At 73.3% G+C, this 52,663-nt stretch carries 49 protein-coding genes and 2 pseudogenes; 19 read left to right on the top strand and 32 right to left on the bottom strand.

Annotated features, from left to right (window positions below):
• From ACGFIZ_RS20490 to rimP, 11 genes are all read right to left on the bottom strand, one after another.
• A partial coding sequence (locus tag ACGFIZ_RS20490; RefSeq protein ID WP_393421385.1) for a hypothetical protein occupies positions 1–1,330 on the bottom strand: 1,330 nt, incomplete at its 3' end.
• 618 nt (positions 1,331–1,948) lie between these two features.
• Positions 1,949–2,461 (bottom strand): AAA family ATPase, encoded by a 513-nt coding sequence (locus ACGFIZ_RS20485; protein WP_393421383.1) that lies wholly within the window; start codon positions 2,459–2,461, stop codon positions 1,949–1,951.
• Between the two features lie 709 nt (positions 2,462–3,170).
• Positions 3,171–3,380: a DUF6186 family protein gene (locus ACGFIZ_RS20480; RefSeq protein WP_347670513.1), complete on the bottom strand. Its 210-nt coding sequence runs from the start codon at positions 3,378–3,380 to the stop codon at positions 3,171–3,173.
• Positions 3,380–3,787 carry a hypothetical protein gene (locus ACGFIZ_RS20475; protein ID WP_393421381.1) on the bottom strand — a complete coding sequence of 136 codons (408 nt, stop codon included), beginning with the start codon at positions 3,785–3,787 and terminating at the stop codon, positions 3,380–3,382. Before ACGFIZ_RS20475 ends, ACGFIZ_RS20480 begins: the two co-directional genes overlap by 1 nt.
• Before the next feature lie 64 nt (positions 3,788–3,851).
• Positions 3,852–4,997, bottom strand: a complete 1,146-nt coding sequence (locus tag ACGFIZ_RS20470; protein WP_393421379.1) for a bifunctional oligoribonuclease/PAP phosphatase NrnA — start codon at positions 4,995–4,997, stop codon at positions 3,852–3,854.
• Complete coding sequence (gene rbfA, locus ACGFIZ_RS20465; protein ID WP_393421377.1) at positions 4,994–5,482, bottom strand: 30S ribosome-binding factor RbfA; 489 nt, start codon at positions 5,480–5,482, stop codon at positions 4,994–4,996. The genes ACGFIZ_RS20470 and rbfA overlap by 4 nt, the downstream gene beginning before the upstream one ends.
• A 180-nt stretch (positions 5,483–5,662) precedes the next feature.
• Complete coding sequence (locus ACGFIZ_RS20460; RefSeq protein WP_393421375.1) at positions 5,663–5,956, bottom strand: DUF503 domain-containing protein; 294 nt, start codon at positions 5,954–5,956, stop codon at positions 5,663–5,665.
• An 89-nt stretch (positions 5,957–6,045) separates the two neighbouring features.
• Positions 6,046–9,057, bottom strand: a complete 3,012-nt coding sequence (gene infB / locus ACGFIZ_RS20455) for a translation initiation factor IF-2 (RefSeq protein WP_393421373.1) — start codon at positions 9,055–9,057, stop codon at positions 6,046–6,048.
• A 93-nt stretch (positions 9,058–9,150) separates the two neighbouring features.
• Positions 9,151–9,483, bottom strand: coding sequence for a YlxR family protein (locus ACGFIZ_RS20450; RefSeq protein WP_393421371.1), 333 nt, complete (start codon positions 9,481–9,483; stop codon positions 9,151–9,153).
• Positions 9,484–9,499: 16 nt separating this feature from the next.
• Positions 9,500–10,543: a transcription termination factor NusA gene (gene nusA / locus ACGFIZ_RS20445; RefSeq protein WP_393421369.1), complete on the bottom strand. Its 1,044-nt coding sequence runs from the start codon at positions 10,541–10,543 to the stop codon at positions 9,500–9,502.
• On the bottom strand, positions 10,540–11,250 hold the full coding sequence (gene rimP / locus ACGFIZ_RS20440) for a ribosome maturation factor RimP (protein WP_393421367.1): 711 nt from the start codon (positions 11,248–11,250) through the stop codon (positions 10,540–10,542). The genes nusA and rimP overlap by 4 nt, the downstream gene beginning before the upstream one ends.
• 228 nt (positions 11,251–11,478) lie before the next feature.
• Between rimP and ACGFIZ_RS20435 the strand changes: the two genes are divergently transcribed.
• The 5 genes and pseudogenes from ACGFIZ_RS20435 to ACGFIZ_RS20415 all read left to right on the top strand — a co-directional run bounded on the left by ACGFIZ_RS20435 (position 11,479) and on the right by ACGFIZ_RS20415 (position 14,078).
• Complete coding sequence (locus ACGFIZ_RS20435) at positions 11,479–11,925, top strand: hypothetical protein (protein WP_393421409.1); 447 nt, start codon at positions 11,479–11,481, stop codon at positions 11,923–11,925.
• A complete protein-coding gene (locus tag ACGFIZ_RS20430) occupies positions 11,922–12,371 on the top strand; it encodes a ferritin-like domain-containing protein (protein WP_393421365.1) in 450 nt (149 codons plus the stop codon). Before ACGFIZ_RS20435 ends, ACGFIZ_RS20430 begins: the two co-directional genes overlap by 4 nt.
• Before the next feature lie 72 nt (positions 12,372–12,443).
• Complete coding sequence (locus ACGFIZ_RS20425) at positions 12,444–13,040, top strand: PadR family transcriptional regulator (RefSeq protein ID WP_393421363.1); 597 nt, start codon at positions 12,444–12,446, stop codon at positions 13,038–13,040.
• A pseudogene (locus ACGFIZ_RS20420) lies at positions 12,929–13,171 on the top strand (hypothetical protein); the annotation flags it as partial. The gene ACGFIZ_RS20425 and the pseudogene ACGFIZ_RS20420, both read left to right, overlap by 112 nt.
• A 193-nt stretch (positions 13,172–13,364) precedes the next feature.
• Positions 13,365–14,078 carry a nucleotidyltransferase domain-containing protein gene (locus ACGFIZ_RS20415; protein ID WP_393421362.1) on the top strand — a complete coding sequence of 238 codons (714 nt, stop codon included), beginning with the start codon at positions 13,365–13,367 and terminating at the stop codon, positions 14,076–14,078.
• Between the two features lie 42 nt (positions 14,079–14,120).
• On the opposite strand, the gene ACGFIZ_RS20410 is transcribed toward ACGFIZ_RS20415, so the two are convergent.
• Positions 14,121–14,834 (bottom strand): VIT1/CCC1 transporter family protein, encoded by a 714-nt coding sequence (locus tag ACGFIZ_RS20410; RefSeq protein ID WP_393421361.1) that lies wholly within the window; start codon positions 14,832–14,834, stop codon positions 14,121–14,123.
• A complete protein-coding gene (gene map, locus ACGFIZ_RS20405) occupies positions 14,831–15,688 on the bottom strand; it encodes a type I methionyl aminopeptidase (protein ID WP_393421360.1) in 858 nt (285 codons plus the stop codon). Before map ends, ACGFIZ_RS20410 begins: the two co-directional genes overlap by 4 nt.
• Positions 15,689–15,817: 129 nt before the next feature.
• Between map and ACGFIZ_RS20400 the strand changes: the two genes are divergently transcribed.
• Positions 15,818–16,132, top strand: coding sequence for an STAS domain-containing protein (locus ACGFIZ_RS20400; protein ID WP_347670496.1), 315 nt, complete (start codon positions 15,818–15,820; stop codon positions 16,130–16,132).
• A gap of 42 nt (positions 16,133–16,174) precedes the next feature.
• On the opposite strand, the gene ACGFIZ_RS20395 is transcribed toward ACGFIZ_RS20400, so the two are convergent.
• The 4 genes from ACGFIZ_RS20395 to ACGFIZ_RS20380 all read right to left on the bottom strand — a co-directional run bounded on the left by ACGFIZ_RS20395 (position 16,175) and on the right by ACGFIZ_RS20380 (position 21,845).
• Positions 16,175–18,136 (bottom strand): SpoIIE family protein phosphatase, encoded by a 1,962-nt coding sequence (locus tag ACGFIZ_RS20395; protein ID WP_393421358.1) that lies wholly within the window; start codon positions 18,134–18,136, stop codon positions 16,175–16,177.
• Between the two features lie 175 nt (positions 18,137–18,311).
• Complete coding sequence (locus ACGFIZ_RS20390) at positions 18,312–19,079, bottom strand: 3-oxoacyl-ACP reductase (RefSeq protein ID WP_393421356.1); 768 nt, start codon at positions 19,077–19,079, stop codon at positions 18,312–18,314.
• Positions 19,080–19,084: 5 nt separating this feature from the next.
• Complete coding sequence (locus ACGFIZ_RS20385; protein WP_393421407.1) at positions 19,085–20,440, bottom strand: aldehyde dehydrogenase family protein; 1,356 nt, start codon at positions 20,438–20,440, stop codon at positions 19,085–19,087.
• Positions 20,441–20,444: 4 nt separating this feature from the next.
• Positions 20,445–21,845: a glutamine synthetase family protein gene (locus ACGFIZ_RS20380; RefSeq protein ID WP_393421354.1), complete on the bottom strand. Its 1,401-nt coding sequence runs from the start codon at positions 21,843–21,845 to the stop codon at positions 20,445–20,447.
• A gap of 165 nt (positions 21,846–22,010) precedes the next feature.
• Here ACGFIZ_RS20380 and ACGFIZ_RS20375 point away from each other — a divergent pair, with 165 nt between their 5' ends.
• A complete protein-coding gene (locus ACGFIZ_RS20375) occupies positions 22,011–22,820 on the top strand; it encodes a helix-turn-helix transcriptional regulator (protein ID WP_393421352.1) in 810 nt (269 codons plus the stop codon).
• Positions 22,807–22,995: a DUF397 domain-containing protein gene (locus tag ACGFIZ_RS20370; RefSeq protein WP_393421350.1), complete on the top strand. Its 189-nt coding sequence runs from the start codon at positions 22,807–22,809 to the stop codon at positions 22,993–22,995. The genes ACGFIZ_RS20375 and ACGFIZ_RS20370 overlap by 14 nt, the downstream gene beginning before the upstream one ends.
• A gap of 543 nt (positions 22,996–23,538) precedes the next feature.
• On the opposite strand, the gene ACGFIZ_RS20365 is transcribed toward ACGFIZ_RS20370, so the two are convergent.
• Together ACGFIZ_RS20365 and pcaF are read right to left on the bottom strand one after the other, a co-directional pair.
• Positions 23,539–25,725: a putative bifunctional diguanylate cyclase/phosphodiesterase gene (locus ACGFIZ_RS20365; RefSeq protein ID WP_393421349.1), complete on the bottom strand. Its 2,187-nt coding sequence runs from the start codon at positions 25,723–25,725 to the stop codon at positions 23,539–23,541.
• A 189-nt stretch (positions 25,726–25,914) separates the two neighbouring features.
• The gene (pcaF, locus tag ACGFIZ_RS20360) at positions 25,915–27,120 is read right to left on the bottom strand and encodes a 3-oxoadipyl-CoA thiolase (protein ID WP_393421347.1); all 1,206 of its coding nucleotides are present in this window, start codon (positions 27,118–27,120) and stop codon (positions 25,915–25,917) included.
• Between the two features lie 148 nt (positions 27,121–27,268).
• Here pcaF and ACGFIZ_RS20355 point away from each other — a divergent pair, with 148 nt between their 5' ends.
• From ACGFIZ_RS20355 to ACGFIZ_RS20345, 3 genes are all read left to right on the top strand, one after another.
• Positions 27,269–27,895 carry a DUF998 domain-containing protein gene (locus ACGFIZ_RS20355; protein ID WP_393421345.1) on the top strand — a complete coding sequence of 209 codons (627 nt, stop codon included), beginning with the start codon at positions 27,269–27,271 and terminating at the stop codon, positions 27,893–27,895.
• Between the two features lie 203 nt (positions 27,896–28,098).
• Complete coding sequence (locus ACGFIZ_RS20350; RefSeq protein WP_393421405.1) at positions 28,099–29,394, top strand: dicarboxylate/amino acid:cation symporter; 1,296 nt, start codon at positions 28,099–28,101, stop codon at positions 29,392–29,394.
• Positions 29,395–29,500: 106 nt separating this feature from the next.
• Entirely contained in the window at positions 29,501–29,722 is a 222-nt protein-coding gene (locus ACGFIZ_RS20345) for a hypothetical protein (RefSeq protein WP_393421343.1), read from the top strand.
• A 15-nt stretch (positions 29,723–29,737) separates the two neighbouring features.
• On the opposite strand, the gene ACGFIZ_RS20340 is transcribed toward ACGFIZ_RS20345, so the two are convergent.
• From ACGFIZ_RS20340 to dxr, 6 genes are all read right to left on the bottom strand, one after another.
• Positions 29,738–33,235: an ATP-binding cassette domain-containing protein gene (locus ACGFIZ_RS20340; RefSeq protein ID WP_393421341.1), complete on the bottom strand. Its 3,498-nt coding sequence runs from the start codon at positions 33,233–33,235 to the stop codon at positions 29,738–29,740.
• A gap of 171 nt (positions 33,236–33,406) precedes the next feature.
• Entirely contained in the window at positions 33,407–34,246 is an 840-nt protein-coding gene (locus ACGFIZ_RS20335) for a GNAT family N-acetyltransferase (RefSeq protein WP_393421339.1), read from the bottom strand.
• A gap of 112 nt (positions 34,247–34,358) precedes the next feature.
• On the bottom strand, positions 34,359–34,511 hold the full coding sequence (locus ACGFIZ_RS20330; RefSeq protein ID WP_393421337.1) for a hypothetical protein: 153 nt from the start codon (positions 34,509–34,511) through the stop codon (positions 34,359–34,361).
• A gap of 34 nt (positions 34,512–34,545) precedes the next feature.
• The gene (gene ispG / locus ACGFIZ_RS20325) at positions 34,546–35,718 is read right to left on the bottom strand and encodes a flavodoxin-dependent (E)-4-hydroxy-3-methylbut-2-enyl-diphosphate synthase (RefSeq protein ID WP_393421335.1); all 1,173 of its coding nucleotides are present in this window, start codon (positions 35,716–35,718) and stop codon (positions 34,546–34,548) included.
• 9 nt (positions 35,719–35,727) lie between these two features.
• On the bottom strand, positions 35,728–36,978 hold the full coding sequence (locus tag ACGFIZ_RS20320) for a M50 family metallopeptidase (RefSeq protein ID WP_393421333.1): 1,251 nt from the start codon (positions 36,976–36,978) through the stop codon (positions 35,728–35,730).
• Positions 36,978–38,189: a 1-deoxy-D-xylulose-5-phosphate reductoisomerase gene (dxr, locus tag ACGFIZ_RS20315; protein ID WP_393421331.1), complete on the bottom strand. Its 1,212-nt coding sequence runs from the start codon at positions 38,187–38,189 to the stop codon at positions 36,978–36,980. Before dxr ends, ACGFIZ_RS20320 begins: the two co-directional genes overlap by 1 nt.
• 199 nt (positions 38,190–38,388) lie before the next feature.
• On the opposite strand from dxr, the gene ACGFIZ_RS20310 reads away from it, so the two are divergent.
• Both ACGFIZ_RS20310 and ACGFIZ_RS20305 read left to right on the top strand, forming a co-directional pair.
• On the top strand, positions 38,389–38,838 hold the full coding sequence (locus ACGFIZ_RS20310) for an SCP2 sterol-binding domain-containing protein (RefSeq protein ID WP_393421403.1): 450 nt from the start codon (positions 38,389–38,391) through the stop codon (positions 38,836–38,838).
• A 3-nt stretch (positions 38,839–38,841) separates the two neighbouring features.
• Complete coding sequence (locus ACGFIZ_RS20305; RefSeq protein ID WP_393421329.1) at positions 38,842–40,938, top strand: glycogen debranching N-terminal domain-containing protein; 2,097 nt, start codon at positions 38,842–38,844, stop codon at positions 40,936–40,938.
• Between the two features lie 17 nt (positions 40,939–40,955).
• On the opposite strand, the gene ACGFIZ_RS20300 is transcribed toward ACGFIZ_RS20305, so the two are convergent.
• From ACGFIZ_RS20300 to ACGFIZ_RS20290, 3 genes are all read right to left on the bottom strand, one after another.
• Positions 40,956–42,254, bottom strand: a complete 1,299-nt coding sequence (locus tag ACGFIZ_RS20300) for an amidohydrolase family protein (protein ID WP_393421327.1) — start codon at positions 42,252–42,254, stop codon at positions 40,956–40,958.
• Positions 42,255–42,662: 408 nt separating this feature from the next.
• Entirely contained in the window at positions 42,663–42,845 is a 183-nt protein-coding gene (locus ACGFIZ_RS20295) for a DUF397 domain-containing protein (protein WP_393421401.1), read from the bottom strand.
• Between the two features lie 4 nt (positions 42,846–42,849).
• On the bottom strand, positions 42,850–43,731 hold the full coding sequence (locus tag ACGFIZ_RS20290; RefSeq protein WP_393421325.1) for a helix-turn-helix domain-containing protein: 882 nt from the start codon (positions 43,729–43,731) through the stop codon (positions 42,850–42,852).
• A gap of 208 nt (positions 43,732–43,939) precedes the next feature.
• On the opposite strand from ACGFIZ_RS20290, the gene ACGFIZ_RS20285 reads away from it, so the two are divergent.
• From ACGFIZ_RS20285 to ACGFIZ_RS20275, 3 genes are read left to right on the top strand one after another with little or no spacing between them, the layout of a single operon-like run.
• Positions 43,940–44,221, top strand: coding sequence for a hypothetical protein (locus ACGFIZ_RS20285; RefSeq protein ID WP_393421323.1), 282 nt, complete (start codon positions 43,940–43,942; stop codon positions 44,219–44,221).
• Positions 44,218–44,481, top strand: a complete 264-nt coding sequence (locus tag ACGFIZ_RS20280; RefSeq protein WP_393421321.1) for a hypothetical protein — start codon at positions 44,218–44,220, stop codon at positions 44,479–44,481. The genes ACGFIZ_RS20285 and ACGFIZ_RS20280 overlap by 4 nt, the downstream gene beginning before the upstream one ends.
• Positions 44,478–44,744 carry a hypothetical protein gene (locus ACGFIZ_RS20275; protein WP_393421319.1) on the top strand — a complete coding sequence of 89 codons (267 nt, stop codon included), beginning with the start codon at positions 44,478–44,480 and terminating at the stop codon, positions 44,742–44,744. The genes ACGFIZ_RS20280 and ACGFIZ_RS20275 overlap by 4 nt, the downstream gene beginning before the upstream one ends.
• A gap of 9 nt (positions 44,745–44,753) precedes the next feature.
• Here the strand turns inward: ACGFIZ_RS20275 and ACGFIZ_RS20270 are convergent, their stop codons facing one another.
• Both ACGFIZ_RS20270 and ACGFIZ_RS20265 read right to left on the bottom strand, forming a co-directional pair.
• Positions 44,754–45,257 (bottom strand): GNAT family N-acetyltransferase, encoded by a 504-nt coding sequence (locus ACGFIZ_RS20270; protein WP_393421317.1) that lies wholly within the window; start codon positions 45,255–45,257, stop codon positions 44,754–44,756.
• Positions 45,258–45,392: 135 nt separating this feature from the next.
• Complete coding sequence (locus ACGFIZ_RS20265; protein WP_393421315.1) at positions 45,393–47,540, bottom strand: MMPL family transporter; 2,148 nt, start codon at positions 47,538–47,540, stop codon at positions 45,393–45,395.
• A 93-nt stretch (positions 47,541–47,633) separates the two neighbouring features.
• On the opposite strand from ACGFIZ_RS20265, the gene ACGFIZ_RS20260 reads away from it, so the two are divergent.
• Positions 47,634–48,371 (top strand): TetR/AcrR family transcriptional regulator, encoded by a 738-nt coding sequence (locus ACGFIZ_RS20260; RefSeq protein WP_393421313.1) that lies wholly within the window; start codon positions 47,634–47,636, stop codon positions 48,369–48,371.
• 11 nt (positions 48,372–48,382) lie between these two features.
• Positions 48,383–48,940: pseudogene (locus ACGFIZ_RS20255) on the top strand (phytoene desaturase family protein); the annotation flags it as partial.
• A 176-nt stretch (positions 48,941–49,116) separates the two neighbouring features.
• Here the strand turns inward: ACGFIZ_RS20255 and ACGFIZ_RS20250 are convergent.
• Entirely contained in the window at positions 49,117–50,688 is a 1,572-nt protein-coding gene (locus ACGFIZ_RS20250) for a Rieske 2Fe-2S domain-containing protein (protein WP_393421311.1), read from the bottom strand.
• A gap of 247 nt (positions 50,689–50,935) precedes the next feature.
• Between ACGFIZ_RS20250 and ACGFIZ_RS20245 the strand changes: the two genes are divergently transcribed.
• Complete coding sequence (locus ACGFIZ_RS20245) at positions 50,936–51,157, top strand: DUF2631 domain-containing protein (protein WP_347671738.1); 222 nt, start codon at positions 50,936–50,938, stop codon at positions 51,155–51,157.
• Positions 51,158–51,448: 291 nt separating this feature from the next.
• Here ACGFIZ_RS20245 and ACGFIZ_RS20240 read toward each other — a convergent pair whose 3' ends face one another.
• Positions 51,449–52,537: a cell division protein DivIVA gene (locus ACGFIZ_RS20240; protein ID WP_393421399.1), complete on the bottom strand. Its 1,089-nt coding sequence runs from the start codon at positions 52,535–52,537 to the stop codon at positions 51,449–51,451.
• Between the last annotated feature and the right edge of the window lie 126 nt (positions 52,538–52,663).

The raw sequence follows: 52,663 nt of genomic DNA, 5'->3' as shown, positions 1-52,663 counted from the left end.
GTGCCTGCCCGGTCCCGGCCAGCAGCCCACCGTAGCGGTCTGCAAGTTCCTGCTGGAACCGATGCCACTGCTCGACCACCGGCGCACCAGCTGCCACAACCCACTGCGGCGCCGGCGCAGCCGGCATCGACCACGACGGCACCGACCACAACGGCACCGACGGCACCGACGGGTCCAGCTTCGGCATGGGCAGGTCCAGCTTCGGCATGGGCATGTTCACTGCCGGCAGCGGCGGCGGGGTGGGCGGCGGCGTGGGCGGCAGGGCCTGCGTGCCGGCACCCACAGCCGTCGGATCATCGACCCCGGCCTGGTAGCCCGTGGACGTGTCCCCACCAACCGGTGTCGCCCCCACCGGCATGACCGGCCTACCGTCCGGCGTGAAATCGATACGAGGCACCTGCACCCCGGGCTGCATCACGGCGCGACTCAACAGGAACCCGAACACGCTCGCGGCCGACCCCCCCGCCCCCGACAGCGCCCCGGAAAGAAGGTCCGCACCAAGATTGTCGAAGTCGTAGTACCCCTCGACCATCAAGCTGGCACCGATACCGAAGAGCCCCTCCCCGAGGGTCTCCGTCACGGGCCGCGTCAGCACATCGGTCAACAGAATCTTGGTGGCATCCGACACGCCCAGCTTGCTGACAGCCCCGGCGACAGCGCCAGCGACCTTACCCAACGCCGGCCCCGCCACCGTGCCGAGGAACGCCACCGCCCCCGCGAACGCCGCCTGCTTACCGACCGCCGACCAGTTCACCCCGGACTGCAGACCATCGGTCATCATCGACACCTCGGCCAGCAACGCAGAACCCGGCATGAACAACATCTGCACAGCCGTGCCGCTCGCCGCCGAGCGGACCAACGCCGAACGCAGAACCGCCTGGATGATGGACCGTGTCTGGGCGACGTGTGCCGCCGCCCCCACCGGATTCCAGAACCACATCGCGGCGGCGACGGCGAACTCGGCCTGCATGAAGCTGAACATGGCCACCGCCGTACGCTTGCCGGTCTCCGTCTCGAGGAAGAACTTCTTCTCCGCCTCGATCACGGCGAGCAGCAGGTCGGCCGTCTCGGCCATCTTCCTCACGAACGGAGCGGTCTGGGCCACGAACCGGTCGAAGACCTCGCCCTCCCCCGCCTCCCCGACCGCCCTGATCGTCTGCTCCAGCAACGGACCAAGCACCGTACGCACCCGATGCTCCAGCACCTCGGCCGTGCCGATGTCCTGCCACAACAACGGCAGCTTCGTCCGGGACAACTTGAACCCGGTGAAGCCTTCCAAAACCCGCATCGCGCTCTCATCGAGCTCAACGGTCGGAACGGCGGCGGCCAACGCGCAACGCTCCTTCCCCGCCCCGGATCAGCCGCGCTGACCGCCGCTCATCCGGAACCAAACAAGTGCCGGGCCACTCAGCGGTGGCACACCGAGCGCACGAACGCCGGGCACAACACCTTCAACCGCTACAACACCGCTACGAACGCAAAGAAGACGTGGCCAACGCTCACGCCGACCTCGCCGACGCCATCGTCACCATCCGCAGCCTCATCCGTCAGGCATCGATCTCGTACCGGAGGGACACCCGCCCCACCCACCGACCATGAAGGCCACCCACCTACGCGACCTCCCCACCAGTTGACCGAAAATTCCGAGCACGATGTTCCCCCCAGCAACTCCACCCGCCGCGCCAGGGCACCCTCATTCAAGAGCACGATTTCACCCATGACGCCGCCGCATCTCGGCCCGCAGTCCCTCGTCGCCCAACACGCTCACCCCCTCACCCCCCTGCTATCTCACGGCCGGGCCGTAGCGGCGGGTTCACTTCGGGCAACAACGTTCAACGGCCCCGGTACCCGCGGCGTTCGTCCCCCACCGACACAGGGCCCGAAAACGGCTGGGATACGTAGCGAACAGGGCGGGAACGGACGGCGCGAGGCGCGGGGTGCGGGGCGCTCAGAAGGTGGGCAGACGGGCCAGCCACCGGCGGACCTCGGCGCGGCTGCGCAGCCGGACCAGCGGCAGTTCCGGCGCGTGGGCGGCGCGCGCGGCGAACACCCGGGGACGGGACACCCGGGGATAGCGCCGGACATAGCCGAGGAAGTCGAGGTCGAGGCGCTCGGGGCAGCCGGCGGGTAGGTCCGCCCGGCCCGCCGCGCGCGGATCCCAGCGGCGGCGGACGACCCGGGCGAGACAGAGGAGCCAGGGCAGGTCCACCAGGACGAGCAGGTCGGCGCGGGGCAGCCGCAGGTCGAGGGTGCTGCCGTAGTTGCCATCCAGCACCCAGGCGGGAGCGGCGGCGAGCGCCGCCACGGTCTCCCGCCAGCGCGTCTCGTCGGGTACGGTCCAGCCGGGCCGCCAGTAGTGTCGGTCCAGGTGCACCACCGGGAGGCCGAGCCGGCGGGCGACCTCGCGGGCCAGGGTGCTCTTGCCAGCGCCCGCGCTGCCGACGATCAGGACGCGTTGCACGGATGGACGCTAACCCGGGCCACCCGGGACGGAAAGCACGTTTCGCGGGACGATCGGGTCAGCGGCCGGCGGAGCCGGCGAGTCGGCGGATTCTCGGACCGGCGATTCAGCGGTTCAGCCAACCGGGCGGGTCAACTGCCGGCGGATCCTCGGACCGGGCGGAGGCTCGGGCCGGAGGATCAGGGGAACCGGCGGATCAGGGGCTGCGGGGCAGCGGGGACCGGTCGGGCGGTGATGCCAGCGGCGTCGAGCGCCAGTTTCCGAACCGGACGTCGGAGGTCGGCGTCGGGCGTCGGCGACATCACCGCCGGTCGGCCTGGGTCACTGACGGGTGTCCATCGACGTCTGCAGCGCACGGCGGGCCTGCTCGCGCGCCTCGTCGGTGGTCTCGGGCTTGGGCTTGCTCGGCATGGACGTTCCTTCCAGGGGCGCGGGCCACCAAACGGTGACCCGGCGGGCATTCGTGCTGACTGCCCCGGGGCGGTCCGGGATCGCCGGAGCGGCCGGTTTGGGCAGCGTGAGCCCGGGTCGGTCCGACCCTGGAGGGGGGTATCGCCGGGTGTGGCGTGACCACCCGCGACCGCACCACTACACCGCGGCGACGATCGATACCCAAGCTATCGTTCAGGTTCACGTACCGCCCACTGTTCCCGGAATCTGGACCCATCCGTGGACGGCTTCCGGCCGTCGTGGGCTTCGCGTGCGGCGGTCAGCGGGCCAGGAAGTGCCACCCCAGCCACCACCAGAACCCGAACAGGCCGATCCGGCCGACCGGGACGGGGCCGACCTCGTACCGCATGACGTAGGCGCAGACGTCTGCCAGCGACGGCACGCGGGAACCCTCTCGGCGGGACGCCCACTCGACGGCGGCGAAGAGGGCCAGCGCGGTGAGGAAGCCGGTTATGGCGAGCGCGCGCATCATCGCCGGACCAGTCCCCAGAACGCGGCGAGCCAGGCGAACCAGGCCGCGGAGCGGACCAGCTCGTCCTCCAGCAGCGGATCGGCCAGCCGGGAGAACGTCGGGAAGTCGTCACCGGTCGCCAGAACGAAGGTGGCTCCCTCGAGGACGCCGAAGACGGCGACCGGAAGGACCCACCAGAGCGCCCCCGGACCCAGCCGGCGCGGCGCGGGTCGGCGCGGCACCCGGTTGCCGAGGCCGAGCCAGATCAGCGCGCCCCCGGTGCCGAGGGTGTAGAGGTTGGCGGAGGTGGAGAACGAGGGCAGTTGCCCGCCGACCAGGGAGAGACAGACCAGCACCGGCACGGTGACCACGGGGCGGTCCCACGCCCGGGACTCCGTCGCGGTGAGCTCGTGGGGGTGCTCCATCCCCCGATTCTCCTCGCCGTCACCGAGCGCGGAAAGACCGGTACGGCCCGGAGTCTGCCCTGATCTACGCCCCGATCAGCGCCTTGTCCAGCTCGGCCCGGATGCCCGCCACCACCTCGTCGACGCTGCCGTGGCCGGTGAATCCGGCCGCGAACCGGTGACCTCCGCCGCCGAGGGCGACCGCCACCCGGCTGACGTCCACCGCGCCCTTGCTGCGCATCGAGACCGCCCACTCCCCCGGGCGGACCTGCTTCACCACGCAGCTCACGTCCGCCTCGGCGGTGCAGCGCACCGAGTCGATCAGGGCCTCCAGCACGTACGGCCGCTGGCCGTGCCGCGCCAGGTCGTCGAGCGTGGCGTACGTCCACACCAGCCCGCGGCCGCCGGCCGCCTCCGGCTCCAGCCGGGCTCGCCCGAGCGCCTCGCCGAAGAGCCGCACCGCGCCGAAGGGGCGGGTGTCGAAGACCCGCCGGGAGATGTCGCCGGGCCGGATGCCGGTGGCCAGCAGCCGGGCCGCCAGCTCGTGCACCGCCGGGGTGGTCGCCTCGAACCGGAACGACCCGGTGTCGGTGGTCAGAGCGACGTAGAGGCACTCCGCGATCGCCGCGTCCAGGCTCACCCCGAGGCGGGTCAGCAGCTCCTCGGCGACCACCGACGTCGCCGCGGCGTGTGGGTCGACGAGGTTGATCCCGCCGAACCGGGTGTTCGAGGCGTGGTGGTCCAGCACCAGGGCGCAGCCGGCGGTGTCCAGCCGGTCGACCAGCGCGCCGAGCCGCGACTCACTCGCCGCGTCGAAGCAGACGACCAGCTCCGGCGCCGGGTACGCCTCATCCTCGGGCACCAGCAGGTCGAGCCCGGGCAGGGCGCGGAACGGCTCGGGCACCTCGGGTGGGCCGGGGAACGTCGCGCGCAGCCGGCGTACGCCGAGTTGGCGCAGGCCCAGCCCGAAGCCGAGCATGCTGCCCAGCGCGTCCCCGTCCGGGTTGACGTGGCAGATCAGCTGGATCCGGGCGTCGGCCGGCAGGTCGCGGACCGCCGCGACGGCCGCCGCCCATTCGGCCTCGACCGGGGCGCCGTCACGTGGTCCGGCCCCCGCGTCGACAGGGGCGCCGTCACGTGGTCCGGCCCCCGCCTCGACCGGGGCTCCGACCGACGGGACGCCGGCTTCGTCCGGGCCGGTGTCCGCCGGCCCGGACGTGGCGTCGGTCACGGCCGACCCGCGCCGCGCGGGGCGTCCTCGTCGTCGGAGTCCTCGTCCTCGGAGTCCTCGTCGGCCTCCTCGTCCAGCCGGTACGGCTGGGCCTCGCCGGCGTACTGGGCGCCGGCGGCCAGGCGCTGCACCTCGGCGTCGGCGGTGCGGGCCGCCGCCAGCAGGTCGTCGATGTGCTTGACCTGGTCCTGGACGTCGTCGAGCACGAACGTCAGGGTCGGCGAGTGCCGCAGCCCGAGGGCCTTGCCGACCGTGCTGCGCAGCATGCCCTTGGCGCTCTCCAGCGCCGCCGCGGTGCTGGACTGGGCCGCCGCGTCGCCGAGCACCGTGTAGAAGACCGTCGCGTCCCGCAGGTCGGCGGTGATCCGCGCGTCGGTGATGGTGATCATGCCGAGCCGGGGGTCCTTGATCTGGCTCCGCACCACCGACGCGACCAGTTCGCGAATCCGCTCCGCGTGCCGGCGTACCCTGGCCGGATCCGTCATCTCGCCCACCTCCACGGCGTCCCGTTCCCGACCGGATCGGCGGCGCGGGAAGCCACCGGCGATCCGACCGGCCAACAACTTCTGACACTACCCGCGTGCCCGGACCGGCCGCGGGTCCGCCCGGCACCGCCGGTGCGACGCGCCGCCACGAGCTTCGACGCGTCCACGGTGCGGCCGCCGTCAGTCCTCCTCGCCGTAGAGGCGCTGGCGGACCGACAGCAGCTCGACCTCGGGGCGGCCCGCCACCAGGCGCTCGCAGGAGTCGAGCACCTCGCGCACGTGCGCGCCCTCCGCGGCCACCACGGCCACGGCTATCTGCGCCCGACCGTGCAGGTCGAGCGCTCCCACCTCGGCGGCCGACACCTCGAAGCGGCGCAGCGCCGCCACGATCGGCCGTACGTATGATCTCTTGGCCTTGAGCGACCGGGAGTCGCCCGGCAGCAGCAGGTCGAAGACCGCGGTTCCGGTGAACATCGCCCCGGACGATACCCGCAGCTCCCCCCACATGATCAAGGGGTTTACGCCTTTCGGGCGTAAACCCCCTGATCAGGGTGTCGGACGCGTCAGGCGCGCGGCTTCTCCCGCATCTCGAAGGTCTCGATCACGTCGCCGACCTGGACGTTGTTGAACCCGCCCAGGGTCAGACCGCACTCGAAGCCTTCGCGGACCTCCGTCGCGTCGTCCTTGAACCGCTTGAGGGAGCTGATCGTGAGGTTGTCCGCCACGACCGCCCCGTCCCGCAGCAGCCGCGCCTTGGCGTTGCGGCGGATGATGCCGGACCGGACGATGCAGCCGGAGATGTTGCCGATCTTGGACGAGCGGAAGACGTCGCGGATCTCCGCGGTGCCGAGCTCGACCTCCTCGTACTCCGGCTTGAGCAGGCCCTTGAGCGCGGCGTCGATCTCCTCGATGGCCTGGTAGATGACGGTGTAGTACCGGATCTCCACGCCCTCGCGGTCGGCCATCTCGCGGACCTTGTTGGCGGCCCGCACGTTGAAGCCGATGATCGTGACCGCCTCGGACGAGGCGCTCGCGAGCATGACGTCGCTCTCGGTGATCGCACCCACGCCCCGGTGGATGATCCTGAGCTGGACCTCCTCCGGGATGTCGAGGTTGAACAGGGCGTCCTCGAGGGCCTCCACGGAACCGGAGACGTCGCCCTTGAGCACCAGGTTGAGCGAGGTCTTCTCGCCCTCCTTGAGCTGCTCCATGAGCGTCTCGAGGGTGGCCCGGCCGCGGGAGTTGGCGAACGCCGCCGCCCGCCGCCGCGCCTGCCGCTGCTCGGCGATCTGGCGCACCGTGCGGTCGTCCTCGGCCGCGAGGAAGGTGTCGCCCGCCCCGGGGACCGCGGTGAGACCGAGCACCAGCACCGGACGGGACGGGCCCGCCTCGGCGACCTGGTTGCCGTTCTCGTCGAGCATCGCCCGGACCCGGCCGTGCGCCCCGCCGGCGACGATCGAGTCGCCCGCCCGCAGGGTGCCCTTCTGCACCAGCACCGTCGCCACCGCGCCGCGGCCCTTGTCCAGGTGCGCCTCGATGGCCACACCCTGCGCCGGCCCGTCGATCGGAGCGGTCAGCTCCAGCGACGCGTCGGCGGTGAGCAGCACGGCCTCCAGGAGGTCGTCGATGCCGATACCCGGCTTGGCCGCCACGTTGACGAACATGGTGTCGCCGCCGTACTCCTCGGCGACCAGGCCGTACTCGGTCAGCTGCTGGCGGACCTTGTCCGGGTTGGCCTCCGGCTTGTCGACCTTGTTGACCGCCACCACGATCGGCACGTCGGCCGCCTTGGCGTGGTTCAACGCCTCGATCGTCTGCGGCATCACGCCGTCGTCGGCCGCGACCACCAGCACCACGATGTCCGTCACCTGGGCGCCACGGGCACGCATGGCGGTGAACGCCTCGTGACCCGGGGTGTCGATGAAGGTCACCGCCCGGTCCTCGCCCTCGTGCGGGACGCGGACCTGGTAGGCGCCGATGTGCTGGGTGATGCCACCCGCCTCGCCGGCCACGACGTTCGCCTTGCGGATCGCGTCGAGCAGCTTGGTCTTACCGTGGTCGACGTGACCCATGACGGTCACCACCGGCGCACGGCTGACCAGGCGGTCCTCCGACACCTCCGCGTCGAGGTCGATGTTGAACTGCGCGAGCAGCTCGCGGTCCTCGTCCTCCGGGCTGACGATCTGCACGTCGAAGCCGAGGTGCTCACCCAGCAGCAGCAGGGTGTCGTCGGAGCAGGACTGGGTCGCCGTGACCATCTCGCCCAGGTTGAACATCTCCTGGACCAGCGAACCCGGGTTGGCGTTGATCTTGTCGGCGAAGTCCGACAGCGAGGCGCCACGGGACAGCCGGACGACCTGACCCTGACCCCGGGGCGCGCCCGAGCTCATGGTCGGGGCCGACAGGTTGTCGAACTCCTGTCTGCGCTGCTTCTTGGACTTGCGGCCACGGGTCGGCTTGCCGCCCGGACGCCCGAAGGCGCCCGCGGCACCGCCGCCACGGCCACGACCGCCGCCACCCGGACGACCGGCGCCACCGGCCGGGGCGCCCGGACGGAAGCCACCACCGGCACCGCCGCCGCCACCGGGACCGCCGCGGAAACCGCCGCCACCGCCACCGCCGCCACCGGGACCGCCGCGGAAACCACCACCGCCGCCGCCACCACCGCCACCGGGACCGCCGCGGAAACCACCGCCGCCGCCACCACCGGGACGACCAGCGCCGCCGCCACCGGGGCGACCCGCGCCGGGGCCACCGGGGCGACCGGGGCGCTGGCTCGGCATGGAGGCCGGGCTGGGCCGCGGCGGCATGGAGGCCGGGCTCGGCCGCGGCGGCATCGACGCCGGGCTGGGCCGGGGGCCGCCGGCACCCGCGGCCGGGGGCCGCTGCTGCTGGCCACCCTGGATCCCGAACGGGTTGTTACCGGCGCCGCGCGCCGGCGGACGACCGCCCGGACGCGGGCCGGGGCCCGGGGTCGGCGCGCCACCGCCGCGGCCGGCGGCCGGGGAACCCGGACGGGGCGGCATCATGCCCGGAGCCGGGCCCGGACGCGGCCCGGGGCGGGGACCCCCCTCGGTCGGAGGCTCCCGGCGGACGGTCTCACGCTGCTGCTGGCGGGCGGCCTGGGCGGCCTTGACCGCGGCCTCCTGCTCGGCCTTCAGCGCGGCGGCACGCGCCTCGGCGGCGGCCACCTCGATGTCGTGTGCGCTCGCCGGCTTGGCGACCGGGGTCGCCACCTGCGGCGGGCCGGGGACCGGCCCCTTGGGCTTCGGCCCGGGGGTCGGCGGGCCGGGCCGCCGCGGCGGCATCGGCTTCGCCGAGATCCGGGGGGCACCCGGGGTCGGAGACGGCGTCGGGGTCGGCGTCGGAGCCGGGGCGGCCGCCGGCGGGGCGGCCGGCGCCGCGGCACCGGCGGAGGCGACGAATGCGTTGCGCAGCCGGCGGGCGACGGGCGCCTCGACGGTGCTGGACGCGGACTTCACGAACTCGCCCATTTCCTTCAGCTTGGCGAGAACGGTCTTGCTTTCGACCCCGAGCTCCTTAGCAAGCTCGTGTACGCGGGCCTTACCTGCCACTGCACTCCTCACTCCGAGGTCGTGCGGGCAGCACCCGCAGCGACCTCACTCGTGCACTTGAAGCCTGGTCATTTCTGCGACTTCATCGTGTGCTCATGTCGGTCGTCCTACCTTGCTAGCGACCCTCGCCCGGTCGGGCTGACCGGACGTAGTGGTTGGCGCATCGAGATGCTCGGCCAGCTCACCGTGGTCGACGACCCCGGTGACGCGCAACGCGCGCCCGAAGGCACGACGCCGTAGTGCCAGCGCGAAGCAGGCCGGATCCGGGTGCATGTTCGCTCCCCGACCCGGCAGCCTGCGAGCCGGATCGACTCGAAGGCTGTGACCAGCCTCGTCGCCGACCGCGACGATCCGCAGCAGTTCCCTGGCCGGCGCACGTCGCCGGCAACCCACACAGGTGCGCTCCGGCAGCGCGCGTCGTACCACCGGAAGAAGTCTACCCCTAGCTACCCGAGATCGCGCCGCCCGGCTCCGGGAGGTGATCAGCCCCGCCCCGCGCGACCGCCGCGGTCTGCTCCGCATCCGACCGGATGTCGATTCGCCAACCGGTCAGGCGGGCAGCAAGCCGGGCATTCTGCCCCTCCCGACCGATCGCGAGCGAGAGCTGGAAGTCCGGCACGGTCACCCGGGCCGTCCGGGTGGCCAGGTCGACGACCTCGACCCGCAGGGCCTTGGCCGGCGACAGGGCGTTCCCGACAAAAGTGGCCGGATCGTCCGACCAGTCGATGATGTCGATCTTTTCGCCGTGCAACTCGCTCATGACGGCCCGGACGCGCTGGCCCATCGGGCCGATGCAGGCGCCCTTGGCGTTCACGCCCGGCGCGGTCGAGCGTACGGCGATCTTCGTCCGGTGACCTGCCTCACGGGCGATGGCGCCGATCTCGACGGTGCCGTCGGCGATCTCCGGAACCTCCAGGGCGAAGAGCTTCTTCACCAGCCCGGGGTGCGACCGGGACAACGTGATCTGCGGGCCACGCATGCCCTTGGCCACGTGCACCACGACGCAGCGGATCCGCTCGCCGTGCGTGTACCGCTCGCCCGGGACCTGCTCCGACTGCGGCAGCACGCCCTCCAGCTTGCCCAGGTCGACGGTCACGATGCCCTTCTCGGCCCGCGCCTCGTGCGCCTGCACCACGCCGGTGACCAGGTCGCCGTCGCGGCCGACGTACTCGCCGAAGTGCACCTCGTCGGTGGCCTCCCGCAGCCGCTGGAGGATCACCTGCTTGGCCGTCATGGCCGCGATCCGGCCGAAGTCGTGCGGGGTGTCGTCCCATTCCCGGGCCACCGTGCCGTCCTCGCCCAACTCCTGGGCGTAGACGGAGGCCGTGCCGGACTTCCGGTCGATCTCCACCCGGGCGTGCGGCTCCGCCCCCTCGGTGTGCCGGTACGCGGTCAGCAGCGCCGTCTCGATCGCCGCGAGGATCGTGTCGAACGGGATCTCCCGCTCGCGCTCGAGTGCGCGCAGCGCCGCGAGGTCGATGTTCACCTCTCCTCGTCCTCCACATCATCTTCGTCGTCGATGTCGTCAGTGTCGTCAAGGTCCTCGGCGTCGCCGAGGTCGTCGTCACCCAGTTCGTCGAGGCGGTGGAACTCCACCTGCACCCGGCCGGGGCCCAGTTCGGCGTACGTCCACTCCGCGCGGCCGGACTCGGTCTCCAGTGTCACGCGCTCGTCGTCGGCCGCCACCACCCGGCCGGTGACCTGCCGGTCGCCCGTGGCCTGCTCGGCGCGGGGGCCGGGCAGGGCAGCCCGGGTGGTCACCTTCACCAGCCGGCCGACGTTGCGCCGCCAGTGCCGGGGCAGGGTGAGCGGGCGGTCCACGCCCGGCGAGCTGACCTCCAACTGGTACTCGCCGGCCAGGATGTCGCCGCCGGACTCCTCGGCCGCGTCGAGGGCGGCGGAGACCGCCCGGGAGACGTCCGCGACGGCGTCCAGGTTGATCCCGCCGTCGGCGTCCACGATCACCCGCACCACGTGCCGGCGGCCGGCCCGCGAGACGGAGAGGTCCTCCAGGTCGTACCCGATCTGGTTCACGACCGGCTCGATCACGGCGTGCAACCGGGCTCGGCGGGCGGAGAGGTCACCCCGGGGGCCGCCGATGCGGTCGCCGCCGTCGCCCCGCCGCGGGCCGTCGGCGCGCCGGGGTCTCCCGGTCGGCCCCGTCGGCCTGGTGGCACGGCCACGCTGCGTCATCTGGGCACCCCTTCATGATCGACGACGCCCCTCGGGACGCCATGCCGGCACGCCACCGGAGCGGACACGCCGGTGGCTGCGCAGAGCGTAACGCGGCCGCGGCGCGAGGGACCGGGCGGCGCACCGACGCCTCTCGCCCACAGTTCCGCTCCGATGGTGTTGACTTGTCGGGTGGCGAGCGGCAGAACGACGCAACGTGAGCGCGTACCTGGGCATTCCCGGCGAAAGCTGCTGGGGGCCGGCGCGCTGCTGGCTCTCGGCGGCGCCACCGCGCCGCTGACCGGCTGTGACCTTTTCGACCGCGACGAGGGGCCGCCGCCGGGGCCCGACCCCCTCGAACCGCTCGCCGCGGAGGCCCGCGACCTGGCCGCCCGACACCGCGCCGCGCTCGCCGCGGACCCGGATTTGGCCGAGCTGTTGACGCCGATCGCGGAGGCGCACGAGGCGCACGCGGGCGAGCTGGCGAGGCTGACGCGCCGGCCGGCGGCCTCGGCCGCGCCGTCCGCCGACGCCACGCCCGGCGACCGGGCGGCGATGCTGGACGCGCTGCGCGAGGCGGAGCAGCGCGGCCGGGAGACGGCCGCGAAGCTCTGCGCCGAGGCGCCGGCCGGGCGGGCCGCGCTGCTCGGCTCGATCGCCGCCGCCCGGGCGACCCACGTGGAGGCGTTGCGGTGAGGCAGCGACAGGCACCGTCCGGGCCGGCCCAGGCGCTGGCCGACGCGCTCTCCGCCGAATACGCGGCGATCTTCGCGTACGGGCCGATCGGGGTACGGCTCACCGACGCCGCCCGGACGGCCGCCCGCCGGGCCGAGGCCGCGCACCGGGCCCGCCGCGACGAGTTGGTGCTCCAGCTGAGCGCGGCGGGGGGCCAGATCCCCGCCGACCGGGCCGGGTACGCGCTGCCGTTCCCCGTCACCGACCGGGCGAGCGCGCTGCGGCTCGCGATCGAGGTGGAGGTGCGCACGGCGGCGTACTGGCGCGCGGTGTTGCCGCACACCACCGGGACGGACCGCAACCGGGCGCTGGCCGCGCTGACCGACTGCGCGGTCCGGGCCACCCGGTGGCGGCGCACCGCCGGCACGAACCCGCTCACGGTGCCGTTCCCGGGCCGCCCCACCTGACACCACGTACCGCACGACCACCGGCCCGCCTCCGGTTGCGGCCGGCATACCAGGTATGCATACTCCGGAGCCATGTCCATCCGCCACGGCCTGCTCGCGCTGCTCGAACGCGGCCAGATGTACGGCTACCAGCTCCGGGCCGCGTTCGAGGAGTCGACCGGCTCGACCTGGCCGCTGAACATCGGGCAGGTCTACACCACCCTCTCCCGCCTGGAGCGGAACGGGCTGGTCCGCCCGCTGCCGGAGAGCGAGGGCGGGCAGCGGCCGTACGAGATCACCGACGCCGGGCGGGCGGACCTGGCGCTGTGGTTCGCGACCCCGGTGAGCCGCGCCGACCGGCCGCGCGACGAGCTTGCGATCAAGCTGGCGCTGGCGCTGACCACGCCGGGGGTGGACGTACGCGCCGTGGTGCAGAACCAGCGCGCCGCCACCATGCGGACGCTGCAGGAGTTGACCCGGTTGAAGTACGCCAGCGACCGCCCCGAGGACCTGCCCTGGCGGCTGGTGCTGGACGCGATGGTGTTCCAGGCCGAGGCGGAGATCCGCTGGCTGGACCACTGCGAGACGAGCCTGGTCCGGCACCGGCCGGCGCCGGGCGGGGCGCCGCCCGCCGGCCCGGGGCACCCGGCGGGGGCGGTGGATCGGGACGGCGAGGGGGCACGACGGTGAGCGGACGGGGCGACGCGGTGCTCGACGTACGCGATGTCCACCGCACCCACGGCGCCGGCGAGGCGGCCGTGCACGCCCTGCGCGGGGTCAGCCTCGCCGTCGCCCCCGGCGAGCTGGTCGCCGTGATGGGGCCCGGCTGGCGGTCGAGCGCCGCCTGGACTGACTGGCGGTTCTTCGGCGGCCGAAGGCGCCGCGTCTTCCGGCTGGTGCCGGTCGGGCGCGGCGCTGCCGGGCGCAGCGACCGGGAGTGACTATCGTGGAACGCGAAGTCACGCGGTAGAGGTGGTCACATGAGGTAGGGGTGACACGAGGTAGGGGTGATCAGTGGACCCGGACCAGGACGATCCCCGGTGGTCGGTGGCGGAGCGGGTCGCGGACGCCGCCCGGCGACGCTTTCCCGCCGACGTCCTCGCGGTCGCGGTGCACGGCCCGCTGGCCCACGGCGACGACGACGGCGGCGGGGACGGCGAGGTGGGGCTGCTCGTCGCCACGTACCGGGCCGGCTCGGGGCCGGCCCCGGCGACCCGCCGGATCGACGGGGTGCTGGTCGACCTGACCGTGGCCGCCGCCGACGACTACCTCGACCAGGCGCGGTCGATCTCCGCGCGCTGGCCGCTGACGGCCGACCGGTACGTCACCACCCGCCCGCTGCACGACCCGACGGGCTGGCTGCGGGCCCTGCGCGACGAGCACCTGGGCGCGCTGGCCCGGGCCCGGCCGGCGGAGTTCACCGGCGCCGCCCGGCAGGCGTGGTACCGCGGCTGGGCCGCGCACGCCCGGGCCGCCCGGCTCGCCGCCTGGTACGAGACGGACCAGGCGCTGCTGATGCTCGGCGAGGCCCGCCTCGCGGCGGCCACGGTGAGCGGGCTGCTCAGCCGCACCTACTTCCGCGATCCGGGGGACGCCGTGCGGCGTACCGGCCTGGCCGGCGCGGACATGACCGAGGTGGGCGCCGTGCTGAAGCGGCAGGCCGAGGACTTGGCCGCCCGGGGCCGCCCCGTCGACGGCACGGTGGACGACCTGCTCACGGGGGCGTGAACGCGGTCCTGCCCAGGGGCCGGCGCCGTGCACAGGGGATCGCTACAGGCCGCCCTGGATGCCGACGAGGGCGCCGATCGCGTACGTCGCGGCGGCCGCGGCGGCGCCGAGGAGGAGCTGGCGCAGCCCGCCGGCCCACCAGCGGCGGTGGGTGAACCGGGCCACGATCGCGCCCGCCGCGAACAGGCCGACCCCGCCGACAGCCAGGGCCAGCCCCAGGCTGGTGGCCCCGAACAGGTACGTCAGCAGCGGGATCAGCGCGCCGACCGAGAAGAACAGGAACGACGAGACGGCCGCCGCCCAGGGGCTGGGCTGCTCGTCCGGGTCGACGCCCAACTCCTCCCGGACGTGCACCCGCAGCGCCTCCTCCGGGTTGCGCCGCACCGCCTCGGCCATCTGCGTGGCCAGGTCGCGGGGCAGGCCGCGGGCCACCCAGGCGTCGGCCAGCTCGCGGGCCTCGGCCTCCGGGTGCCGTTCCAACTCCCGCCGCTCCTTGGCCACCTCGGCGGCGACCTGCTCGTTGGCCGAGCGGACGCTGGTGTACTCGCCCAACCCCATCGAGATGGCGCCCGCGACCAGGCCGGCGATGCCCGTGAGCACGATGCTGCGCGGCGACACCCCGCCGCCGCCGACGCCCGCGATCAGGGCGATGTTGGTGACCAGTCCGTCCATCGCGCCGAACACGGCCGGCCGCAGCCAGCCGCCGGACACGTCCGCGTGGTGCGCCTCCCGCAGCGCCGCCGGGGTCTCGGTCACGGCAGTGTCAGGATCTCGTGGCCGTCGTCGGTCACCACGATGGTGTGCTCGAACTGGGCCGTCCACCTGCGATCCTTGGTGACCACCGTCCAGCCGTCGTCCCACATGTCGTACTGGTAGGTGCCGAGGGTGATCATCGGCTCGATGGTGAACGTCATCCCCGGCTCCATCACGTCGGTCGGCCGGGTGGTGTCGTAGTGCGGCACGTACAGCCCGCTGTGGAACGACTCGCCGATGCCGTGGCCGGTGAAGTCGCGGACGACGCCGTAACCGAACCGCTTGGCGTACGACTGGATGACCCGGCCGATCACGTTGATCTGCCGGCCCGGGGCGACGGCCCTGATCCCGCGCATCATCGCCTCGTGGGTCCGCTCGACCAGCAGCCGGGCCTCCTCGCTGACCTCGCCCACGCAGAACGTGGCGTTGGTGTCGCCGTGCACCCCGCCGATGTACGCGGTGACGTCGACGTTGATGATGTCGCCGTCCTGCAGGACCGTGGAGTCCGGGATGCCATGGCAGATCACCTCGTTGAGGCTGGTGCAGCAGGACTTCGGGAAGCCCTTGTAGCCCAACGTCGACGGGTACGCGCCGTGGTCGCAGAGGAACTCGTGCACCACCCTGTCGATCTCGTCGGTGGCCACCCCGGGCTTGCAGTGCTCGCCGGCGAGTTGCGTGGCCTGGGCGGCGAGCCGGCTGGCGACCCGCATCCGCTCGATGGTCTCCGGTGTCTGCACGTGCGAGCCGCGGTATTCCTGCGGGGCCTTCTTGCCCACGTACTCGGGCCGGACGATGTGACCGGGAACCGGTCGCAGCGGAGAGAGCGTGCCTGGGGTCAGCGGCGCACGGACGGTCATGCCGCCAGCCTATCGCCGGCCCCGCTTCCGCCAATGACGCGCCGGGGTGGGCGGGCGCGGTGACCCCGGCCACCACCGCCGTACGCCGGGTTGTTGCCGAGGCACTGCCGCTGTGCCATGGTGTCATGCGTGGATCTAGGGGGCGCACCTCCCGTCTTCTCCGCCCGGACGGAGAGCGACGGCGACCACGTCCGCGTGGTGGTCTCCGGCGAGGTCGACATGGCCACCGCCGACACCATGCTCCAGACCGCCCTCCGCGAGCCGGCCGGGCGGATCACCCTCGACCTGCGGGCGGTCACGTTCTTCGACTCCGCGGCGATCCACGCCGTGGTCCGGCTCGCCCAGCGGTGCCCGGAGACGCTGACCGTGCTGCCGTCCCGGCAGGTGCGCCGGGTGCTGGAGATCGCCGGCCTGGCCGGGCTGGACTGGCTCTCCCCCGACTGAACCCGCCCCCCGCCGGCCCCACGCCCCGGCCGCCGGCGCGCCTCAGTCCTGCAACCGCCGGCGCAGCGTCACCTCCGTCCCCTCGGCGCTACGGCTGACGGTCAGCTCGCCGAGCGCCCTGATCAGCGCCAGCCCGCGCCCCCGGAAGCCCGCGCCGGTCGGCTCCCGCCACCGGCCGCTGTCCCGCACGGTGGCCACCACCTCGCCGTCGGCGACGGTCACCTCGACACCGATCGTCGGTTCGGCCGGCTCGACCGGGTGCTCGATGGCGTTCGCGGCGGCCTCGGAGACCGCCACGGTGAGGTCGAACACGTCGGTCGCGCCGACCCGGTGGGCGACGAGGAAGTCCTCCAGCCGCTTGCGCAGCACGCTCAGCCGCGTCGGGTCGGCGGGCAGCCGCAGCGAGAACCGGTGCGGCTCGGTCGCCTCCAGGGCGAGCACCGCCACGTCGTCGCGGCGGGGTCGGACGGCCACCCGTGCGACGACCGCGTCGATCAGGTCGGAGACGTGCTCGCCGGGCTGCGTGGCGTCCTCGCGGAGCTGGCCGAGGGCGGCGTCGATGCCGAGCTGACGGTCCTCGATCAGGCCGTCGGTGTAGAGCAGCAGCCGGGTGCCGGTGGTCAGGGTGTCCGCGACGGTCCGGTAGGTCGTGGCGGGAATGGCGCCGACGGGCGGCCCGAGCGCCCGATCGTGCAGAAGAGTCACGTCGCCCCCCTTGATCAGCAGCGGGGACGGATGTCCCGCGCTGGCGTAGCGCAGCCGGCCGGTGCCGGGATCGAACCTGAGGCAGACCACGGTCGCGAAGGACAGCTGCTCGACGGAGCAGACGAGCCGGTTGAGCCGGGTCAGCGCCTCGCCCGGGTCGTAGCCCTCCAGCACGTACGCGCGCAGCGCGTTGCGGAGCTGACCCATCGCCGCGGCGGCCCGCACACCCTTGCCGACCACGTCGCCGATGACCAGCACCAGCTCGCCGTCCGGCCGGATGACGTCGTACCAGTCGCCGCCCACCTCGACGTCGGTGCTGCTGGGCAGGTAGCGGCTGGCCACCACCGCCCCGGGCAGCTGGGGCAGCGACCGGGGCAGCAGGCTGTGCTGGAGGGTGCTGGCGATGCGGTGCTCGGCCTCGTACAGCCGCGCGTTCTCCAGCCGTACGCCGATCAGCCGGGCGAACTGGGCCAGCGCGGCCCGACCGGGGTCGACGTCGCCCTCGTCGTCGGCCCAGACCCGCAGCTCGCCGAGTTGCTCGCCGGTGGTGCCGGTCAGCGGCAGCACGACGGACGGCTCGACGGCCGCCGTCCCGCCGCCGTCTGCCTCGTACCGGGCACCGGCGGCGGTGACCACCACCCGGACGGCCTCGGTGAGGCCCAGGGCGTGCCGGGCGGCCACCTGGAGCACCTCGGCGGTGGACCGGGCGGTGTTCACCGCGACGGCGGCGTCGGCCAGCGCCCGCAGCCGCCGCTCGCCGAGCACCCGGCCGGTGGTCTCGTTGACGATGCAGAAGACGCCGTTGATGCTGCCGTCGGCCTCCCGGATCGGGTCGTACGAGATGTCGAAGTAGACGTCCTCCAGGAATCCGTGGCGGTCCAGCACGAAGGGGTGGTCCTCGCCCCGGTACGCCTCGCCCGTGGCGCGGACCGACTCCAGCAGCGGCCCGAGCACGTCCCAGGTCTCCACCCAGTGCTCCCGCGCGGGCTGGCCGAGGGCGTGGGGATGCTTGGCGCCGATCGTCGGCCGGTAGGCGTCGTTGTAGAAGGCGCGGTGCTCAGGCCCCCAGAACATGACGATCTGCGCCCGGGAGGAGAGCATCGTCCCGACCGCGTGCACCAGCGCCGCCGACCACTCGGACGGAGGCCCGAGTGGGGTGGCGGACCAGTCGAACCCGCGCAGCCTGCCCCCCATCTCGCCACCGGCCTCGAACGCCGCGCTGAGCAGGGCGGGAAGTTCCGCCTGGACCATCCCGCCGGACGGTTTTCCCCCGTCCTCGCCCCCCTGGGCCGAGCTCATGCAGCCTCCCGCGCAGACCGTGCCCCCCGACGGTCCCGCGTGGCCGGCCGCCGTGCCCGCCTTGGTACCCAGACGGAACAGCAACGTAACGCATTCCGCCCATCCGGCGCTCCCTGCGCGGCTCGTCGTGACGTCGCCCCGGGCCCCGTCGTCAACTGCCGGCTCGCGCCCCCGCTCACAGTGGGGTGACGTACGCACCGGTGATCCCGCCGTCGACCACGAACTGGGCGGCGGTCATGAACGACGAGTCGTCACTGGCCAGGAACGCCACCGCCGCGGCGATCTCCTCCGGCCGGCCGAACCGCCCCATCGGCACGTGCACCAGCCGGCGGGCGGCCCGCTCCGGGTCCTTGGCGAACAGCTCCAGCAGCAGCGGGGTGGCGATCGGGCCGGGGCAGAGCGCGTTGACCCGGATGCCCTCGCGGGCGAACTGCACCCCCAGCTCCCGGGTCATCGCCAGCACCCCGCCCTTGCTCGCCGTGTACGCGATCTGCGAGGTGGCCGCCCCCATCAGCGCGACGAAGGACGCCGTGTTGATGATCGACCCCTTGCCCTGCCGGCGCATGTGCGGGATGACGTACCTGCAGCAGAGGTAGACGCTGGTGGTGTTGACCCGCAGCACCCGCTCCCAGGCGTCCAGCCCGGTCTCCAGGATCGAGTCGTCCTCGGGCGGGGAGATGCCGGCGTTGTTGAACGCCACGTCCACCCGGCCGTGCCGCTCGACCACCCCGTCGAAGAGGTCCCGCACGGCGGCCTCGTCGGCGACGTCGGCGGCCACGAACTCCCCGCCCACCTCGTCGGCGGCCCGCTTGCCGGCCTCGGCGTCGATGTCCACGCAGACCATCCGCGCCCCCTCGGCGGCGAACCGCCGGACGGTGGCCAGCCCGATGCCGCTGCCCGCCCCGGTCACCACGGCAACCCGGTCCTGAAGCCGTCCCTGCACGGCGCTCACTCCTTCGTCGAGATGAACACGTTCTTGACGTCGGTGAAGGCGTGCAGCGCGTCCGGGCCCAGCTCGCGGCCGAGCCCGGAGCGCTTCATGCCGCCGAACGGCGTCCAGTGCCGCACCGAGGAGTGCGAGTTGACGCTGAGGTTGCCCGACTCCACCGCCCGGGCCACCCGCAGCGCGCGGCCCACGTCCCGGGTCCAGATCGAGCCGGACAGGCCGTACTCGGTGTCGTTGGCCAGCCGGACCGCGTCCGACTCGTCGTCGAACGGGAGCACGGACACCACCGGCCCGAACACCTCCTCCCGCCAGTGCCGGTCGGCCGGCGAGTCGGCGAGCAGCACCGTCGGGGCGTACCAGAAGCCGGGGCCGTCGGGGCAGGAGCCGGTGAAGGCCGTCTTCGCGCCGTCGACGTACCGGGCGACCCGGTCGCGTTGGCCGGCGGAGATCAGCGGGCCCATCTCGGCGGTCTCCCGCGCCGGGGCCTCCACCCGGAGGGCGCGCACCGCCGGCTCCAGCAGCTCCAGGAACCGGTCGTACACCGGGCGCTGGACCAGCAGCCGGGAGCGGGCGCAGCAGTCCTGGCCGGCGTTGTCGAACACCGCGTACGGGGCGGTGGCCGCCGCCTGCTCCAGGTCGGCGTCGGCGAAGACGATGTTGGCGCTCTTGCCGCCCAGCTCCAGGGTGAGCCGCTTCACCTGGGCGGCGCAGCCGGCCATGATCCGGGTGCCGACCTCGGTGGACCCGGTGAAGCAGATCTTGCGTACGGCGGGGTGGGTGACGAACCGCTCCCCCACCACGGCGCCCCGGCCGGGCAGCACGGTGAACACGCCCTCCGGCAGGCCCGCCTCGCGGCCCAGCTCGGCCAGGCGCAGCGCCGTCAGCGGGGTCAGCTCGGCCGGCTTGAGGACCACCGTGTTGCCGGCGGCGAGCGCCGGGGCGAACCCCCACGCCGCGATCGGCATGGGGAAGTTCCACGGGACGATCACCCCGATCACGCCGAGCGGCTCGTGGAACGTGACGTCCAGCCCGCCCGGCACGGGGATCTGCCGGCCGGTGAGCCGCTCCGGCGCGCCCGCATAGTAGTCGAGCACGTCCCGGACGTTGCCCGCCTCCCACCGCGCGTTGCCGATGGTGTGGCCGGCGTTGCGAACCTCCAGCGCGGCCAGCTCCTCACGGTGCGCGTCGACGACGGCGGCGAACCGCCGCAGCAGGCGCGCGCGGTCCCCGGGCGCCACGGCCCGCCACGCCTCGTACGCGAGGGCCGCCCGCCCGACGCCCGCATCCACCTCCCCGACCGAGGTGTCCGCGATCTCAGCGATCACGCTTCCGCTGGCCGGGTCCAGCACCCGCGTCACGGGGTCAGAGGCGTTCGAAGCCACGGGTCAGCTCCCAGTCCGTGACCGCCGCGTCGAAGGCGGTCAGCTCGACGCGGGCCAGGTTGGCGTAGTGGGCGTGCACCTCGGGGCCGAAGGCCGCCCGGGCCGTCTCCGAGGACTCCCACAGGGTCAGGGCGTCGCGCAGGGTGGCGGGCACCCGGTCGGCGTGCGGGTCGGCGTACGCGTTGCCCGCGCACTCCTCGCCCGGCTCCAGCCCCCGCTCGACGCCGTGCAGCGCGCCGGCCACCAGGGCGGCGATCGCGAGGTACGGGTTCACGTCCGCGCCGGGGACCCGGTTCTCCACCCGCAGGCCCTCGCCGTGCCCGACCAGGCGCAGCGCGCAGGTGCGGTTGTCCGTGCCCCAGCGCAGCGCGGTCGGGGCGAACGAGCCGGGCTGGTAGCGCTTGTACGAGTTGACGTTCGGGGCGAAGAAGAGGCTGAACTCCCGCATCGTGGCCAGCAGGCCGCCCAGCACCCGTTGCCCCGTGACGCTCAGCCCGGCCGGGCCGTCGCCGCGCATCGCCGAGCGGCCCTCGGCGTCCCGCAGCGAGAAGTGGATGTGGCAGGAGTTGCCCTCCCGGGCGTTCGGCTTGGCCATGAAGGTGATCGACATGCCCTCCTGGGCGGCGATCTCCTTCGCCCCGTTCTTGTAGACGACGTGGTTGTCGGCGCAGGTGAGCGCCTCGTCGTAGCGGAAGGCGATCTCGTGCTGGCCGAGGTTGCACTCGCCCTTGGCGCTCTCCGGGGTCAGGCCCGCGCCGGCCATCTCGGTGCGGATGCGCCGCAGCAGCGGCTCGACCCGGGCGGTGCCGAGCAGCGAGTAGTCCACGTTGTACTGGTTGGCCGGGGTCAGGTCGCGGTAGCCGCGCCGCCAGGCGTCCTCGTACGAGTCGCGGTAGAGCACGAACTCCAGCTCCGTGCCCGCGTACGCGGTCAGCCCGTGCGCGGCGAGCCGGTCGAGCTGGCGGCGCAGGATCTGCCGGGGCGAGGCGGCCACCGGGCCGGACCCGTCCAGCCAGGCCAGGTCGGCCAGCAGCAGGGCCGTGCCGGGCTGCCAGGGCACCCGGCGCAGGGTCGCCAGGTCGGGCACCATCGCGAAGTCGCCGTAGCCGCGCTCCCAGCTCGACATCGCGTACCCGTCGACGGTGTTCATGTCGACGTCCACGGCGAGCAGGTAGTTGCACCCCTCGCTGCCGTGCTCGACCACCTGGTCGAGGAAGTAGGGCGCGTGGAACCGCTTGCCCTGTAGCCGGCCCTGCATGTCGACCAGGGCCAGCGCGACGGTGTCGATCGCGCCGTCGGCCACGGCGACGCGTAGCTCCTCCAGGGACAGGGGAGCTGGGCTGGACAGGGGAGCCGCGCTGGACGAGGGAGCTGGGCTCATGGGCAAGCCTCCATCACAAAGGTCTACTGCCTGACCGGATCACCGTCAATGCCCGGACAGGCACCCTCTGACACGCCGGTCCGCCTGGATGACAGCCGGGTGATGGCGCCGCTACGGTGCGGAGGCGTTCGCGTCGTGAGGACCCGCCGGAATCGTGGAGGAACCGTGCAAGGTGAGCCGATCGCCGACCTGATCCGCGCCCAGCTCCGCCGGCACCGGATGGCCGCCGGGCTGAGCCAGGAGGAATTCGGCCGGCGGATGCACTACTCGGGGTCGCAGATCTCGGCCATCGAGCTGGGGCAGCGCCCGGTCGACGCCCACTACCTCACCCGCGCCGACGAGGTCCTGGAGACGGGCGGCCTGTTCATGTCGCTGCTGGAGATGGCCAGGCGGGACCGGCAGCCGGTCTGGTTCCGGCCCTGGTTGGAGGCCGAGCGCGACGCCCGGCAGCTCCGACTGTACGAGCCGCTGCTGGTCCCGGGCCTGTTCCAGACGGAGAACTACGCCCGCGCCGTACTGCGTACCGACGACACCCTGTCCCATGAGACGGTCGACCAGCGGGTGACCGCCCGGTTGGAGCGGCAGAAGATCCTCGCCGGCGACAACCCGCCGCAGGTGGTGGTCGTCCTGGACGAGCGGGTGCTGCGCCAGAGCGGCGACGGGCTCGGCGGCGTCATGGCCGAGCAGGTGGCCCACCTCGTCGCCCTGGCCGAGCTGCCGCACGTGCACATCCACGTCATCCCGGCCGAGGCCGGCCTGCACATCGGCGCGTCCGGGCCGTTCGCGCTGGCCCGGTCCGCCGACGGCGGCTGGGTGGGGCACCTGGAGAACCAGCTCGGCGGCGTGGTGGTCGACGACGAGGACGATGTGGCCAGTTTGCTGGCGAGGTGGGAAGGTGTCCGTAACGAGGCGCTCCCGCGCCGGCAGTCCGTCGAGCTGATGAAGGAAGTGGAGAGTCATCATGGACCTCAGTGACGCCCGGTGGCGCAAGTCCAGCCGCAGCGGAGCCAGCGGCGGGAACTGCGTCGAGGTGGCCGACAACCTGCCCGGCCTGGTCGCCGTACGCGACAGCAAGGACCCGGCCGGCCCCGCCCTCACGTTCGCCCCGGCCGCCTGGCGCGCGTTCCTCGGGCTGACCAGGCGGTCCTGACCCTCCGCCTGACCAGGCGGTCCTGACCCTCCGCCTGACCAGGCGGTCCTGACCCTCCGCCTGACCAGGCGGTCCTGACCGGGGAAGGGCTCCCGCACTCCGGGAGCCCTTCCGACTTCGTCGAGCGGGGAGGCCGGGCGCCGTCGGCGGTGTGCGTCGCGAACGTGTGCCGCAGCGCGTGCAACCGCGCCAGGAGGTCGTACCGGGCATCGGCCGGCCCGTCCCGTCGAAGCCTGACGGGCCGGGCGCGCGAAATCGCGTTGCCGGCCTGGCCGCCCTGGCCGCATCCTTGAGCCCGTGACCAGGCCCGATCGCGACGGGCCTCCCGCCGGGCGCTCGGCAACGCCCGGCCCGCGACGGCGCGGGACACCCACCTCTCTCTCCTGCGGCGACCCGCCGCACCCAAGGGCGTCCCGCGTCGTCGCCCCGTCACCGTCCACGGTCGGCGCGTACCCGGGCGGGGATGGCGGACGGGCAGCCGGTAGCGCAGATGGGGCAGCTCCACATGCGCCGTACGGCACATCCTCGTCCCGCGGCCGCGCGCTACTGCGGCGGCGGAGGGACGCGGCCGCGCAGCCGGGCGGTGATCTCGTCGGCCGGCACCGGCGGGCCGAACCAGCAGCCCTGCCCGGTGTCGCAGCGCAACGCGCGCAGCCGCTCGGCCTGCGCCTCCGTCTCCACCGCCTCGGCGGTGACCCACAGCTCCAGCGCGTGCGCGAGCCGGACCAGCGCGTCCACGATCCGCTCGTCCCGGTGGTCGGCCGGGCCCCCGGCGTCGTCGGACCGGATGCCCTCCACGAACGGGCCGGCGAGCTTCAGACAGTGGATCGGCAGCCGCCGCAGGTACGCCAGGTTGGAGTATCCCGTGCCGAAGTCGTCGATCGCCAGCCGTACGCCGAGGTCGGCGAGCCGATACAGCGACCGCAGCGGCTCCCCCGCCGTGCCCATCACGGCGCTCTCGGTCAGCTCCAACTGGAGCAGACCGGCCGGGAGCCCGGTGCGGGCCAGCGCACCCGCGACGGTCTCCACGATGTCCGGGTCGTCGGCCTGCCGGGCCGCCAGGTTCACGCTGACCACCAGCCGCGCGTCGGGGAACGTCCGCCGCCACGCCTCGGCGTCCCGGCACGCCTGGCCGAGCACCCACTCCCCGAGCCGGACGATCAGGCCGGTCTCCTCGGCCAGCCCGATGAACCGGTCCGGCCCGAGCAGGCCCAACGCCGGGTGCTGCCACCGGACCAGCGCCTCCACCGCCACCATCGACCAGTCGAGCAGCGACACGATCGGCTGGTAGTGGACCACGAACTCGCCCCGGTCCAGCGCCGCCGGCAGGCCGGCGAGCAGGGCGGAACGGGCGATGTCCTGGGCGCTGCGCTCCGGGTCGTGGACGGCCCACCGGCCCCGGCCCTCCGCCTTGGCCCAGTACAGCGTGGTGTCGGCGGCCTTCATCAGCTCCGACGCGCTGGTCTCCCCGGCCGGGCACTCGACGATCCCGATGCTGGCCGAGACCGCGAGCTGCTGGTCGCCGACGTGCACCGGGGCGGAGACAGCGGCCAGGGCCATCTCGGCGACGGCCACCGCGTCGTCGAGGCCCTCCCCACCGTCGACGAGGATGACGAACTCGTCGCCGCCCATCCGGGCGACGAGGTGCCCGCGCTGGGCCACGCACTCGGCCAGCCGGCGGGCGATCACGGTCAGCAGCCGGTCGCCCCGGTCGTGCCCGAGACTGTCGTTGACCGCCTTGAAGCCGTCCAGGTCGAGGAAGCACACCCCGATCCGGTCGTCCGGGCCGGCGTCGTCGAGGACCTGGCCGAGGGTCTCGAAGAACAGCGTACGGTTCGGCAGGCCGGTCAGCGGGTCGTGCAGCGCCTGGAAGCGCAGCCGCTGCTGGAGCTCGTGCCGGTCGGTGATGTCCTCGACCACCGCCACGACGAAGCGCGGCCGGCCGTCCTCGTGCCGGATCAGCGACAGGGCCAGGTCGGTCCAGACGACGCGGCCGTCCCTGCGGTGGTAGCGCTTCTCCACCCGCGCCGAGTCGCGCCCGCCCTCGGCCAGTTGCTGGTAGAGCTCCCTCACCGCGGCGGCGTCGTCGGGGTGGCACAGCGCCGCCACCCTGGTCCGGCGCAGTTCCTCCACCGAGTAGCCGAGCATGTCGGCGAAGGACCGGTTGACGTCGATGATCCGCCCGTCCACGCCGGCGAGGCCGATGCCGACGGCCGCCCCCGTGAAAACGGCGCGGAACCTGGCCTCGCTGTCCCGCAGCGCCCGCTCGGCGCTGTCCCGGGCCTGCCAGACGCTGCGGGCGACGTGCTCCTGCTGGCTGAACGTGCGGTCGCGCAGGGCCCGGGCGAACCCGCTGGCGAGCCCGCCGGCGAGGGCGGCGACCCGCCCGGCCGTCCCGGGCAGCTGCGCCCGGGCGGGCAGCACCTGGGCCGCGAAGCGTTCCCCGAGCGCGGCGACCGACCAGTCGAGGAGCCGGGGCTCGGCCAGGTGCGCCTCCACCAGCGCCCGGCCGACCTCCTCGGCCGGCCGGGCGGTGAACGGCTCGGCGAGCAACGCCCGGGCCAGCCGTACGGTGTGCCGGAGCAGCAGCCGCTCCGTCTCGACCGCGCCCATCGGCACGAATCCGAGCCGGCGCGCCGTCCGGGCCCACTCGGCGGCGTACGTCTGGGCGCCGGCGTGGCTGAGGTCCGCGCCGCCGGGGTCGGGTACGGTGGGAAGTCCGTCCGGCACGCGTCGCCCCCCAGTCGTCGCCGCTCCCCCGCGGGCCGCCCCGGCCGCCGGGCGCGCGTGGGCACACCGACACCGCCGGGACGACCGAGGGGTCTGTGTGGCCACTCTAGGCCGCCGGCTCCACGCTTTGCGAGATCCATAAGGGTCGTTCGCCCGCCCAAGCCGACGGCCGGGCGCGGGGGGCCGGGGTCAGGCGGCAGACTCCAGCATCAGCGAGATGCCCTGCCCCACGCCGACGCACATGGTGGCCAGCGCCCGTCGGCCACCGCGGCGGCGCAGCTCCAGCGCGGCGGTGAGCGCCAGCCGGGCGCCGCTGGCCCCCAGCGGGTGGCCCAGCGCGATCGCGCCGCCGTTGGGGTTGACGTGCTCGGCGTCCTCGGGCAGCCCGAGTTCGCGCAGCACGGCGACCGACTGGGCGGCGAACGCCTCGTTCAGCTCGACCACGTCGACCGCGTCGAGGCCGACGCCGAGCCGGTCGAGCAGCTTGCGGGTGGCGGGCACCGGACCGATCCCCATGATCCGGGGCGGGACGCCGGCCGCGGCGGCGCCGGTGATCCGGGCCAGCGGGGTCAGGCCGTACCGGGCCACCGCCGCCTCGGAGGCCACCAGCAGCGCGACCGCGCCGTCGTTGACGCCGGAGGAGTTGCCAGCGGTCACCGTCCCGCCCTCCCGGAACGGGGTGGGCAGCGCCGCCAGCTTCTCCAGCGACGTCTCCCGGGGATGCTCGTCGACCTCGACCAGCTTCGTCTCGCGCCGCCCGGCCGGCACGGTCACCGGCACGATCTCCTCGGCGAACCGGCCGTCGGCCTGCGCCTTGGCGGCCCGCTGCTGCGACCGGTACGCGAAGGCGTCCTGCGCGGCGCGGTCGACGCCGTACTCGGCGGCCACGTTCTCCGCCGTCTCGGGCATCGAGTCGATGCCCCACCCCTTCTCCATCAGCGGGTTGACCAGCCGCCAGCCGATCGTGGTGTCGTACACCTCCGCCGAGCGCGAGAACGCCGAGGTGGCCTTCGGCATCACGAACGGGGCCCGGCTCATGCTCTCCACCCCGCCGGCGACGACCAGCTCCGCCTCCCCGGCGACGATCTGCCGGGCGGCGGTGGCCAGGGCGTCCAGGCCGGAGCCGCAGAGCCGGTTGACGGTGCTGCCGGGCACCTCGCCGGGCAGGCCGGCCAGGAGCGCGGCCATCCGGGCCACGTTGCGGTTGTCCTCGCCGGCCTGGTTGGCGCAGCCCAGGAGCACGTCGTCGACGCGGGACCAGTCCACCGCCGGGTGCCGGGCGACCAACTCGCGGACGACGTGCGCGGCGAGGTCGTCGGGGCGTACCCCGGACAGGGCGCCGGCGTACCGGCCGATCGGGGTGCGGACACCGGCCACGAGGTATGCGACGGTCATCGACGTTGTCCTTCGGGGGTGGGGAAGGCCGACACGGGGGTCCGCCGGGTCACGGCGACGCGGGGCCAGGATATCCGCGCGCCGAGCGACTAGGTTGGCGGCATGGCCCGGGCCCAGTTCAGCGCAACGATCTCCGCGGGCGGCGAGCGTGGCTGAGCCGGGCCGGACCGGCTGGCCCGCCCGGGTCGCCGCCGGGGCGGCGGCCGGCTGCGTCCTGGCGGGCGCCGCCGCGGTGACCCTCGCCGTGGTCGCCGGGCCGGGTCCCGGCCTGACCGGGTACGTCAGCGAGGCGGGCGTCGCCGACAGCGCGTACGCGCCGGCGTACCGGATCGGGGTGGCCGCCCTGGCCGCGGCGCTGCTGCTGCTCGCGGCGGCGCTGCCGGTGGCGCTGCGGGCCGCGGCCGGCCTGCTCGTCGCCGGCGCGGTCTGCACGGCGCTGTCCGGGGCCGTGACGTGCAGCGCCGGCTGCCCGTTGCCGCCGTTCGAGGCGGCCACGGTGGCGGACCTGGTGCACGGCGCGGCCAGCATCGCGGCCACGGCGGCCGTCGTCTTCGCGATGCTGGCGGTGGTGTTCCGCCCGTACGCCTCCCCCGGGCTGCGGCGGATCGCCGCCCTGGGCGCGGCGGCGGCGCTGCCGCTGTCCGGCGCGGTGGGCCTGGCGATGCTCGTCGTCGGCCGCAGCGCGCTCGTCGGGGTGCTGGAGCGGGTGCTGCTCGCGGTGTGCGGCGCCTGGGGCCTCGCCACCGCCGCCGCCCTCGCCCTGCGCCGCATGTAAGGAGCCTCACGCCGGGCGGCCCTTCCAGCCTCCCGGACGCCGGGCGTATCGTCGTGCGGCGATGACCAACGTCTGGCACCTGACCGTGCGCCTGTATGTCGACCTCCGACTGCAGGCCAGCGGCGTCTGTCCGGCGCAGCCCGTTTCCTGACGCTGCCCCGACCGACCCCAGACCCCTTGGACTCGTCCTCATGGCTTCCGCCCTGCGCAAGTTTCCCTTCTCCCTGCAGATCCTGCTCGGCCTCGTGCTCGGCGTGGCGCTCGGCTTCGTCGCCCGCGCCAACGACGTGAGCTGGCTGACCAGCACCCTCCACACCGTCGGCGGCCTCTTCGTCCAGCTGCTCAAGCTGGCCGTGCCGCCGCTGGTCTTCACCGCCATCGTGGTCAGCGTGGTCAGCCTGCGCGGCGTGGCCAACGCCGCCCGGCTGGCGCTGAAGACGCTGCTCTGGTTCGGCGTCACCGCCCTGATCGCGGTGAGCGTCGGCATCGGCCTCGGCCTGCTCACCGACCCCGGCAAGGGGGTCACCCTCGACCTGTCCGGCGCCGCCGCGCCGAAGCGGACCGGCTCCTGGACCGACTTCCTCACCGGCATCGTCCCGACCAACCCGGTCGGCGCGTTCGTCGAGGGCAACGTGCTCCAGATCGTCTTCCTGGCCCTGGTGGTGGGCGCCGCCGCGCTGCTGGTCGGCGAGAAGGCCGAGCCGTTCGTCGCGCTCAACCGCGCCCTGCTGGAGATCGTCCAGAAGGCGCTCTGGTGGGTCATCCGGCTCGCCCCGATCGGCACCCTCGGCCTGATCGGCAACGCCGTCGCCTCGTACGGCTGGGACCTGCTGGCCCCGCTCGCGAAGTTCACCACCGCCGTGTACGTCGGCTGCGCGATCGTGCTGTTCGTCGTGTACCCGGTGGTGCTGCTGGCCGCCGGCCGGCTCAACCCGCTGCGCTTCTTCGCCGGCGCCTGGCCGGCCATCGAGCTGGCCTTCGTGTCCCGCTCCTCGGTCGGCACGATGCCGGTGACCCAGCGCGCCGTCGAGCGCCTCGGCGTCCCCCGCGAGTACGCCTCGTTCGCGGTGCCGTTCGGCGCCACCACGAAGATGGACGGCTGCGCGGCGATCTACCCGGCCCTCGCGGCGATCTTCGTCGCGCAGGTCTTCGGGGTGCACCTGAGCGTCACGGACTACCTGCTGATCGCGTTCGTCTCGGTGGTCGGCTCGGCCGCCACCGCCGGCCTGACCGGCGCGATCGTGATGCTCACGCTGACCCTGAGCACGCTGGGCCTGCCGCTGGCCGGCGCCGGCCTGCTGCTGGCGATCGACCCGATCCTCGACATGATCCGCACCGCCACCAACGTGGCCGGGCAGGCGCTGGTCCCGACCGTCGTCGCCGCCCGCGAGGGCACCCTGGACCGCGCCGCGTACGACGCGGCCGGCCGCCGCGACCCGGTCGGCCCGCTGGAGGCGGACCGGTCCGCGTCCGACCGGCTGGAGCCCGTCCCCGCCTGACCCCCGTACGCCGAGGAGGGCCTCTTCCCGAGGAGGCCCTCCTCGGCCGTCTCGGAAAGGACCACGACATGAGTGCCCTGTTCACCCCGCTCGCCCTGCGCGCCAGGTGCCGCTGGCGGCGCGCATCCGCCGGGAGGCGGGGGTGGCCACCGGCGCGGTGGGGTTGATCGTCGAGCCGGAGCAGGCCGAGCAGATCGTGGCCGGCGGCGAGGCGGACCTCGTCCTCCTCGGCCGGGAGCTGCTGCGCGACCCGTACTGGCCCCGCCGGGCGGCGGCCAGCCTCGGCGCCGGCCCGTCCTGGCCCGACCAGTACGCCCGCGCCTTCTGACCGGCCGGCCTGGGGTCAGCCTGCCAGGTGGTGCCAGGTGGGCTCCAGGTCGCGCCACGGGCCGCACGCCGCCATCGTGCCATCGACCAGCACCACCACCTGGTCGGCGCGCACCAGCGCGGCCCGCTTCGACGTCGAGCCGACGACCGTCACGCCGTGCTCGCGCAGGGCCGCCCACAGCGCCAGCTCGGTGGTGACGTCCAGCGCCGACGACACGTCGTCGGCCACCAGCAGCTCCGTACGCGGGGCCAGCGCCCGGGCCAGCGCCAGCCGCTGCAACTGCCCGCCCGACAGCCGGGTGCCCTTGTGCCCGATGAGCAGCCCCGTCCCCGCCCCGGCGGCGGCCAGGTCGTGCTCCAGCTGGGCCGTCGACACCGCCGCGGCGGCGTCCACGTCGTGCCCGAGGGCGATGTTGTCGGCCACCGTGCCCGAGAGCACCCGGGGCAGCTGCCCGACGTACCCGACCTGCTGGGGACGCAGGAACAGCTCGGGCTCGGTCACCGGCTCGGTGTTCCAGCGCAGCGTGCCGGTGTGGTGCACGATCCCGGCCAGGGCGCGCAGCAGCGACGACTTGCCCGAGCCGACCGGCCCGACGACGAGCACCAGTTGCCCGCGCTCGACGGTCAGGTCGACGTCGCGGACGGCGAGCGTCCCGTCGGAGTGCAGCGCGCCGAAGCCGTCCAGCTCCAGCCGGCGCAGCGGACGCCGGGCCGGCGGCTCCGGCGCGGGGGCTGTCCCGGCGACCAGGTCCACCCCGGGCACGGGCGCCGAGTACGCCCCGATCCCGGCCATCGCCACCGTCCGCCGCGTCCACACCCGCGCCGACGGCATCTGGGAGACGAGGGACGCCGTGGTCCAGGCGAACCAGCGGGCCGCCGCGAGGGTGGAGACCGCGACCAGCGTCGCCCCGGCGGAGAGCCCGCCCGCCAGGTAGAGCGCCCACGCGCCGACCGGCAGCAGGCCGCTCATGACCGAGGGCGTCGACCGCGCCCACACCTGCACCGCGATCTCCCGGCGCTGCCGCTCGCTGCGGGTGCGGTCGAGGCGGGCCAGGTGGGCCAGCACCGGCCCGGTGGCGCCGGCCAGCTTCACCGTACGGGCGGCCGACAGGGACGACACGAGCGCGGTGGCGAACGCGGCCCGCGCCGCGACCGTGGCCCGGGCCGAGCGCTCCAGCCGGGGCCCGAACGCCGTCGCCGCCAGCCCGGAGACCACCATCGTGCCGGCGAAGAACGCCCCCGGCACCAGGCTGCCGGTCACCACCGTCATGCCGACCACGGCGACCGCGGCGACGACCTGGTCGAGCGCGTTGTCGGCGAGGATCACCACGCGCTCGGTGTCGCCGCCCTGGGCGACGACCTCGGCCGGCGTGTGGCCGCTGATCCGGCGCGGGCCGGTCTGCCCGTGCACCAGACGCAGGCTGATCCGCAGGTTCTGCCGCACCCACCAGTTCGGGAACCAGATGCTGGTGAGGTACGGCATCGGCACGGTCAGCAGCAGCGCGGCGACGATCCCGACGGCCGGCCACCAGGGCCCGCCGGCACCGTCGACCAGGTCGGCCCAGAGCCAGGGCAGCACCGCGCCGTCCAGGCCGAGCAGCCCGCCCACGGTGAACAGGGTGACCGCGGCCATGCCGTACCGGGGGTCGTTGGTGGTCAGCCGGACGATCTCCCGCAGCGTCCGGGCGCGCGGCGCGGGCGGCACCGGCGGCGGCGCGACCCGGGGCAGGGTCGCCGCGGGCGCCGCGGCGGGCCCGGGGGTCGAGGCGGCCGGCCGCTCCGGCGGCGGGCCGGTCAGCACGGCGGCGCCCCGCCCGCCGACGCCCGCCTCGGCGTACGCGGACGCGTGGCTGACGGCCAGCAGCTCGGCGAACCGCTCCGACTCGCGCAGCGGGCCGGCCTCGACGACCCGGCCGTCGGCCATCATCACCACCTCGTCGCAGCGGCGGACCGAGGAGAGCCGGTGCGCGATGACGATGCCGATCCGGTCGGCCAGCAGGCGGTCGGTGGCCCGCTGCACCAGCGACTCGGTGACCGGGTCCAGCCGCGCGGTGGCCTCGTCGAGGATCACCACGCGCGGGTCGCGGACCAGGATGCGGGCGAACGCGACCAGCTGCTCCTGCCCGGCCGACAGCACGTGCCCGCCGTCGCCGAGCCGGGTGGCCAGGCCGTCCGGCAGTCCGGCGATCCAGCCGGACAGCCCCAGCTCGTCCAGCGCCCGGGCGGCGTCGTCGAGCAGGTCCGGGTCGAACAGCGCGACGTTCTCGGCGAGGGTGCCGGCCAGGATCTCGGTGCGCTGCGGCACCACGGCGATCCACCGGCGCAGCCGCTCGACGTCCAGGTCGAGCAGGTCCGTCCCGCCGAGGAACACCGTGCCGCGGGGCAGCCCGACCGCCCGCGTCAGCACCTTGGCCAGGGTGGACTTGCCGGACCCGGTCCGCCCCACCAGGGCGTACGACCGGCCGCGGGCGAAGGTCAGCGAGACGTCGCGCAGCGCGGGGGCACGTTCGCCCTCCCCGCCGGACGTCGGGTAGCGGAAGGTGAGGCCGCGGACGACCAGGTCACCCTCGGCGGGTTCCCGCCCGCCGGCCGGCTCCTGCGGCGCCGTCTGCAGCAGCTGCACCCGGCCCCACGCGCCGAGCGCGTACTGCAACTCGGGGACCATCCGGCTGATGTGTTCGACGGTCGCGCCGAAGCCGACCACGAGCAGCCAGACGGCGGTCAGCCGGGCCGGGTCGATGCGGTCGGTGGCCAGCGCCCACGCCCCGCCGAGCACCACCCCGACGATCCCGGCGCGGATGACCGCCGTGCCGCCCGCGTTGACGGCGGCCGACATCCGCCACACCCGCTGGCCCCGGACCAGCACCTCCCTCGCCCGCCGGGCGTAGAGCCGCAGCACGTACGGCCGGGCGAGGCTGGTCCGCACGTCGTCCTGGCCGTGGACGGCCTCCTCCATCACGGCGGCGAGGTCCGTCCACGCCTCCTCCTCGGCCATCCGGGCCGGGGCGATCCGCCGGGTGGGCCGGCGCAGGACGGCCGCGAGCAGCGCGGACAGCGCGAGCATGCTCAGCCCGGCGGGCCACCACACGACGAGTGCGACGATCACCGAGAGCAGGCCCGTGGCGGCCATCTGCGCGATCCGCGTGCCGTGGCCGCGCACCTCGGAGGCGACCTGGTAGACGTCGCCGTCGATCCGGTCCAGCAGCTCGCCGACCGGGGTGGCCTCCAGCGTGGGCAGGTCCTGCCCGAACGCCACCCGGCACAGCCGCCGCCGGACGGCCGCGGACCAGTCGGCGGTCAGCCCGGCCATCAGCAGGTTGATCGCGAGGTCGGTGAAGACGGCGGCGCAGAGCGCCACCGCGAGGAGCGTGAACAGCGCGCCCGAGCGGTGCAGCAGCACCGGGCCGGCGAGCGCCGCGGCGGACGCCTGGCCCGCGGCGCCGAGAACCACCAGCACGGCCACGAGCGTCATGCGGCGTGGCGAGGTCGCCCACAGGTCGCGGAAAAGGCGCATGCTCGGTCCCTCCGGACGTGGGGTGGCGGTGCCTCCACCCTGCGCGATCCGGGCGGGGGCGCACAACGCATTTACCGAAAGGGGCGCAAGCGCCCGTGCGGTCCGGGGTGCCGCCCGGACGGTCGTCAGGATCCCGCTACACCGCAGGCGTCGACAGGGGTGCCGTTCCGTTCAGAAGAGGACGGTGGCCAGGGTGCCGACCGGGCGGAAGCCGCAGCGCTCGTACACCCGGCGGGCCGGCAGGTTGAAGTCGTTGACGTACAGGCTGACGGTCGGGGCCACCCGCAGCAGCGCGTCGCGCACCACCGCCGCCATCGCCGCCGTGGCGATGCCCCGGCCACGCCACGGCGGGGCCACCCAGACCCCCTGGACCTGCGCGGTGCGCCGGGTCACCACCGCCAGCTCGGCCTTGAACACCACCTGGCCGTCGACGAACCGGGCGTACGCCCGGCCGGACCGGACCAGGTCGGCGACCCGCCGCCGGTAGCCGCGGCCGCCGTCCTCGGCCAGCGGCGACACGCCGACCTCCTCGGTGTACATGGCCACGGCCGCCGGGAACAGCTGGTCGACCTCGCCGCCGCGCACCCGGCGCACCTGGTCGTCGGCGGGCACGGCGGGCAGCGCGTCGGTGACCAGCAGCGGCTGGTTGGGACGGACGTCGCGGGCCGGGCCCCAGTGCGCGGCGAGCCGGTCCCAGAGCCCGAGCACCGCGTCGGCCCGCCCCACGATGGACGAGCAGAGCCGCTCCTCGGCGGCGAGCAGGTCGGCGAAGGCGGCGACCGCGGGCTCCGAGGCCAGCACCGGGGTCAGGTTGCCGCCGAGCCAGCAGATCGACTCCAGGTTGCGGCGCGTGCCGTACCCGAGGATCCGCCCCTCGGCCCGCCACCAGGCCAGCCCGCGGGCCGCGACCCGCTCCGCGACCTGCGCGCCCGCGAACGGGTCCAGGTCGAGCAGCCGCTCCACCGCGCGGCGTTCCGACTCCCCCAGTTGCCGTACCGGCACCGTCAGCACGGGTACCAGCCTGCCAGATCAAGCGGCCCCCGCGCGGCTCGACCAGCCGGCCGGGTCGGCCGTCCGCCCGTCGGCCGGGTGGCGAGCCCGCGCGGCCGGCGGGCCCGACCGGTCAGACCGACGCGGCCTCCGGGGCGACGGCCACCTCCCGGGTCCGCGCGGCCCACCGCACCACCGGCGGGACGAGGGCCCCGAGCAGCAGGAACAGCCCGCCGAGCAACAGCGAGCTGCGCTGCGCGCAGGCCAGGTGACGCGGGTTGGGCACCAGTTCACCCTGAATCAGGCCCCTCAGGGGGCGGTCAGTGGACCGTCACCGTGGCGCCGGGGACCACGTCCCGCAGGTCCTCGGGGATCTCCGCGCCCATCTCGTCGGCGATCCGCAGCGCCTCCTCGATCAGGGTCTCCACGATCTGCGACTCGGGGACGGTCTTCACGACCTGCCCCTTCACGAAGATCTGCCCCTTGCCGTTGCCGGAGGCGACGCCCAGGTCGGCCTCCCGGGCCTCGCCCGGGCCGTTGACGACACAGCCCATGACGGCCACCCGCAGCGGCACCGGCAGCCCCTCCAGGCCGGCGGTGACCTCCTCGGCCAGCTTGTAGACGTCCACCTGGGCGCGCCCGCAGGACGGGCAGGAGACGATCTCCAGGCCCCGCTCGCGCAGCCCCAGCGACTCCAGGATCGCGGCGCCGACCTTGATCTCCTCCACGGGCGGGGCCGACAGCGAGACGCGGATCGTGTCGCCGATCCCCTCGGCCAGCAGCGCGCCGAACGCGACCGCCGACTTGATCGTGCCCTGGAACGCCGGGCCCGCCTCGGTCACGCCGAGGTGCAGCGGGTAGTCGCACTGCTCGGCCAGCTGCCGGTACGCCCGGATCATCACCACCGGGTCGTTGTGCTTGACCGAGATCTTGATGTCCCGGAAGCCGTGCTCCTCGAACAGCGAGCACTCCCACAGCGCCGACTCGACCAGCGCCTCCGCGGTGGCCTTGCCGTACTTGGTGAGCAGCCGCTTGTCCAGCGAGCCGGCGTTGACGCCGATGCGGATCGGCACGCCCGCGTCCCCGGCCGCCCTGGCGATCTCCTTCACCTTGTCGTCGAACTGCCGGATGTTGCCCGGGTTCACCCGGACCGCCGCGCAGCCGGCGTCGATCGCGGCGAAGACGTACTTCGGCTGGAAGTGGATGTCGGCGATGACCGGGATCTTCGACTTCTTCGCGATCGCCGGCAGCGCCTCCACGTCGTCCTGCGACGGCACGGCCACCCGGACGATCTGGCAGCCGGCCGCGGTCAGCTCGGCGATCTGCTGGAGGGTGGCGTTGACGTCGGCGGTGAGGGTGGTGGTCATCGACTGCACCGACACGGGCGCGCCCCCGCCGACCGGCACCGGGCCGACCATGATCTGGCGGCTGGCCCGACGCGGGGCGAGCGCGGGGGGCGGCACGGCGGGCATACCGAGACTGACAGCGGTCACTTCAGGCACTCACCTTGAGAAGAGCGTGATCGGGTTGACGACGTCCGCGGTGACGGTCAGCAGCGTGAACACGCCGCCGATCAGGATCACCGCGTACGTGATGGGCATGAGTTTGAGGTAGTCGACGCGGCCCGGGTCGGGGCGGCGCAGGCGCGCGTAGATCCAGGACCGGACGCGCTCGAACCAGGCGATGGCGATGTGCCCGCCGTCGAGCGGCAGCAGCGGCAGCAGGTTGAACACGCCGATGAAGAAGTTCAGCGAGACGAACAGCATGAAGAACCCCAGCCAGGCGTCGTTCTCCACGAACTCGCCGCCGAGCCGGCTGGCGCCGACCACGCTGATCGGGGTGTCCACGTCCCGCTCGCCGCCGGTGATCGCCGTCCAGAGGGCGGGGACCTTCTGCGGGATCCGCTTGATCGCCTCGTACGTGCCGACGGCCATGTCGCCGGTGAAGCGGCCGGTGGCGCCGAACGCCTCCAGCGGCCCGTAGCTGACCACGGTGGGGGTCGTGAACCGGAGGCCGATGCCGAGCGCGGAGACCGGGCCGACCGGGCCCTTCGGGTCGTCCAGCGGCGGGCGTTGGGTCTCGGCGAGCACGGCCTGCGTGGTGCCCGGCTGGCCGTCGCGGACGTACCCGATGGTGGCGGTGTCGCCCGGCTTGGTCGCCCGCAGCGCGACCAGCAGGTCGCCGTAGTTGTTGACCGGGGTGCCGTTGAGCGAGGTGATCCGGTCGCCGTCGCGCAGGTTGGCCTGGGCGGCCGGGCTGGCCGGGTCGCCGGCCTGGCACGCCCGCAGGGTGCTCCCCGGCAGGATGCAGTCGTGCACCCCGATCACCGCCGGCTCCTGGCGGGCCTCGGCGTCCGTGTTCGGGAAGTCGGGGTTGGGCAGGCCGGCGGAGACCGCGATGAACCAGGTGGCGACCAGCGCGAGCGCGAAGTGGGTGATGGAGCCCGCGGACATGACGATCGTCCGCTTCCAGACCGGGTACCGCCACATCGCCCGGGGCTCGTCGGCCGGGTCGACGTCGTCGTCCTGCGGCGTCATGCCGACGATCTTGCAGAACCCGCCGAGCGGGATGCCCTTGATCCCGTACTCGGTCTCGCCCCGCCGGAACGACCAGAGGGTGGGCCCGAAGCCCACGAAGTAGCGGGTGACCTTCATCCCGAACGCCTTGGCGGTGAGCATGTGCCCCGCCTCGTGCAGGCTCACCGAGACGAGGATGGCCAGGGCGAACAGCACCACCCCGAGCAGGTACGCCATCAAGCTCCTTCCACCGACGCCGAGATGATCTCCTGCGCGTGCGCCCGCGCCCACGACTCGGCGGCGAGCACGTCCTCGACGGTACCTGGTTCGTCGAAATCGGGAGCGGCGTCCAACACTGTCCGCAGGGTGTCCACGATGCCGAGGAACGGCAGCCGGCCGGCGACGAACGCCGCGACGCACTCCTCGTTGGCCGCGTTGTAGATCGCCGGGCGGCACCGCCCCGCCTCGCCGGCCGCCTTCGCCAGCGCCACCGCCGGGAACGCCTCGTCGTCCAGCGGGGCGAACTCCCAGGTGTGGGCCTTCGTCCAGTCCACGGCGGCCGCGGCGTCGGGCACCCGGTCGGGCCAGCCGAGGCCGAGCGCGATCGGCAGCCGCATGTCGGGCGGGCTGGCCTGCGCGAGGGTCGACCCGTCGGCGAACTCGACCATCGAGTGGATCACCGACTGCGGGTGCACCATCACGGTGATGTCGGCGTACGGCACGTCGAACAGCTCGTGCGCCTCGATCACCTCCAGCGCCTTGTTGACCATCGTGGCGGAGTTGATCGTGACGACCGGCCCCATGTTCCAGGTCGGGTGGGCCAGGGCCTGCTCCGGCGTGACCTCGGTCAGTTCGTCGCGCCGCCGCCCCCGGAACGGCCCGCCGCTGGCCGTGACGACCAGTCGGCGCACCTCCCCCCGGGTGCCGCCGCGCAGGCACTGCGCCAGCGCCGAGTGCTCGGAGTCGACCGGAACGATCTGCCCCGGCCGTGTCACCGCGGCCTTGACGAGGGGGCCGCCGGCCACCAGCGACTCCTTGTTGGCCAGCGCGAGGGTACGCCCGGCGCGCAGCGCGGCGAGGGTCGGCGCGAGCCCGAGCGAGCCGACCACGCCGTTGAGCACCACGTCGCAGGGCCACTGGGCCAGCTCTGTCATCGCGTCCGGCCCGGCCACGATCTTGGGCAGCCGGAAGTCGCCGGTGGCCCAGCCGCGCCGGCTCGCCTCCGCGTAGAAGGCGAGCTGGAGGTCCTGCGCGGCCGACGCCTTCGCCACGCCGACCGCCTCGACGCCGAGTTCGAGGGCCTGGGCGGCGAGCAGCTCGACGTTGCCGCCCCCGGCGCCGAGCGCGACCACCCGGAACCGGGCGGGATTGCGCCGGACGATGTCGACGGCCTGCGTGCCGATCGAGCCGGTCGACCCGAGCAGGACGAGATTGCGGGGAGAGCTCACCCGGTCATTCTTCCCCAGGGTGTCTGAGCGTTGGCTGAGAGCCTCACATGATCGCCCGGCGACCAGGCCGACGCTCGAGTTCTGGACACTTACCGTTCGCTGCGAGCGGCAACTGTCCAAGATCGGGACGCGCGGGCCGCAGGTGAGCGGACCGGGGCGGCACGGTCACCGCGACCCAAAACCTCACCCGTTCCGGGTGATGTCCGCACACCACCTCGTCACCTACAACAGGATGATGCAGCGAAAAAAGGTCGCCGGAACAGAGCATCCCATAACCGATTTCTTCGAGCGGCTGGGCCGAAATGAGGTACCCGGTGTTGAGTATTTGCCGCACGGGGTGCGCGGCACGATCCGCTTTGACCTGGAGACTGACTCGAGGGCCGACCAATGGTTTGTCACCCTGGACAAGGGGAAGGTACGGGTGTCGCGCGAAGATCACCAACCGGATGCTGTCATTCGCGGCCCCCGACCCCTGTTCGACGAGCTGGCCACAGGTAATGAGCGATTCGCCGTACTGTTTTTCCGGAACGAGATGATCGTCGAGGGGTCTCTGGGCCTGGTGGATATCCTCGCCCGGCTCTTTCCTGGCCCCCCCTCCGCGCATCACCCGCGTGACTTCGTCCGCAAAACCCGCGAGAGGAGGCATTGAGGCATGAACGAGCGAGGCGTTGCCATCCTGGACGGCAACACGTTCATTGTCAGTGACGAGCGCGGAGACATCAACCCCTCCCCGGTCTATCCGTCCGGGCTCTTTTCATTTGATACCCGCTTTCTTTCGACCTGGGTCCTCAGCATCAACGGAGGCCGACTCAATGCGCTTTCGAGGGACGACCTGCAGTATTTTGAGACCCGGTTTTTCCTCGTCCCCGGCGAGCCCACCCACTACATTGATGCGAAAGTGTCGGTCATCCGAGAACAGTCGATATCGGTAAATTTCACCGAACGGCTGACTGTCATCAACCACGATATCAAGCCTGCGTGTCTCAAGCTACGGGTGGATATGGGGAGCGACTTCGCCGACCTGTTCGAGATCAAAGATGGGCGGCAGAAGCGCGGTACGACGTCGGTGCTCAGGGAAGATAACCGCCTGCGCTTCATCTACAAGCGAGAAAAATTCCGTCGGGGAACGTTCGTTTCCAGCTCCGCGCCAGCCCTGGTCGACGATGGCGGGATGACCTTCGACATCCGTCTGGAACCGCGTGAGTCCTGGCAGACCGAGCTGCACGTGCAGCCGGTGGTCCATGGTCCTCCCCGGGGTGTGGGCGATGCCGAGACCGTCTGGGCCGCCTATCGGAGAAGGCCTAAACGAAAACTGCGCCAGGATCTGGAGCGCTGGCTGGACGAGATGCCGGAGCTCGTCTGTGACTTCGCACCACTGCAGACGGCGTACGAGCGAAGCCTGGTCGATTTGGCGGCCATGCGGTATTCGTCCCTGTCCGATCCGAACCCCATTTTCACGGCGGGGTTGCCCTGGTTCATGACCGTTTTCGGCCGGGACAGCCTCTTCATCAGCCTGCAAACGCTGCCGTTTGCGCCGAAACTGACGCGACCCATCCTGCGTTTGTTGGCACTCTTGCAGGGCCGGAAGCTTGACGACTTTCGCGAGGAAGAGCCGGGGAAGATCATACACGAGCTCCGCTATGGTGAAACGGTAGCCTTTGAGGAGCAGCCACATAGCCCCTACTTCGGCTCGGCCGACTCAACGCCCCTGTATATAATTCTGCTTGACGAGTACGAGCAGTGGACCGGCGACTCGGACCTGGTGCGATTGTACGAACGCGATGCCCGGGCCGCCCTGCGGTGGATCGACGAATACGGTGACCTGCTGGGCAACGGCTACATCTCGTACCAGCGGCGCAACACTAGGAACGGATTGGAAAACCAGTGCTGGAAGGACTCCTGGGACTCGATCTCCTACCGTGACGGCAGGCTCCCGGACCTGCCCAGGGCGACCTGCGAACTACAGGGCTACGCCTACGACGCCAAGGTACGCGGCGCGCGGCTGGCCCGCGAGTGCTGGAATGACCCAGAGTACGCCGACCGCCTGGAACGGGACGCGGCGCAACTCAAGGAGCGTTTCAACCGCGACTTCTGGGTAGCTGACAGGGAGTACTATGCGCTCGCCCTCGATCCCGAGGGGAAGCCGGTTGACGCGCTGTCGTCCAACATGGGGCACCTGCTGTGGAGCGGGATCGTCGAGCCGGCACGCGCAAAGAAGGTGGCCGAGCATCTGCTCGGGCCGAGCATGTTCTCGGGCTGGGGCGTACGCACCCTCGCTGAGAGCGAAGCCCGGTACAACCCGGTCGGGTACCACGTGGGCACGGTGTGGCCGTTCGACAATTCGATCATTGCGTGGGGACTCTGGCGCTACGGCTTCCGGGAAGAGGCCGGGCGCATAGCCGAAGGCATCATCGAAGCCTCCGAGTATTTTGGTGGTCGCCTGCCCGAGGCCTTCGCCGGCTACGATCGGGCGTTGACCGGATACCCCGTCGAGTACCCGACGGCATGCAGCCCGCAGGGCTGGTCGGCTGGGGCCACATTGCTGTTTCTCCGTACGATACTCGGCCTCAACCCGCACGAAGATCACCTCGCGGTGGAGCCACACCTGCCGCCCTCGATGAACCGGATCGAGCTGCTCGGCATCCCTGGGCGCTGGGGGCGGGCCGACGCCTTCGGCCGCCGGGCCAGTGCCCGCCCGAAACCACACTCTCGGGTCCTCAGGCGAGGCGCCTCCGGCACCGACCGCTGACGTGCTTCACACCGCGGTTACTCCGATTCTGGCAGCGGACGCCAGGTGCCGCCGAGGGGGATGCCGGCGGCCGTGGCGATCCGGTCGCGCGACTCCAGCAGTCGGGCGCGCAGCGCTGGCAGGTCGACATCGACCAGTACGCCGTCGTGTTTGACCACGTGGCCGGCGACGAGAACCGTGTCGACAAGGCCGGGATGGCCGGCAGTGACGACCGTGCCGGCCGGGTCGAAAACCGGAAACACAGTGAGGTCGTCGGCGCGCAGCAGGATCACGTCGGCGTCCTTGCCGGGCGTAAGGCTGCCGGTCCGGGTTTCGAGCCCGCACGCCCGGGCGCCGTCGACGGTGGCGTACTCCAGCAGGTCCCGGGAGCGCAGGCCGCCGTCCAGGCCGCGCTGCACGGCGTAGGCGGTGCGCATCGTGGAGAACATGTCGCCGCCGACCGCCGGGCAGTCGTCGATGGACAGGGCCGGGCGCAGGCCGGCGGCCAGCACCCGGCCAGTCATCGGCCAACCGAAGCCCATCTTCAGCTCGACGTCCGGGCTGATCGAGACCGAGCTGCCGACGTCGGCGAGCATCCGCAGCTCGTCGTCAGCGATCCCGTTGGCGTGTACGAAGGTCGTGGTGGCCCGGAGCAGGCGGTGCTCACGGAGGTCGGCAATCGGGCGTTGAGTCCCGACGGACGCCACGTGCAGGCTGGTGCGCAGCCCGAGTTCGGCCGCCAGTTCCAGGTCACTGGCGACGGTATCCATTGTGGTGTAATCCGCACCGCGCAGTCCCAGCGCCATGGTGACCAGGCCGTTGCCGGAAAATCCGGAGTGGACGCGGCGGATCTCGGCGTCGATCGGGTCGGTGGTGCCCCACCCGGCGCCGTAGCAGAAGATCGACCGCCCCGGCGCGTCCCGCAGCCCGGCGACGGCGGCGTCGGCGTGCTCGGGGCTCTCCGCGCAGTGAAACCAGTCCAGCATCGTGGTCACGCCGGAGTGCAGGGCCTCCAGCCGGCCGAGCAGATTACCGAGATAGACATCCTCGGGCTGGTAACGGGGGCGCAGCGTGCCGTGCATCGTCGCCAGGTAGTCGGCGAACGTCCAGTCCGCGCCCATACCGCGAAATGCCGTTTGCCACGTGTGCCGGTGCGTGTCGACGAAGCCGGGCAGCACGATCCGGTCGGTCGCATCGATCACCTCGGCGTCCGGCGCGTCGATCCTCTCGGCCACCTCGACGATCACGCCGTCTTCGACCAGCACGTCGCCGCTCGCGAAATCACCGACGGCCGGGTCCAGGCTGAGCACAGTACCGCCAGTAAGCAAAATCCTCACCGCGTGAACTCCTCCACGTACGTTCCGAATCGCTCGCTGCGTCGGCCGCGGCGAGCGCATCGGCGACCAGGTCGGCCGTCTCGTCCTACGCATGCGGCAAACCGGACCAGGCCGAGCGGGGGACCCTTGACGCGGCGATCTGTCCCCGCTAAGCCTACCCACATGGACGGCGGATATACGGGCAGCGACTCCACGCCGCCGAGGCTGGCCGAAGTCGGTCGCGCAGGACAAGGACGAGATCGCCCGCCGCCTCTTCGCCCTGAACGCCGAGATCGCGGCGGGCCGGCGCGCCTACGACCCGTTCGCCGGCAGGGACGGCAAATCCGTCGCCCAGCAGCTCGGGCTACCTGTCGGCTGACGTCCAACCTTCGGCGCCCCGCCGTCCAGCGGGGCACCGAAGGCCATCCGCTATCGACGGCTGCCGAAGTCTTCCGATCGAGTGGCCTGGACGAAACCGACCCAGGCCGCCGACGTGAAGCTCAACGCCGGCCCGCCCCGATCCTTGCTGTCCCGCACCCCGATGGTGTCAGCGAACGCCGCCACCTCGACGCAGTTCCCCTCGCCGCCAGAACGGGACGACGTGCGCCACACCCCGTCACGTCTCATCAGCCATCTCCTTCGCTAGCGCCGCCACAAATTCGCGGCTCTCATCCTCGTCAAGCGCCCGGTCGCCGAGTGAGCGCCAGGCGTCCTCGTAAGTCTGGATCTCGTGGGCCTTGTCCAGGTAGACAGCGCCGCACGGGCCGTCCATGTAGATGGTGGTCGGCTCCGGCTCCCGGACATCGGTCGGGAAGTCGAGCATGGTGAACGTGCCCGACTGGGCCCAGCGGAACAGCCCGGCCCTCAGCGGTAACACCCGAAGGCGGATGTTGTGCTGGCGACTCGTCACCACCAGCGCTTCGAGTTGGCGGACCATTGCCACCCGGTCACTCAGTGGGCGGCGCAGCACCGCCTCGCTGAGGATCACGTCGAGGTGCGGCGCCCTGGGTATCGCTCTGGCAAGGAGCCGCTGCCTGCGCAGCCGCACCTCCACCTTGGCTCTGCGCTCCGCCTCACTCAACTGCGGACTGTCAGTGGCGATCACCTCGGTCATGTACTCGACCGTCTGAAGCAGTCCGGGCACAAGGTTGACCTCGTAGTGCCGAATCTTGGTCGCGGCGGCCTCCAGGCCGACGTACAGCTTGAACCAGTCCTTGATCGCCTCCCCGTAGCTGTGCCACCAGCCGTGCGCCTTGGTCTCCCGGGCCAGGGCGCGCAGCGTCTCGATGGTCTCCCGCGATGCGCCGTACACCCGGCACATGACCTCCACATCGTTCGGGTGCATGGAGACCTGACCGGTCTCGTACCGCCAGATCCGGGGCGCCGACCATTCCAGTTCCTTCGCCGCCGCCGAGACCGTGACGTACGCATTTTCGCGAAGTTCTCTCAGATACCTGCCGAGTTGCCTACGCGGGACGGTGCTTCCCGAGTCGTCCACGTCATCCCCTTTTCTGCTGTCGCGTAAGGCACCTCATCCCTTGGTTCGCATTCTGCTCCGAAAGCTTGCTCACAACCAGCAGCGAAACGAGCATCGTTGGTGATCGCCGTCCGGCAACGGCGGTCCCGTCGGGGGCAGGAGTCGCCTCCCGAAACCTCATCCCGACTCCTGCCCCCATTCCACGAACCGACCACATCCGGAGGCACGCGTGGGAATTCTCGGAAAGCGGCCGTCCGCCGGCCCCGTACCGCTCGGCCCGAGGCACCGCCGCGACTGGTCACGGTGGGGCCGGTACTGCACCTGCGGGCTGCGCTGGCCCTGCCCGGACCGGCGCGCGGGCGTACCGGTCGAGGAGCCACCGCCGACGCCGCCGGGGCTGCCCGCGCAGCGCAATCACCTCTGGGACGGCCCCACGGCGGTGCACTGGATCGGCGCGGCGGGCCTGGTCACGCGGGGGCAGGCGTATCGGGCGAACGGGAGACGCCGATGACCATGCCGACGGTGGCACCGCTCGTCTCCGTCGGTGACGTGGTCACGATCGCCGAGGCCGACTACTGCTACGGCACCGGCCCGCTGCGGCTGCGGATAACGCAGCGGCCCGCCGGCCTCGACCACCCCGCCCTGGAGTGGGTCGAGCTGACCGGCGTGGAACTGCGGCCGGACGGCAGCCCCGCGCCCGGCGACCAGGCCCGGACGGCGCTGGTCCGGGTGGCCGCGCTCCGCGGCCGGGCGAGCGGGGCCGCGCGATGACCGACGGCCGGATATCGCCCGCCGCGCCGAACCGTCACACCGCGGCCCGGCCCGCCTGGCGCTGCCGGGTGTGCGCCGCCCCGTGGCCCTGCCAGCCGGCCAAGCTCCAGCTTCGCCGGGAGTACGCCGACGACCGGGCCGCCCTGGCCATCTACCTGTGCCTGCTCATGCACGACGCCATCGCGGACGAGCTGCGCCTGCGCGCGGCCGACGTCGACCCGGCCGCGTACTTCGTCCGGTTCATCGGGTGGACGCGCCCGTAGCGGCGAAGCTCACCGGTCGGCGCCGGCGCGGGTGAGCAGGCCGCCGAGCCGCCGGGCCACCGCCATCGACGCCGTGTTGCCGGGCGACACGACCGCCCGCACCTCGCGGGTGCCGGCCGCCATCTCCCGGGCCACGACCGCCCGGGCCGCCTCGGTGGCGTACCCGTGGCCCCAGGAGTCCGGGTGCAGGTGCCAGCCCACCTCGATGTCGTCGGTCGGCACGCCCTCGTCGCGGCCGGGCAGCGGCTTGAGCAGCACGGTCCCGACGACGACGCCGGTGTCGCGCAGCTCGATCGCCCAGGTGCCGTACCGGCCGGCGTGGTCGGCGTGCCGCGCCCGCCACAGGGCCAGCCGGTCGGCCGCCCGGGCCGGGTCGGTCAGCGGCAGGCCGGGGGCCGCCCCCAGCCAGCGGACCACCTCCGTACGGGAGTAGATGTCGTAGATCCGGGCCAGGTCGTCCGGCGCGGCGGTCCAGTCGCGGATCAGCAGGCGATCCGTGGTGAGCACGGTCATGGCGGGCGATCGTAGTGCGTACGCGTCCCCGCGCCCCAAAGGAAAGCGGGGCCGGGGGCTGCTCGCCCCGGCCCCGCCGTTCTCACGTCCTCCTGCCGCGTCGCCGCCGCCGTCGGATCCGTCGACGTCGTCCGGTCATGCCTCGCGGAGGCCGTAGCGCCCGTGGAGGCGGGCCAGCGGGCCGGGCGCCCACCAGTTCCAGCGGCCGAGCAGGCGCATGGTGGCGGGCACGAGCAGCGCCCGGACCAGGGTCGCGTCGACGACGATGGCCACGAGCATGCCGATCCCGATCAGCTTGATGTAGGTCATCCCGCCGGTGGCGAAGCCGGCGACCACGATGATCAGCAGCAGGGCGGCGGCGGTGATGATCCGGCCGGTGCGTTGCAGGCCGGCGGCCACCGCCGCGGTGTTGTCGCCCGTGCGGTCCCACTCCTCGCGGACGCGGGAGAGCAGGAACACCTCGTAGTCGGTGGCCAGCCCGAACAGCACCGCCAGCATGAGGACCGGGTTGCTCGGCTCGATGAAGCCGGTCGGGGTGAAGCCGATCAGGTCGGCCAGGTTCCCGTCCTGGAAGATCCAGACCACCACGCCGAACGACGCGCCGATCGACAGCAGGTTCATCAGCACGGCCTTCACCGGCAGGACCACCGAGCCGAACGCCAGGAACAGCAGCACGAGGGTCGCGCCGGCCATCAGCAGGGCCATCCAGGGCAGCCGCTCGCCGAGGCCGTCCAGCAGGTCCCGGTCGGCGGCGGGCCGGCCGCCCACCAGCACCTCCGCGCCGGCGGGCGAGGGCAGGGCGCGCAGCTCGCGCACCACGTCCTGGGCGACGTCGCCGGTCGGCTCGCCGGGGTAGCTGACGGTCAGCAGCGTCGAGCTACCCCTGTTCGCCGCCACCTGCACGCCGGTCACGCCGGGCACCGCCGCGACCCGGTCGGCGAACGACCGTGCCGCCTCGGCGGGCGCCCCGGAGACCAGCACGTCGATCGGGGCGACCGTGCCGCCGGGGAACTCGGCGGCGATCCGCTCGGAGACCACCCGCGGCGCGGCGTCGACCGGGAGCACCCGCTCGTCGAACCCGCCGAACGTGATCCGCAGGAACGGCGTCGCCAGCAGCGCGAGCACGACGGCGACCCCGGCCAGGTAGCCCACGGGACGGGCCATCACGCTGCGCGCGATGCGGGCCCAGGCGCCGCCGCCCGCGGCCTCCGCCGGCCGCCCACCCCGCGCCCGCCGCCCCCACGGCAGCGGTACGCGCAGCGCGTCGATCCGGCTGCCGAGCACCGCGAGCAGGGCCGGGAGCACGGTCAGCGCCGCCAGCATCGCGACCAGCACGGCGGCCATCCCGCCGAGCCCCATCGAGCGCAGGAACGGCTGCGCGAAGATCAGCAGGCTGGCCAGGGCGAGGGCGACGGTGAGCCCGGAGACCAGCACCGTGCGGCCGGCCGTGGCGATCGTGCGGCCGATCGCCCCGGCGGTGTCATGGCCGGCGGCCAGCTCCTCCCGGAACCGGCTGACCACGAACAGGGCGTAGTCGACCGCCATCCCGAGGCCGATCAGCGTGATGATGTTGATCGCGAAGATCGACACGTCGGTGACCAGGTTGAGCAGGCGGACCGCGACGAACGCGCCGAGGATGGCCAGCCCGCCGACGAGCAGCGGGGTGGTGGCGGCGACCAGCCCGCGGAAGATGAACACCAGCAGCACCAGCAGGACCGGCATGGAGAGCACCTCGGCGCGGGTGATGTCCGCCGTGGTCCGCGTGTTGGCCTCCCGCAGGAAGGCGATCGTGCCGCCGACCTCGGTACGCAGGCCGGGCGCGTCCAGTGCCGGGCGCACCGCCTCGTACGCCTCGCCCCGGGCGTCGTCGTCGCTGCCGGCGAGCTGGAGCACCGCGTACGTGGCCCGCCGGTCGGTGGCGACGAGGGCCAGGGCCTGGGTGTCGTACCAGGTGGTGACGCTGGTGACCTCCGGGCGCTGGCGCAGTGCGGCGACCGTGCCGGCGACCGGGTCGCGGAACGCCGGCTGGTCCACCGTCGCCGTGTCGCTGGACCACAGCACGACGAGGTCGGCGCCCTGCCGGCCCAGCTCGGCGGTGATCCGCTCCGTCGCCTGGCTGGACTCGCTGGCCGGGTCGTCGAAGCCGCCCCCGGTCAGCTCCCCGAAGACGCCGGCGCCCCAGGTCGAGCCGACCACGGCCAGCGCCACCGCGGCGGCGAGCACCGCCCATCTGACCCGCACCACCGCGCGCCCCCACCAGGCGAACATCGCCTTCCCCCTCACCGACCGCTAAGGTCGAAGTCGTAACCACCGATCATCCGAGTGAACGCCGTTTACTATTGCTACGCCGTTCACTCCTGTCAAGCGAGGTGACGGATGAGCGCACCGAGCCGGCGGGAACGCCTGCGTACGGCGGCCGTGTCCGAGATCAAGGACGGCGCGCGGCGGCTGCTGGTGACGGGCGGGGTCGAGGCGGTCTCGCTGCGCGCCATCGCCCGCGACATGGGTATGACCGCCCCCGCCCTCTACCGGTACTTCCCCAGCCTCGAGGCGCTGATCGCCGGCCTGGCCGGCGACCTCTACGACGAGCTGCGGCACACCGTCGAGGCGGCCCGGGACGCGGCCGGGCCGGAGCCGGCCGGCAAACTCCTCGCGATGTGCCGGGCGATGCGCCGCTGGGCCGTCGACCATCCCGCCGAGTTCACGCTCATCTTCGGCAGCCCGGTCCCCGGGGTCGTCGCGTTCGCCGAACAGTGCGCCGACGCCGACCACCCGGGCGCCCGGTTCGGCGCGGCGTTCCTCGGCCCGTTCGTGGCGCTCACGCGCGGCGCGACCCTGCGCGTCCCGCCGCCCGAGGCGGTCCAGCGACACCTCGCCGGGCACCTCGCCCCGCTCTTCGCCCGGCACGGCGACCTGCCCGTCGAGGTCGCGTACGCGTTCCTCTCCGCCTGGGCGCGCCTCTACGGGCTCGTGGCGATGGAGGTGTTCGGCCACCTCGCCTGGGCGGTGGACGACCCGGAGGCGCTGTTCGAGACCGAGCTGGCGACGATGCTGGCGCAGCTCGCCCCGGCCCCGAGCGGAGACGCCCTCCCGCCGGGGGCCGCGCGCCACTAGGCTGCCCGAGCATGAGCGATGCGAGCGAGCTGCCGGCCCGCGTCGACGTCGTGGTGGTCGGCTCCGGGCACAACGGGCTGGTCTCGGCGATCCTGCTGGCCCGCGCCGGCCTGGACGTCGTCGTGCTTGAGGCGGCCGACGTGATCGGCGGCGCCACCCGGACGGAGAACCCGTTCCCGAAGGTGCCGGGGCTGCGCCACTCCACCGGGTCGTACCTGCTGGGCTGATGCCGCCGGAGCTGCTCGCCACGCTCGACGTACGCATCCCGGTGCTGCGCCGCGACCCGCACTACTTCCTGCCGACGCCGGGCGGGCTCGGCTCGCCGTACCTGCTGTTCGGCAGCGACGCGGCGGCGAGCCGGCGGCAGGTCGCGGAGATGTTCTCCCCCGCCGACGCGGCCGCCGACGACGCGCTCCAGGCCGAGCTGGCGGCGCTGCGCGACGACCTCGGCCCGGCCTGGCTGGCCGAGCCGCTGCCGGTGGAGGAGACCGCCGAGCGGTACGTCCGCCCGGCGCTGCGGCAGGCGTTCGTGGACCTGGTCCGCGGCTCGGTCGCCGACTACCTCCCGGCGGGCAGCGTCATCGGTGCCGCCGGCCACAACGCGGCCCGCCGCATCCTGTCCGACCTGGGCCGGGTGAAGGAAGGGCCCCTTGTTAACGCCTCCGGTAGAGAAGGGTTCCCTTCTCACACCGGAGGCACGGGGCAGCTCGGGCGGCGGTCGGGGAATGGGGCGGGGGCGGGGGCGTCAGCCCGCCTGGGTGGCGGCGTCGGCGCGGTGGGCGCGGATCTTGTGGCCGACACTGGTGAGGCAGCGGCCGCTGGCCAGGTCGAACTTCCAGCCGTGCAACTGGCAGGTGAGCTGGTCGCCCTCGACGATGCCGAACCGGCTCAGGTCCGCCTTCAGGTGCGGGCAGCGGCGCTGCACCACCCAGTCGCCGATGGTGATGTCCTCGGCGTCGACCGCCCGCTCGTGCTCGTCGTACCAGCCCTCGGCGTACTGGAGGCGCTCCTCCGACAGGCACTTGAAGAACGCGTAGACGAACTCGTTGTACTGGCCGATCCGGGCCGCCGAGAAGCGGCAGGACAGGAACAGCGAGTTGACCCAGTCCACCTCGCCGGTGTGCAGCAGGTGCTCCACCAGCGCCCGCTCGGTACGGAACCGGTAGCGCACCTTCTCGTCGGCGTACGGGCGGACCTCCTTGCCGGGGAAGTCCACCACGATCGACTCAACCGACTCGCCGCCTGCGCCGTCGGTTTCGACGAGGTCGAAGCGGACCGGGCCGCCCACCCCCTTGGCCAGGTAGATCGACTCGTCCAGCAGCGGCTCGATGCGGCGCTTCATCTCGCCGAGCACGTCGACCTCGGGGTGCCGCCAGGACGCCTTCTCGGCCTCGATGATCCCGCGCTTGCGCTCCCGCATCTCCTCCAGGTGAGTGGCCTTGTTCGCGAAGAACTCCGCCACGGGCACCGGGTGCGTGGTCTCGCAGCCCTCGGCGGTGACCTCGGCGACGCTGCCCGGCAGCAGCACCACCCCGTTGGTGCCGCCGACCTTGGCGTACTCGGACAGGAAGACCGACTGGTCGGGGAAGATGTTGCCCTCGTCGCCGTGGATGTCGTTGAACTGCCACAGCGCGTCGTCGAGGAAGCACGGCGGGCCGGCGATCGGGAAGACGTGGTCGGCCTTCAGGTCGTCGATGTAGCGCCAGGTGCGGTCGAACTGCCGCTCCCGCTTCTGCTTGCCGAACGCCGTCTTCGCCGACTGCGGCAGCTCGTAGACCATCGGGTACCAGATCGCCCCGGAGAACTGGAGCAGGTGCGCGTGCACGTGGCCCAGCTCGGCGAAGACGCTCAGGTCGGCGGGGCGGGCGTCGTTCTGGTTGAGCAGCCGTACGCCGTCGTACTCCACCCACAACGACGAGTCGCCGATCGGGCCGTCGGTCGGGCTGGTCAGCGCCTGGATCATGATTTTCAGGCCGCCGGGCAGCTCCACGACCTGCTCGTTCGGCGCCTTGAGGAACTTCGTGAAGCCCAGCGCCCGCAGCTCGTCCTCCATCTCCGAGGTGGGAAACTCGGGCAGCAGGACGGTCGCGTCCTTGGACACGAAGTCGCGCAGGTGCTTGGCGTCGAAGTGGTCCCGGTGCAGGTGCGACACGTACAGGTAGTCGACCTGGCCCAGGCGCTCCCAGTCGAGCTGGGAGTTGTCGGGGAAGGGGAACCACGAGGCGAAGTAGGCGGGATTGACCCACGGGTCGCACAGGATGCTGCCCGCGGCCGTGTCGATCCGCATGCTGGCATGTCCCGTACCGGTCACTCGCACCGCAGTCCCCCTCGAAACGACAATCAGGCGTACGCCTCGACGCTACCGGAGCCGGTGTGATCGCCGACCCGCGACGCCACCAGTGCCGGTCGACTCGGGCCGGTGGGGGCCGAACTCCCTCGGGTCGCCCGTCGTGGCGCTGGGCGTCCCGCTCCGCCCGACCCTGCACGGGAAGCCCCCACCGCGCCAGGCCAGGCATGGGGCGTGCCAGACTAACCGGAGATCCGATCGCGAGGAAGGACCGACAGTGGCAGGAAGCGAGCCGGTGACGTCCCCAGATCAGCACAAGCCCGGGCACCGCAAGGCCGGGCGGATCGGTGCGGTGCTCACCGCGCTGGTGCTGCTGGCGATGCTCTGCGGCAACCACGAGGGCAGGGTCGAGGACATCTGGCTGGTCGGCCTGGCCGTGCTGCTGCTGGCCATCGTCGTCGGCGACGCCGTGCTGCGCCGCAACGGCCTGCGGTCCTGACCGAGGGGGCGGCACACCCGCCCGGCCGGCGGTCGCACCCCGGCATCCGACGCATCGAGGGCCCGCCCCCTGCCCGGGGCGGGCCCTCGTCGTCGGTACGACCGCGGCGACCACCGCACGGAGGTCACCGCGCCCACCAGCACGGACGGCACGGACCCCGGCGGGGACGGCACGGGCGCCGGGGAGGACGACCGGGAACCCGACGCCGGACGGCAGGGAACCCGACGCCGGACGGCAGGGAATTCGGGACGGGCGCGGTACGGGCCCGTCCCGGCAGGCCGAGAGTCGCCGTCAGCGGCCGAACAGGATGTCCTGGACCTCCTTGAGTGCCGCGTCGACCTCGGCCTCGAAGTAGCCGCCCGGCACCAGGCCGAAGCGCAGCGTGTCCAGTTCCTTCGGGTTGACCGGCATGGGGCCACGGCCGGCCATGGCGCCGAGGATCCCGTCGAAGAGCCGGTCGACCTGGTCGGGGTCGTACCCGCTGCCGAACCGGCGGACCTGGAAGCTGCGGCGGATCTGGTCGACCCGGTACAGGTCACTGCCGGGAGGGCCGGCCATCGGGGGGCCGCCCGCGGGGGGGCCGCCCATCGGCGGACCGGCCATCGGCGGGGGGCCGGCGACGGGGGGCGGACCGCCCACCGGCGGGCCACCGACAGGGCCACCGTGCGGCTGCTGCGGCATCGGCGGCGGGCCGCCCGGCCCGCGCCCGCGCAGCTCGCGCAGGTCCCGCTCGGGCATCCGGATCTCGGCGGTCATGTCGGCGCGACCGCGCCGGCCCGCCTCGAAGCCGTCGAACCGGTCGTCCGGCCCGTAGCCGCCGGGCCCGCCGGACAGGCCCCTGGACGGCGGGCCGCCGTGTCCCGCGCCGGGACCCATCGGACCACCCGGAGCACCCGGGCCACCATGGCCACCCGGAGCACCCGGAGCACCCGGGCCACCATGGCCACCCGGAGCACCCGGGCCACCATGGCCACCCGGAGCACCCGGGCTGCCGTGGCCACCAGGACCACCGTGGCTACCCGGACCACCGGGAGCACCTGGACCACCGCGGCCACCCGGACCACCGGGAGCACCCGGGCCGCGGGGGGCGTCGTACCCGCCGCGCGGGCCGTCGTAGTTGCCCCCGGCGAAGGCGCCGGTCGGCTCGTCGTAGCGGCCGTAACGATCGGGCGGACCAGCCTGCGCCGGCATCGGCCGGGGTGGCATCGGCGGCGGCATCGGGCCAGGTCCCCGGTCGTCCCGCATCGGAGCGGGCCCCCGGTCGTCGAACATCGGGGCGGGCCCCCGGTCGTCGAACATCGGAGCGGGCCCCCGGTCGTCGAACATCGGGGCGGGCCCCCGGTCGTCCCGCATCGGAGCGGGCCCCCGGTCGTCGAACATCGGGGCGGGCCCCCGGTCGTCGAACATCGGGGCGGGCCCCCGGTCGTCGAACATCGGGGCGGGCCCCCGGTCGTCGAACATCGGAGCGGGCCCCCGGTCGTCGAACATCGGGGCGGGCCCCCGGTC

Source organism: Micromonospora sp. NPDC048830 (assembly GCF_043198215.1).
Classification (GTDB): Bacteria; Actinomycetota; Actinomycetes; order Mycobacteriales; family Micromonosporaceae; genus Micromonospora.
This window is presented reverse-complemented; position numbering and strand designations above follow the sequence as displayed.

Bases quoted from the DNA above. Each gene is read 5' to 3' on its own strand.
- ACGFIZ_RS20480 (WP_347670513.1), bottom strand. From the start codon at position 3,380: ATGCGCGCGCTCGCCATAACCGGCTTCCTCACCGCGCTGGCCCTCTTC.
- ACGFIZ_RS20475 (WP_393421381.1), bottom strand. From the start codon at position 3,787: ATGGAGCACCCCCACGAGCTCACCGCGACGGAGTCCCGGGCGTGGGAC.
- rbfA (WP_393421377.1), bottom strand. From the start codon at position 5,482: ATGACGGATCCGGCCAGGGTACGCCGGCACGCGGAGCGGATTCGCGAA.
- ACGFIZ_RS20460 (WP_393421375.1), bottom strand. From the start codon at position 5,956: ATGTTCACCGGAACCGCGGTCTTCGACCTGCTGCTGCCGGGCGACTCC.
- rimP (WP_393421367.1), bottom strand. From the start codon at position 11,250: ATGACGCAGCGTGGCCGTGCCACCAGGCCGACGGGGCCGACCGGGAGA.
- ACGFIZ_RS20425 (WP_393421363.1), top strand. From the start codon at position 12,444: ATGTCCATCCGCCACGGCCTGCTCGCGCTGCTCGAACGCGGCCAGATG.
- map (WP_393421360.1), bottom strand. From the start codon at position 15,688: ATGACCGTCCGTGCGCCGCTGACCCCAGGCACGCTCTCTCCGCTGCGA.
- ACGFIZ_RS20395 (WP_393421358.1), bottom strand. From the start codon at position 18,136: ATGAGCTCGGCCCAGGGGGGCGAGGACGGGGGAAAACCGTCCGGCGGG.
- ACGFIZ_RS20380 (WP_393421354.1), bottom strand. From the start codon at position 21,845: ATGAGCCCAGCTCCCTCGTCCAGCGCGGCTCCCCTGTCCAGCCCAGCT.
- ACGFIZ_RS20370 (WP_393421350.1), top strand. From the start codon at position 22,807: ATGGACCTCAGTGACGCCCGGTGGCGCAAGTCCAGCCGCAGCGGAGCC.
- pcaF (WP_393421347.1), bottom strand. From the start codon at position 27,120: ATGACCGTCGCATACCTCGTGGCCGGTGTCCGCACCCCGATCGGCCGG.
- ACGFIZ_RS20340 (WP_393421341.1), bottom strand. From the start codon at position 33,235: ATGCGCCTTTTCCGCGACCTGTGGGCGACCTCGCCACGCCGCATGACG.
- ACGFIZ_RS20320 (WP_393421333.1), bottom strand. From the start codon at position 36,978: ATGGCGTACCTGCTCGGGGTGGTGCTGTTCGCCCTGGCCATCCTCGTC.
- ACGFIZ_RS20310 (WP_393421403.1), top strand. From the start codon at position 38,389: ATGTCCGCACACCACCTCGTCACCTACAACAGGATGATGCAGCGAAAA.
- ACGFIZ_RS20305 (WP_393421329.1), top strand. From the start codon at position 38,842: ATGAACGAGCGAGGCGTTGCCATCCTGGACGGCAACACGTTCATTGTC.
- ACGFIZ_RS20280 (WP_393421321.1), top strand. From the start codon at position 44,218: ATGACCATGCCGACGGTGGCACCGCTCGTCTCCGTCGGTGACGTGGTC.
- ACGFIZ_RS20275 (WP_393421319.1), top strand. From the start codon at position 44,478: ATGACCGACGGCCGGATATCGCCCGCCGCGCCGAACCGTCACACCGCG.
- ACGFIZ_RS20270 (WP_393421317.1), bottom strand. From the start codon at position 45,257: ATGACCGTGCTCACCACGGATCGCCTGCTGATCCGCGACTGGACCGCC.
- ACGFIZ_RS20260 (WP_393421313.1), top strand. From the start codon at position 47,634: ATGAGCGCACCGAGCCGGCGGGAACGCCTGCGTACGGCGGCCGTGTCC.
- ACGFIZ_RS20240 (WP_393421399.1), bottom strand. From the start codon at position 52,537: ATGTTCGACGACCGGGGGCCCGCTCCGATGCGGGACGACCGGGGGCCC.